We start from the raw sequence: 56,713 nt of genomic DNA on the forward strand, positions 1-56,713 counted from the left end.
GGCATCGGCCTGCTCGTCGCACTGGTGGCCCTCGTTGTTGCCGGACTCGGCGTCGGCACCCTCGCTGCCGTGCTGATCGCTCTCGAGATCTTCTCGATCGGAGTGCAGTCTGTGCAGGTGCTCCTGCAGACCCGCATGGTCTCCATCGATCCCGCCGCCCGCAGCCGACTGAACACCGTGTTAGTCGTCGTCAACTTCATCGGCGGCACGATCGGTTCAGCCTTGGCCGGGCTCGTCTGGCCCCTCGGAGGGTGGACCGGCGTAATGATCACCGGTGCCGTCATCCTCGGCATCGCCTTGACCATCTGGTTCGCGCACCGCACCCGCGCACTCGCCGTCTGACGCACCGCTAGCGCGTCCTTCTGCGTCTCGCTGGTCGTACCCTGACCGGACGCGCTGCGATGAGGCTCTGCCATCAACGGCGACGGAGGCTCGTCGCGACAGCGCCCTTGGGTCAGCCCTTCACGTTCTGCCGGTCGTCGCGCACAGGCGTAGACCCAAACCTCTCGTTACGGCCCACAGAACCGGGAAGGCCGCCCGCGCCTCTGGGACCGCCACCTGATCGATGTGCGCACAGAGCCACGCTCCGCCACTCGTGGGGCGGGCCTCTCATCTGTCGGCTGCTGCAGGGAACGCGCAGATCCGTGTACTTGCGCGGATGTTCAAACCTGCAGTACCCTGAACCCGCGTCGATAGTGTGCGCCCAAGCCAGTCCAATGGACTGGCTTTCGTCATGTCTGGCCAAGAATGTAGACTGAAACCGCTCGAGACGACTGTGCCCTCAACGGCCGCACTCGACCAACACAAGCAGGCCGACCCCTCGGGGCCGGCCTTTTTCATGCCCCGACGCTGGACCGCCGAGAAGTCACTCGCTCCGCGCACAGGGCGACTACCGCGTCCACCGGACGCCCGCGCCCGCATCTGGCGCCTTAGACCCCCGCCCACCAACGGACGGGCCGGCCACACGGCCAACCCCGAAGGAGGCATCATGCCCGTCACCTCAACCCAGGTGGACATGCTGTTGGCCTCCGGCAGCTCCATCCTCACCAGCGTCATCGTGGGCGTCCTCGCCGTGCTCTCCAGCAAGCACCTCTGGGACTTCCTCAAGCACGTCGTCAACGTCATCGACGACCGAACGCTGGCGAACAACCCAGAACGAGCACGGCGCGTAGCAGAGCTGCGCCGAGCCCGCCGCGGGAACAAGTAGCCGCCGGTTCAAAACGCCAAACCTCACTCGGTGGGGAGAGCTCTGCCCTCAACACCCCATCGCACCACCGGCGCCATAACGCTGAACTCGATGCAGCGAACATCGCCACCGCATTGGGGACGGACATCGTTCGTCGAGGAGCGTTCGGTCCAGTCGCCGCTCGGACGGATACGGCTCTGAGCGTGCCCGTCCGGGACAAGGCGGAAACTCGGGCGGATCTGTCCTCGGCGCGAGCCGTCGAGCCCGCTGTGATCCGTCGAGCGACCCTGGGGTTCTGCGCGCGCGGCGAGTCAGCTAACGGAGCGTTCGGACGCCGCTCTCAGCGGGCGAAGGCGACTATCACGATGAGGTGGCCGTATCGGTCGGGCGCAGTCGCAGGTCGTGCTGGCATAAGCTCGACGATGTTATTCGCTTCATGGCTTGCCCGATTGTTGGACCTGCGCGAGAGCGGTCTCCTCCCCCTCAGAGAGTAGGCGCCACTCAATCGGATGATGCGACCGGACGTGCTCCTCGATCTCGGACGTCGCCTCCACGATGAAGTTCTCGACCTCCCGGAGGTCGAGGTGACCCAAGTGCCAGCCGACGAGTCGCCGGCGTGCATCGTCCATCGCAGTCGCGACCCAACTCGAATCGGGCACAGCAGCGGCCACCTCGACGTACCGTCGACACTTGTCTGCCACGTGCTGCGCCGAGCACCGACTCGAAAGTCGAAAGAACGCGCGTTCCACAGCATCGGTGCCCCGGTTGGGGCGCCGCTTGTAGTCGTCAATCGCGTCGCTGATCTGTTCGAGAACCTCTCCCCGTACCTGGTGCCGTTGCGCTTCGGCGTCGCGTGCGTGTAATTCGGTTTCGTGCTCGCGCCGCGCTGCGTCCTGACGTGCGGCCGACACGATCTGCTGACGGCCCGCCCGAAGCGTCACCTGCGCTGTCACGATTGCGACGGCGATTGGAAGAACGACCGTCTGCGCGGTCACGAGAAGCGTTTCGAGCACGCACCTACCCTGCCGCATCGGAGGGCGGATGCAATGCAAGCGGCCTTGCATCGGCGGACGGTTGTTGCAGCTTCGACACTCGGCGCCGTGTTGGTGCGACGGGTCGTCAGCCGGGCCGGTTGAAACGCGGGCGCCCTACTTACCTGCGGTACTCGACCCGGACAGTTGCCGCTGGCTCGCGTGCTGGTACCAGTTGCCGCCGAGCAGTCGATACCGACAACGCCTCGGGAGCTACGGGGGTCAAGACGACGCGGCGTCTCTCGGTCCCTGATGTTTGTGTTGCACAGTTGCGTGCTTCTCGAACATGCGGACAGCGGTACTGAAATCGTCCACGACCAACGACCAGACCGAGGCGAACGCGGGGAAATCGATCAGGTGCTGGGAGGGATCTTGTATCAGCGATGGCGCAATTCCAACGCCGGCCGACACCGGTATGTTGCCGTGCGAGAGGGCGGCGCACAGCATCCACGCCGATTTCAGGGCAGTCGGGTTCTCCTCGCGCAGAGACCGGCTCGCGTCGCGCACTGCTCCGGAGAGCCGCGGACGCTGACCTCCGGTGACTGAATCCAGGTCGAGGCGCTTCATCGGCCCGACGATCGCTGTGAGCCGGTCTTTGAGCGCCTGCAGCTCGGAAGGGTCCGCACGTCCGTCGGCAACGACTGCCATGTCGGCTGCATTCTGCGTGTCCCACCACATCCGCTTCAGCGCCCGAAGAATTGCTTCCCGACGACTCGATGCCATGAGCCAACAACCGGTTGCAATGCATTCGATCGCTACGCGGAGCACGACAAACGACGACAAGCTCGGCGCGGGATCGCCGTCCGCAGTCTGGAGGTAATGCAGTGCGAGACGCAGTTGCGTTCGGATCAAGCTGGATGGTGGGAGCGTCGCGGTCGGGGCGAAGGCGTCGTCGATTGAAGCAGCCACGCCTCCTGGAGCGATGACGATGGCATCCAGGGTCGTACTCGCCTCGATGAGAGCAGCACGACCCCGGCGCATCTCCTCCCGGCCGTGGATTTGAAGGAGCTTTTTCCGCTCCTTCTCCAGGAACCCAGCGAACCAGGCGGCGTCGACGTCCTCAGAATCCATCTGACCAGCCTAAGCATCTTCTCGACGGGATACTGCAGACAAAAACGGTAGCGGTTCCGCGTGAGCTTGCGGGCGCGGCTTTCGGGGGGCCGCTTTCGCCGCGAGCGGCGAGAGCGCTCAGCTGAGTAACGTCCATCGTCAAAGCCTCCATGACTTATGAACGCTACTGCGACGTTCATACCTGTGCTCATATCTGCTCGACTTAGGGCGCTGACTGCCGCTCGGCGGCCAGCAGATCGTTGCAATGGCGGGCTCAAGGGCGGGTCAACGCGGTTGCTGTACCCGGCGCGTATGGGCGTTTGAAACCCAAAGCTGCTTCTGGTGCGCCCGAATGGACGCTCCATCCGCCCGGTCCGCAGCTCGGGTCTGCGGATCGGAGCGACCGCCGCCGCCCGCGACGCAGCTCTGCTATCGGGTGTGCGGCGACCGGGTTGTGCGTGCGTGCTGATCGGTGATGGTCACGCCGTGTCTCGTTTCATCAGACTCCAGCAGCGATACGCGCGGCACAGTCTCGATAGGCCCGCGGGTACTCGAAGTCATCCCCGGGCCCCGGGCCCAGGACCCACCGCGATGCGGGACGAGCGTTCACACGGCGTGGCAATTCGAAAAGCTGAGAGAGGTTCGCCATCCTCGGTTCATGGGGAATAGTGCTCGACCTTGGATTCAGACTCGCGGACTCGGACGCCTACTGGCGCAGGAAACGACCTTGTCCGACGTGATCCAGCTCTTAAGCGACCGAGACATGTCGCCGTGGGAGGGCGTCCTAGGTTTCCTACCGGCTGATGTCAAACGCGAGGCATCTGGGGCCAATAAGGCCGACCTGCTCGCCACCTCCGGCGAGCACGTCGCCGCCGTCGAGGTGAAGTTGGGCCACGTGATGAGTTCCAAGCAGCAGTCGGCATACGAATCCGTAACGCCGCAGCCTGCCCTCTACCTGGCAGCACTGGCTGCCGATCGGCACCGGGTTGAGCGCGACGCCTCCGCTTGGACGTTCCTCAGTCTCGGCGATCTGGTGCGAAGGTGGGCCAATTCGGACGACACCTTCGCTCGGCTCCTCGCGATTGAGACGGCCGCGATCATCGAGGCATGGGATCACTCGATCCAGGCCGTATTCGAGGCGCGCGGGTCACATACCCGCCAGACGTTGCGGACGCTCAATCAGAAGTTTGTTGCCCGCGTCGTCACGCGCCGCATCGCCAACGATTTGCATGCCCGGGACAGGTGGGCGACGGCAGGCGTTACCGCTGGCGGAGGGCTACCCCTGATCCAGAGTTGGACCCCAATCCGGGGCGAGACAAAGGACAGGGCCTTCATCGCAGAAGTCCGTTGGTGGGAGACACAGCCCGGCGGTGAACTCCGCTTCGGCGTGGACTTCGACCCTCGCCCAGGCAAGACGGAAGACGAAGAGGTCCGTCGCGCAGCATACGACCTCGCGACCAGCATGTCCGAGTGGCTCGACTACGCGAGCCTCCGCGACCACCTCGCCGCAGAGCACCCCGAACTGGCGTCGCTCCTCAGGCGGAAAGGACCGAGCCGTCCGCCGAGCAGGGGCGAATGGGAGCCCGTAATCGTCCACGGGTTCGCCGGCAAGAACAACCGGAACCAAACACGGCCCGAGTTCTATGGAGATGGCACTCTACGGTTCCAAGCCATCGCCGAAGTCGACTTCGGTGAGGCGTCCGCCGCGGACCTGACCGATCTGCTCGACTGCACGCTTCGCTACCTCGCCTCGCAGCAGCCGACCGGCTCTTCGGCCTGACCCGGCGATCGTCGCCGAGTGCGCTGCGCCATCATCAACGACGGGACGACTGGCAGATCGCGATCGGCACGGGCTTGGTACCGAAGTCAGTTTCTATGCTGGATGTCAGTCGCTCGCCCGAACCAGGCCAGAGTCGTCGAACTCGCTCAGCCGGGCCCGTCGCTTGCAGCAGCAAAGAGGGGTACGAGGATGTCGCTTATTGGTGTCGGCACGAGGAGCGCACGCCCTTTCCGTTGGATCACGCCGTTGCGGACTCCCCCGCCCTCCGCCTGATCGCATCAGGTTCGGCTGAGCCGACCGCGGTAGTTGCGCATCTTGCTCCGCGCTCCGCATGTGTTCATGTCGCACCACGTCCGGGTCCTGGACCGTGAGCTGTCGTAGAACACCCATCGGCACGCTTCCGACGCGCACGTCCTGAGCCGCTGGCCCGAGCCGGTCAGGCCGTGGAGAATCAGCGCCCCGACGGCCGCTCCTGCCGGCGAGGGCGTCCGCCCTGCCTTCGGGGCCAGTCCGAGCTGGCCGTCGTCGTCGATCTCGGGACCCGCCCAGTGCTCCTGCGCGAGCCGGTTGATAGCCGCTCGTGCCGCCGGGTCGGTGCGGTCGATGAGGAACGTCCGGATGACCTCGCGGGCATCCCGCAACGACGTGAGGTACTCATCCGTCGGTTCGCCGTCCCAGCCGTGCCGGACGAGCCACTCGTGCCCGCCGGGAACGGTCGCCAGCGCATCGGTGCCGTGCAGCCAGGTGGCGCTATCGCAGAACTCCTCGACGACGCGCAATTCCTCGGGAACGACCACGGTCGACTCCGTCGCGCTCATGCGCCCAGCAGCCGAAGGAGTTCGTCGGGCTGATCTTCCGGCACGGCGTGTCCGGCGCCGCGGACGACCGAGAGCCGTGCGTGATCTGGCAGGGCCGTGGCGAGCCGCTCGGCGTAGTCGAGGCCGAGCCACGCGTCGTCCTCACCCCAGATCACGTGGAGTGGAATGTCCAGCAATCCGAATCGGTCCTGCAGGTCGCGGGTGGCGTCCTCGCCGCCCTGGGCGTACTGCTGGTAGAACGCTCGCGCGCCTTCGGCGCCCGCCCACTGGTCCGTGTATGACGCCAGGGCCTCGGCGCGCAGACCGGTGTGGCTACCGGACCGGATCTTGGCGTCGATCAGGGCAGCGCTCGCCCACTCGGGGAGCGCCTCGAAAACCTCTGGGTGCTCGTGGATGGTCTGGAAGAACCCGCCGGAGCCCCAGCCATTCACGGTCGCGGCGTCGATGAGCGTGAGTGATGCGAATGGCACGTCGTGCAGGAGCGTGGCCCGCAGTGCGACCGCGCCACCGACGTCGTGCGCCACGACCCGAGGCGCGGAGACGCTCCAGTGCTCGAGGAGATCGGCGAAGATCGTCGCCTGGCGGCGCAGGCTGACATCAACGACAGCGCGACTCGATTGTCCGAACCCGAGCATGTCCCAGACGTACACCCGGTGACCACGTGCGAGCACGGGAGCGATGTCCCGCCAGATGTACGACGAAAAGGGGGTGCCGTGGAGCAGGACCAGCGGCGGCCCGTCGCCGAACACGGTCCACCGAACCGAGCCATCGCCGACCTCGAATCGTTCGGAGAGTGTCCAGTCGCCCATGGGGTGTCCTCTCGTCGTTACCGCCGTTGATGCATAGACGGTAACAGGTACGGACGGGTCGCCGCTGGCACAGTTGTCGCATGGGAGACCACTGTTGACGTTGTGTCAGCCTTGGGGCGCATCTCCGGAGTCGTTGGCGACGGGTACCGTTCCCCTCCGCGGGTCCGTCAGCTCGAGGGCACCGCGAGTTCGAGTTCCGCGCAGCATGACGACTGTCCTCGCCGTGCCGCCTGAGCCCGCGGAGGGAGCTGGACGCTTCCCTGTAGCTGGTCGAGGTGGCGGCTTACTTGGCGCCGCGTCGAAGGATCCACCCGCCTGTCCAAGCGATGGCGATCACGACCACCGTGAACCCGGCTGCGATGACGTACTCGCGCGTATCGAAGAACGCTCCGAACTTCGGAGCGAATTGGACTACCGCGCCGACGAGCGTCAGCGAGGCCGCACTGGTGGCCAGACACTTACCCGCAAAGTCGACACCTGAAAGTGCGCTGTCGCCGTGAGCTGCGGCACGTAGCCCGGTTCCGACTGCCGCGATCACACCACCCCAGAGCAGATAGACAATGAGGACGCCGTTCGTCCAGTCCGTCTCCGTTGTCGTGTGCGCCGAGTCGGCCGCGGTCATGGCCGCTTTCAGGCCGTCCGCGACGGCATCGTTGCATACGAGGATGAAGGCGAGTGGCGCGGCCACGGACACGGCGATGAAGCACAAGCGGATTCGACGAGCGTTGCGCAGCGCCGCAGACTGTCGAGCCTCGGTTTCGCGGTCGGCAGGCGCAGAGCGACCGATGACGCCAAGCGAGTCGCGATCATCTCCATCATCGGTGGTCGGCTCGGCGCTCCCAGGGAGGTGACTGTCGCTGCAATTGAGCGGGCCTGGCCGCACTCCGTCCATCTCCGCGGTCGCTTGGTCGGCCGGCTCATGTGCCCGCGCCTGCCCACCCACCGCCTCCACCGCGGAAGCGTCGGCCACCGTCTCCACCGCGGAAGCGTCGGGTACATCGTCGGAAGAGTCGGCTTCCTCGCCCTGTAGCGCGCTCTTCTGGTCAGCACTCAAAGTGATCTCGTTGGATTCCATCGCGTCATGAGGTTTCTTCATGAGGCAACGGTAGTGGCCTCATGGCGGCATTGCTGCTGTCGCGCGTCGGCAGGCTGACTAGTGAGGCTTCTGGGCTGTGTTGAACGCGCGCACGAGGAACGTCGCGGAAGTCGACGAGGAACGCGGTGCGCCCTCGATGACCCGGGGTCGTCAGAGCGCGAGTGTCGACACTCGTTCCCCCAGCGCGGCGTCGCTCTCGGCGGCGACGTCGTCATCGGAAGGATGCGGCACTCTCGATCGCAGCGATGTCCTCACCACCGGGCGACCGCTCTGACCGGGCTCGCTTGATCCACAACGCCACCGATGAGTGTCCATCTCCGGTGAGCGCCGCAATCTGCCGGATGGTGAGGCCAAGGTCGGCCGCCGTGACCATCAGCTGCCGTCGCTCGTCATCGGCTCGGCGGTAGCGCGAGTTGGCATCCCGGAGACGTTCGACAACGTCGTCGCGTGTTGCTCGGAATACACTGCTGATCGCTTCGGGCTCGCGCGGCATGTCGTTCATGATCATTCAATCCAATCGATGGCTAGGCACACTTGTCCACACGCGCAACCTCGTGCGAACATTAGCTAGCCGTCCACTCGTTGGACGATGTTCAATTCGATATCAGCACACCCGAGCGCACCGGTCACTTTCCACGGCTTCCGCGTCGCTCAGTCTCCGAGCCGGACGCGTCACGCGTGCCGGCTCGTGCTGGTTGAAGTCTAGCAATGATCGCAGCGGAAGCCAACTTCGCGGCTGCTTAACTTTTTCGGTGACCGCTCCTGAGACACATTCCATGCGAAGCCGCAGATAGCTTCACTAAAGAGACGCCGGAACGCGCAGGCCGAGCCTCTCTGTGACATTTCGAGGGGTACTGTAGAAAATCTTGAGCGGCTTCAATGAGGCTTGCGGACCGCGGTCCGAAAGTGCAGTCTTCGTGCATATCCCGGACAGGGGTCTGGATTTGAACGAGGGTGAGGCGGGTCGTGACCCGAACGGACAGCACGGCGCTGACGGTCCCCGATAGGGTGGCGAGCAGCAGCCGTGTCGCGCAGTCGCGACGCGTGCGTTCAGCGGCGCAGTCGCTCGGCATCCCGCCCGTAACGTTCATCGCGTGGATGCTCGATCGGTCGGCTCGTGCTGGCGACCCAGTAGCAGGGTGGAAAATCCCATGGGCGGTCGAGGTGACGACCGCGACCCGACTTCGACGTGACGTGCGCGTGGTGCGACGTGTCCGCTCCGGCTGGAGAGTCGTGCTGACCTTCCACGGGAAGCCGTTTGCGATGATCGTGCCCATCACTCGGCCCCGCGCAGACGACCTGGACGAGCCCGCTCAGGATGGCCGGGCCAAGACCTCTGCACGAGGGCGTGAGACTCGACGTGATTGAGACGGGGCGGTGCGGGCGCGAAACGTTGGAGGTGGTCGGCGAGGATCGGCGTGCGTGGCCGACCGCGTCAGGACGCGCGATGGCAGACTTCACGTTTCCAGCCGAGACACGTGTCGCAGTCGCAGGTGACTGGGAGTCGCTCGGTGAGCACGTGTTCGGCAAGCTTCGCCGCCTTCGCCTCCTGCATCCAGATGTTCGCACCATCCTGCATCTTGGTGACTTACGTTGGGAGCCGCCCGTTCGCGTGAGCGGCGGGCTTCTCTATCGACATGACAGCTTCTTGCCACGCTTGGAGCGCGAGCTTGCGGCGAACGGTCATCGGGTGCTGCTCACCCCCGGCAATCACGACGACTGGACGGTCCTCAAGCCGGCGTTCCTCGCGCATCCGGAACGCCCGCGACGTCTCTCCCCGAGCATGTGGGCGCTCCCTCGCGGGTTTCGGTTTACCCTCGCCCGCCGGTCCTTCCTGTCGTTCGGCGGCGCCGTGTCGGTCGATGCGGATCGCGGTGCAGCAGAAGCGCCGACCGATGAAGATGTTGCACGTGCAGCGCCGGGCGGTGCCGTCGATGTGTTGCTCACGCATGAACCACCCAACGCTGGCATCAGCGAAGTGGAGGACCTCATCGCCCGATCGGGCCGCTGGAGTCAGCAGCGCTTGCAACGCTCCGCTGACAGCCGGCGACGCATCGACCGACTCGTCGCCGCCGTGCGGCCGACCCTCACGTTGCACGGCCACATGCATGTCGCGGGCCGCGTCCGCGACGGGAACGGCCACGAGACGATCGCCCTGCCCGTGGCGACGAAACCGGGCAACATCATGCTCCTGACGCTGCCGTCACTGACGGTCAGTGATCTCGACCCGTCTTCGACGAAAGCGGGCCCCTCGTGAGAGAACCGTTGACGAAGCGAGCCCGAAGGATGCGTCACCACCTGCGGAGGGGACTGCCGCAGAGCATCCACGCGCCGGTGGCGGCGGTCCGGCCGATGGTGCTGGAACTCGCCGCGTCACAGGAAGGATTCGTGACTGCCGAGCAGCTGCTCGCCGTCTACGGCCGCACCGATGCCCCCGCAGTACTTGCAGCGATGCAACGAACAGGTGAACTCGACGAGGTGCTGCCCGGCGTGTGGGTGCACGTCGTCGTCCACGCGACAGGGTGGGACATAGATCTCGCAGCACGAGCGGCGTGGATCGCGCTCGAGCCGGCACTTCCGCTGTGGGATCGTGCACGCCGCGACCGTTCCAATGCCGAGCAACGCGCAGTGATCGGCGGCGGCGCCGCGTACCAACGGTGGGGGTTCGGGTTCACCCCCTGGCCCGCCCTCGTCCACCTGTCCGATGAGGCCACCGCTCCACCGAGCGACGCCGACGTGCAGTTCACGTCCAACGACCTCATCGCCGAGGAGGTGTCGTGGTTCGGCCCGTTCCCGTACGTCAGCGTCGAAGCAGTCCTCGCGGGCCAGTTCGGGTACACCGTGGACTTCGACGAGGTCGCGTTGGATACCGCCGACGCCATCCACCGGTTCGGCAGCCTTCAATTGGACGCTCTGCTGCGCCACCTGCAGATCACCGCCACCCACAACGACTGGGACGGTCCACTCAGCGCCGAAGCAGTATTCGCCGAGCTGCTGACTCGCGTCAGCGGATGGCACACACAGCCGGATCCGACACCGAGTACGCGTTGGGTGCGAAATAGGGCCGCAGCAGAAGCGATGAACGAGCGGATGCGGCGCCGGCGCGACTTCCCCGCTAGCAAGGCGTTGTGGGACGGCATCATCGAGGGCTTCCGCGGCCCACGCCCCGATCCGAACATGCATCAGGGATGAGCGCGACGAATCGTCAGGCGCACCTGCTCCTCGACTGGGATGGTGTCATCAACGTCGAGGGCAACGAGCGGCCCGGCCTCCTTGAAGCCGTCGTCACCGACCGGCACGGCGAGGACGTCCTGCTTCGATGGCACCCTGCTGTGGTCGACGAACTGCGCGAGATCCTCAGCCGGAGTCGCGTCCGAGCATTCTGGCTGACAACCAACAACCACCTCGTCCCCGACCATTGGGGAGACGTCGTCGGCCTTCCAGGTATCGAGAACGCGGCCGCGTTACCGGACGGTCACGGATATCCGCCTCGTTCCCCATTGTCGTGGACCACGTGGAGGGCTGCGGCGGCGCTCCGCCACGTCGAGGACAGCGGCAACGTGATGTGGATCGATGCGCACATCGACGAAACGCTTACCGCGGGGATCTCAGAGATGGGCCGAACGTCCGGGCTTCGCCGCATCATCCCGGACAGTTCCGTCGGCTTGTCGATGGCCCACATCGCGGAGATCCAGTGTTGGGTTGCAGAGATCTCCGGGGAAAATCCCCATGGGTCGAGGGGTATGTTCAGCAGCGATTGGGAAGCGGCGGTCACCGCGGCTCAAGCTCGGGAAATCCGTGAGAGCGCCGCCCGCGACGTTGAAGCCGAAGTCGCGGAAACACGCGCGGAGTATCGACGCATCTGCCTTAGCACGGACGAAGTAGCGGCCGTACTGCACCTTTCCCCGACCGCCATCTCCGCAGCCCTCGCAGACGGCGCCTTGTATTGCGAACGGATTGGAAGCGAGGACGTGTTCCCGACGTGGCAGTTCGCCGAGGGTAGGACCATCGCGGGCCTACCCGCCGTGCTCCGGGCAAGACCAGAGGGCCTCCGGGGCCCGACGTTGCACGGTTGGATGACCACCGCAAAGCCCACACTGCGCCTGGCGGCTGAGATCGTCTCCCCACGTGAATGGTTACGCCGCGGACACGACGTCAGAACCATCACGGGACTGCTGAGCACCTTCGGGTACCGCTGAACAGGCACGAACCGCATCGAAAGGATGCGCTAGTCGTCGATCGAGCCGACGATCGGGATCTGCTATGCGTCCCGAGCCCACACGGCTAGATGTCGCTCCTGTCGACATCTTCGCGGTCGTCGTTATCGCGCGCATCGGCATCGGCGCCGGCGCCGGCGCCGGCATCGGCATCGGCATCGGCATCGGCATCGGCATCGGCATCGGCATCGGCATCGTAGGTCTTCGCAAGGAGCTGCTTCATGCGGCTGATGAGGGCTTCCTTGCCGCCAGCGGCCCAGGCCGTGTCGCGCTGCAGCGCGTCACGGATCAGCGGCAGCAAGGTGTAGGCGACGTCTTGGATGGCGTTGTGACGTACAACGCTCTGATCGGCGATGCCTCGATACCTCGTTTGGGTGAGGCGCAGGGTGAACCTGCCGTCAACATGCAACGTGAAGGCGATGCGGTTTGCCTTCCCCGCTGGGACGTGGAGAATCCGAACGTTCATCGGTCCGATGGTTTGCCCGTCGGCGATCGTCTGGACGAAGTTCGATCGCGTGAGGTCAACGGCGCCTGACATGCGGCTCGATTTCGTCGCGGACTCCGTCGCCTCCGCGCCGTCGAGCTTCAGGATTGTCGCGTTCACGCCGAGCTTGGGGTCTTGATCGAAACGGTCAGCCAACCAGAGGAAGACGTCCGGCGTGCCGAGGTGAAGGACGCTGCTGGCGGTCGAGACAAGTGCGGCCGAATCGACCCCTGTGACCGCTGCAATGAGAGCGGCCGCCGCTGCCTCGATCGCGTTGTCGTCGTTCGTGGACCAGAGGCAAAGGTATCGAGCGTCCGCATTCTTGCTGATGAGAACATCGACGGCTTCCAGCCAACGAGCATCGTCGCCGGGGTCGACGGCCATACCTCGTCGCACGTTGGCGGGCACGGGAACCCAGTGCCACCAGCGAGCCCACAACCGTTCCGGACGCCCTGCGCTTGCCGCCTCAATCGTCGGCGCGCCAGAACTGGGCGTCCGGCCGAAGCGACGCAACTGCGTTTCACTGTCTTCACTGACCTCGCCCCAACCGCTGGACTGCGTCGACGGCGACGGCGGGTTCGCGGTTAGACGGGAGTGAATCTCGGCGAGTGTCGCTGTGGTGTCAAGAGTTGTCGGTGTCGCAGTGACACGCGGACCGGTGAACGTAGGCACGGATGTGACATTAGTTCACCCAGCGTTCCTGTAAGCGGCCGACGCTCGGCTCGAGATGAATCATGCGTCCGACGAGGCGGCCGAACTTCCCGGAGACGATCACCTCGTGCCGCAGCTCGTAGGTGTTCTCACGCGGCGCGATCATGCCCTGAAAACGAATCGTCGTGGTGCCCCATACGTTCTCCCCGACCGGCGGCGGAAGCGTCACCTTCACAGCACAGCTTCCGTACATGGATGGGTCGGCTATCGAAGCGTAGGGGGCCTGGAGCGGCCCGGAGGAGTCTTCGACCGTCATGGCGAAGGGGCCATGCGGTGCTCGGATCAAGATCGTGAGACCCTGTCGCGCTGCATACCAGAGGACAACGCCAGCTGCGCCGATCCGGCGCTCAACCTGAACATCGATCTGGAGGACATCTCGGCCGGTTCGATCGTGTTCGTCAAGTACCACCGGCACGGTCCCATCGAGGGTGTGAGCCTGGCCGACGGTGAGCCATCTGACCGCGACCACGGGACGCGAGAAGATGAAGAACCAGATTGCCCAGGCCGCGGTAGCGGCGATCACCAGCCCGAGCAGGTACAGCACGGGGGTCGGCATCGCGGGGAACCAGTCGGCGAGCTTGTTATTCAGCCACACGTCAATCGCGATTGCGCTAGCGATCCGCGCAATTTCGTTGAGCTGTTTCGCGTAGTCCCGCATCACCGAAGGCCGAGCGCGGACCAAACCGGCCGCAGCATGTCCGTAACACCAGCGATGGAAGGCGCCTCCACCCGTCCGAGCCGTGCGACCCAGACGGACTCGAACGACGGCCCCTCCAGCTCGATTGCAACGATGCTGTAGGGCCCACCTGGTCCGTGAAGGGCTTGCCGCGCGGACCCCTCGTCCTTGTCCCTCATGGACGCCGCGAGCTTGTCGTTGACGTCATCAACGACCGCCTGCGGCAGAGGTTCGAGGGCTCGATCGCGCACATCGAACCCGAGAACCTCGATGTCGTGCGAGTGCGCGAAAAACGCGAGGCGAAGCAGGTCGAGCGAGCCGAGCTTCGGAACGAATTCGTCACGCTCAGGGTGCTCGTACCCGCCCGGAGCATCCCTCGGGGACCGCGGAGTTGGGCTGAGGAGCGCTCCAGCGGAGTTCACCAACAGCTGCGCGTACACCTGACCTCCACGAGCGTCCCTATCGAACAATGCCTCAGTAAACACGATGCGGGTGACAGCCGCATCTCCGGCTGTGCTATTCAAATAGTAGCATAATTATGCTAGTTTGCGTTTGTGCCACGTCGATCCCAGGGCGCGCGATCGCGCGCCAGAGTGACGGAGCTGGCACAGGCTCTCGCTGACCTCCGTCAAGAAGCAGGCCTCACTCAATCGGCGCTTGCCCACGAAGCAGGGCTCTCCCTCGGTGCGGTCTGCAAGCTTGAACGCGACGAATCACCGGAACCCGGGCTTGTCGTCGTCACCCGCCTGCTCACAGCCCTCCTCAAGCACGTGCCGGAGGAGGCACGCGCTCCCCGGCGCGATGCTGTGGTCGACATCATGCTTCGCATCGGGCAAGTCTCGAAGTAGAACGGCGACGCGGGTTGCTTGGCGCCCGCTCGCGCCGCTGCGCCGTCCAGGCGGTCACGACGCCCTTGGACTCGTCGCGTCGTCTACCGGTCTCCGGGGGTGCGGGGGACCTGGTCGCTCTAACCGTGGTCCCTCTGACGAGGCGCGCCTGCTGGGCGTCGTCCCGGAGCGTTGCCTCGACTTCGTCGTGCTTCCGGACGCTTCTTCGGGCCGTGCGCGAGGTGCGCGGGGGGACGCCGACGAGTGCGCGGTGAGGTGATCGGCACCTCCCGAGGATCAGTTGTCGCGAGCGTGACCTTGCCGTCGTACACGGCGTGCATGAGGGCGATGTTCACGGCTACGCATCGCACTGCGAAGAGCAGGGCGTTTGCGGTTGTGCCGTTCACGCTTGAGCTTGCGCGCCGCAGGGTCGAGTGGGTGCGCTTGAGGTTCGCCATCTTCGCCTCGCTCGCGTTGCGCATCCCGTAGTGGGCGAGCCACTTCGTGGTGCCGTACAGGTACTTCTGGCGGAGTCCGAGCTGGTCGTCAGCGTCGACGGTGGGGGTGCGGTCGCACCAGCAGCCGTCTCCTTCCTTGCAGTTGGTCAGCGGGGCGTTGCTGTTCATGCGGCGGTGCGCGGCCATATTGACGCAGTTCACCCGACCGAGGTATGCCGGTCCCCGGTACTGCCAGCTGCCGTCGGGGCGAGGGCCGCCGTTCGGGACGAACGCGTATTGAGCACGCTCGTCGTACTTTGCCGCCAGTGCTCGCTTCTCGGCGTTGGTCATCCCGGGGTGATACCCGGGCAGCGCGCGGAGCCGCTTGGGCATGCCTCGGGTGAAGAGGGTGCCGTCGAGCATCAGGTGAGCGTCGAACTTGTCGTGTTTCAGGAGGGTCCGCTCTCGCTTCTGTAGTGGGTGCATGTCGTGCACCCAGGTGATGCCGCGTTCCTGCAGCGGGAGGACCCACCGTTCCGCGACGGCGAAGCTGTAGCCGCGGTCTGAGCAGAGCGTCTCGACGGTGAATCGCGGGTCGAGGGAGTCGATGAGTTCGATGCCGGCGTCGCCTTTGTGCTGTCCAGCGGGTTCGAACAGCATGCCGCGGATGAACTGCACGTAGTGATTCGCGCCGTACCAGCCGGCGTCGCAGAGGACGTGGGCGTCCCAGCCGAGGAACAGGCGGGACCTGTTGTGGACGACTGTGCGATAGCCGGCGCGGGCGTCTTTGTCGGGTGAGTAGATGTTGCGGCCGTCAAGACCAACCTCCCATCGGATCTTCTTCTCGGCGTCGGTCGGTTCGGCGGCGTCGTCGGGCACGTACTCGTCATCGCCGTCGCTGCGGCTGGGCAGCGCGAGCCAGGTCCCGGGTGTTTCGACGTCGGTGGAGTCCAGGGCAGAGACGGGTGTGGGTGGACACGCGTCGGGGATGGAGGCACCGATCAGTCGGTTGAGGATCCGGTTCCGGGTGGGAAGCCCGTCGTAGCGTTCGCGGATGACGCCGTTCGGTTGCACACGGTGCTGGGAGTCGGCGTCGTCGATGAGGTCGACGAACGCGTGGAACGTCGCCACGATCTTGTAGTACGACCAGCGGGGGTGGGTCAGTCCGACGCGGACTTTGTCCTGCTGTGACATGTCCGCTTCGATCCACCGCACCAGCGGCAGGAACGCCATGTCCCGGCTGGGGCGTTGGATCTGGTACGCGAGGATCAGTAACAGCACGGTCCGCATCGTCACCGTCCGCGCCGGTCCGGTCCGGTTGTTGTCGAACCGCAGGACCTGTTGCACGATCTCAGACCGGCCGACGACTCGGAGTGCGATCGAAACCGCACGCCGAACGGAGAGCAGGCGGAGCTGTGTGACGTGCTTCGGTAGCCGGCTGGAGGTCTCCGATTCCGGAGCCCCGTAGCGCAGCCATCCGATCGGCATCGGGGCGTCGGGCTCGTCCGTGTGCTCTGTGGTCGAGCTGACCGTTGTCGCGCTCATCGGTTCGTCTCCTGCTCGGCGGTCATGCTGTGGAGGTCGATGAGGTCGCCGGCGGGGTCGAAGTCATCCAGCCATGTCGGTTGCGCTCGGACGGCGGACAACAGCGCAGTTCGCGGTACGGGCCCACCCGGCAGGGGCGGCTGCGCGTGCGCATCGGCCGTGGCGTCCGTGTCCCAGTCCCACCCGTCGATCGCGAGAGGAAGCTGCACCTGCGCCCACGCTTCTCCGACGGGCGCTGGCTCGTGTGCTCGCCGGGCAGGAAGCGGAGGGCGAACGGTCTGTTCTCCGGCGAGGGTGTCACGACGGCGGTTGGCGGCGTTGCGGACGCGTGCCACGCGGCGACGTCGCGGCGGCCCGACGACGAGGCGTCGCGTACTGAGGGTGTGGGAGCGTCGGGCCAGAGTGGTCGGTGTGGTGCGGGTCACGGGGTACCTCCTGCGGCACGGCGGAGGTCTTCCGCTGCCAGGTGGGTTCGGTCGGGGAGAAAGAGTGCTGCCTCTTCGAATCGGTAGGTCTTGAAGCCGCCGTACTCGAAGAAGCGGTCGATGGTGAGGCCCTCGGCGAGGAGCCGGGTGGACCAGGTAGCCCGCATCCGTTCGGTGCGGGGACGGGGCGCCCACGCTGGAACGCGGAGCCGGGAGCGTGAAGGAGACATCGGTTCGCGCTGCTCGGGTCGGTAGTTACCGGTGATGGGACCGGTGGGGTGCTCCGAAGCCAGCTGCCGCAACATCGGCAGGAGGGGGGCCCACAGCGGCACGGTCCTGGGCCGCAGTCCGCCCACCGACACGCATGCCACTCCGTCGACGTCAACGAAATCTTTTGCGGAGATCTCGCGGATCTCCTGATTGCGGAGACCTCCAGCCAGGGCGAGTCCGATCCATCCAGTCGCGAAGCGCTGCAGGTAGGGCGTTGTCTGGACGGGCGGAAGTGCGAGCAGCGTCGTCACTTCCGAGTCGGTGTAGGGCTGCGGAAGTCGCGATGCTTGCCACGTCGGTGAGCGATGCCGTCGAGGTGGGCGCTGGAGGAGCTGCTCGCCGGCCGCGCGAAGCCGGGACCGGTACACGGCCCGCGTGGTGTCGGCGCGTCCCGGCGGAACCCCCCGCACCACGAAGGAGTCGATCACCCGGTCCACGAAGAGCGTTTCGATCTCGATGTCGAGCCCGGTTTCGTGTGCGTACAGCACGAACCCGGACAGAACTCGCATGTATGACAGGAACGCTCGGACCGTATTCGCCCGCGGCGACACAGACAGCAGCCACAGGCGGAAAACGTGCCGCCCTTCGGTCTGCCACCAGTCCCCGCCGTACATGGGCCAGTACTCCGCGATCAGTTCACCGCACGACGTCACCGGCACACCACCGATGAGCAGCGGGAGGAGCCGAGCTTCCGCTTCCCGCAGTTCGTCTTCGTCCATCACGCTCATCGGATCGTTCCGATCACCGGCGTGACGAAGGCACCCCTGGGGGTGACGGGGCGGGGTGGGACGGGGCGAGCGGGACGCGGTGCGCCTGGCGGGCGACGGCGGCGAGTAGGCCCCATGGGTCGTGGTCGTCGTCCCGCGGGTGCCGTGCTGGAACGAGTGCTGTTGAGGTGCCCATTTGTGGGCGGTGTAAAGCGAGCATGCGGAATCAGGCGCTCTTGACCGGAATTGGTAGACCGGATACGCTGATCGTGGTTTCCCTGCGAGGATCCACGAAGGCCACCCCAAGCATCCGCGCCAACGGATGGGGTGGCCTTCTGCATGTCCCGCGCATAGTGCGCAGTCATGTTTTCCCTGAAAGTCTGTGGGTGGCAGAAGGACGGTCGCTCGGCGGGTCAGGGATGGGAGATCATCCCCGCGCCGTTCACCGTCAGCTCGAGTCGTGCGTTCGCGGCACAGTGGCCCTTTCGTGACGAGGAGTCCGACGCTGCGTCGGCCTACGAAAAACGATAGGGCATGTCGGAATCCTGTCCACCGGGACACAAGGACGGCGCTCGCACTCAGGAAGTAGTTAAATGCGGCCTTCAGTAGGCTAGATCCGCGCAACCATGCGGATCCAGGGCCATCGATGCATGCGACTCGCCGACGACTCGCAAAACGCGTACTTTGCTCGCGGGGTGCCCTCATAAGCGACCTGCGGAGCATTTGTTACAGGCTCGTAGGTTTAACCGGGAATGCTCCCTACAGTACCTATTAAAGGCCGAGCGTCAAATTTCCGCAAAAGCCCTGATCGTCATTGCGTTACACCCACGCTCGCCAGACACCACTTACAGCCACAGACTGCTTCACTAAGCAGGACGGGAGAGCCGGCGCGCTGCCGCGATATCCCGCCGCTGCCACGCCAACTCCACGCAGCATTACCCCCGATTTGGGGGCAGCACATGAGCAACGCCTGGGAGAAAGAAAATCAGGCGACTGACCGGTTTTCACCCGGGCGTGTCGCGGCCCCTGCCGACCCCTTTACGGTCAGAGCCCGGCGCCCCCACCCGCGCTCCCACCAACTAGCCACCTCGCCAATCGTCAGCCGTGCCTCGCTCGTACTGTTCCCCCGCAGCGCTGCCCGCGCACCCGAGACCATCGGCAACACGAACAGTCGGGGCGCGGATCGGAACAGGCGGGGATGGCGCGCCGGCAAGCCAAGCGCTGCAAGCCCCGAGCGCCCCAGGGGCGATCCCAACGCAATTCCCTCCGCTGGCGCCGTCGCTGGAGCTTCACGCAGCCGCGTCCGCGCAGCGTCGAGCAGTATCTGAGCGGCCTCTCCCCACACACGCCAATCATGTTCGGCGCCATCCCCCAGTGCTACCGCAGTAGCGTTCGGGAGATCGAAACCCTCGAGGACGGAGGCGCGTTCAGCCTCTTCCTGAGCTACCAGCGCGACAACATCCGAGCCGGACTGCTCCCAGATCAGGTCGTGAAACTCTGCACTCGTAGCAAGCGCGGCGAGGAGCTTGCGACCGAACATGCCGGCGTAGGGTCCTACCGCTTCGAACGAGTGCAACAGCCATGCGCGGTCCGATCCGGTGGCACCAGCATCGATGCCGCACCAAGCGTGCAGCAACGGCTGACGCTCGAACGCTTCGCCGACGCCCAGCACGCCGATCAGACGGCCGTCGTGGCCGTCGTCCGCTACGAGCACGCGCAGTCGACGCCGCGTTCCCCTGCGCACCGGAACGCCCGCTCCGAGAACTACCCACCGCCAGAGAGCAGCGTCGGCTGATTCCACCTCGGACACGAGCACGAACCGCGGCCGCACCTTTGCTGGGTCGATCGCATCCTCGCGACCCCACCCCCACACCCGGAGATCAAGACCCGCATCCAACGCTTCGAGAGCGGCCCGCTCCCGAGTGCGCCCCTCCGCATGCTGCGTCACCCACTGGCGTCGAAGCGCGCCCCGCACGTCACCATCGACTGGCACGACACGGTCCCCGAAGAGACGAACGCCCTCCGCGCGCAACGCTCGAACGAAGGCTCGTCGGCGGCCGTCCGACCCGGAATCGCAAGGGGCCGCGGAGCGGGCGTCTGGAGACCACTCGCGTCCCCGCTTCGGCAACACGCCGGACACACGAGCGGCAGACGTATCGAGCATCTGCACGCCGCATCGCTGCTCGAACGGCGTCATGCGGAGGGCAACGCCGACGATGTCCCCGGCCCAGCTCGACATGCTCCCGGTCGTCGAATCTGTCTCGCCTCGACGACGGACGAGCCCCTGTGACACCGACCAAAACGCCCCGTCGAGCCCCGCCCGCACCGCGAACTTGCATACCACTGACGCCCACATGCGGTGGGCAAGAAAACCCCAGATCAGCTCGGCTGATGCCTGTCCAACGAGCGCACGGGCAAGCTTGGCGCGCACGGAAAAGCTCCGTGGGAACTTCCCCGCCCGCGCGGGAAAGCCTGCTGCGGAGCCGCGCAAGCACGCGGATCGGCAGGAAAAATCGTAATATGACACCTTCATAATTCCGAAAGGTGCCATGGCGGAGGGTGTGGGATTCGAACCCACGAGACATCTCTGCCCACCTGTTTTCAAGACAGGCTCCATCGGCCGCTCGGACAACCCTCCAGTGACGCGACCACGTGGCGAGACGTGACCGCGTCCCGGGAAGTCTAACGGGCCTCCCGTCCGCCGTGCGCGTCAGCGCAGATCAGCGCGGCAGGGAGTCGAGCGCCGCTGCCAGGCCGTCGTCGGACACGCCACCGGTGAGCTCGTTGCCCGCGTCGACGACGTCGTCCGGAGCCTGACCCATGACGACGCCGCGACCGGAGGTCGAGGCCCAGCGGAGCATGTCGATGTCGTTGCGGCCGTCACCCGCGGCGAAGACGCGGGAGCGCGGGATGTCGAGCCACTCGCGCACGCGTTCCATCGCGGTGGCCTTCGTCACGCCCTCTGGCGCGATGTCGAGCCACGCGGTCCAGCCGACCGTGTACGAGACCTTGTGCAGGCCCATGTCCTCGACGATCTGCAGGAACTCCTCGAGCCCGTGCTCCGGCGAGATCACGACGACGCGGGTGGCCTCGACCGTGAGCAGCTGGTCGAACGGCACCAGCTCGCCGGCGTTCGTCATCGTGTCGGCGGGGAAGTTCTCGGAGAGCCGGAAGTGGCCGGTCTCGTCCTCGACGCCGAAGGCCGCGTTCTCCAGGGCCCCGCGGATGGTCTGCAGGACGTCGCTCGGGTCGAAGTGCTCGACGTGGACGCGCTCGTAGGAGCCGTCCGGACGGCGGGCCAGGGTCAGCGCTCCGTTGGCGCAGACGAGGTACTTCGGCTCGATGCCGAGGGTCTCGAGCAACGGCACCGTCATGCCCTCGCTGCGACCGGTCGACAGCATGACCTCGTGCCCAGCGGCCTCGGCATCGCGCACGGCGGCGACCACGGCCTCGGTGATGACGCCGTCCTCGCGCATGGTGGTGCCGTCGATGTCGAGGGCCACCAGCCAGCGCTTCGTGCGGGCGGGAGCACCGGTGCCCGCGCCCTGCGCCGCACCGTCCACGAACCGCCCCTGCGCGCTCATCGGGGCTCGATCACCTCGACGCCACCGAGGTAGGGGCGCAGCACCTCGGGCACGACGACGGAGCCGTCGGCCTGCTGGTGCGTCTCGAGGATCGCGACGATCCAGCGGGTCGTCGCGAGGGTGCCGTTCAGGGTGGCGACCGGAGCCGTCTTGCCGCTCTCGGTGCGGTAGCGGATGTCGAGGCGACGGGCCTGGAACGTCGTGCAGTTCGACGTCGAGGTGAGCTCGCGGAACGTGCCCTGCGTCGGGACCCAGGCCTCGATGTCGTACTTCTTCGCCGCGCTCGTGCCGAGGTCACCGGCGGCGACGTCGATCACGCGGTAGTGCAGTCCGAGGTCCTGCAGCATCTGCTCCTGGTACGACACCAGCTTCTCGTGCTCGGCCTCGGCCTGGTCCGGGTGGACGTAGGCGAACATCTCGAGCTTGTTGAACTGGTGCACGCGCAGGATGCCGCGGTTGTCCTTGCCCGCCGACCCGGCCTCGCGCCGGTAGCAGGTCGACCAGCCGGCGTAGCGGTGCGCGGTGTTCTCGATGTCGAGGATCTCGTCGGCGTGGAAGCCGGCGAGGGCGACCTCGCTCGTACCGGTCAGGTACAGGTCGTCGGCCTCGAGCCGGTAGACCTCGGCCGCGTGCTCACCGAGGAAGCCGGTACCCGCCATGGTCTCGGGGCGGACGAGCGTCGGGGTGATGAGCGGCTCGAAGCCGGCGGCGATGGCACGGTCGAGACCGAGCGACATGAGCGCGATCTCGAGCCGGGCACCGAGGCCGCGCAAGAAGTAAAAGCGCGAGCCGGAGACCTTCACACCGCGGGGGATGTCGATGATGCCGAGGTGCTCGCCGAGGTCGGCGTGGTCCTTCGGCTCGAAGTCGAACTCGGGCTTCGTGCCGACGGTGCGGAGGGTCACGAAGTCTTCTTCGCCACCGGCCGGGACGCCGGGCAGGACGACGTTCGGGATGGCGCGGACGACCGAGTTGAAGGTGTCCTCGGCCGCGGTGACGGTGGCCTGAGCCTCCTTCACCTGCGCCGAGAGCGCCTGGGCCTGCTGCACGAGCGCGGCCTTCTCGTCCTTCGGGGCCTTGGCGACGGTCTTGCCGAAGGCGTTCTGCTCGGCGCGGAGCGACTCGAACGCGGTGATCGCGCTGCGGCGGGCGGCATCGGCGGCGACGGCCTCGTCGACGACGGCGACGGATGCGCGGCGGGCCTCCTGCGAGGCCTTGATGACGTCCGGGTTGTCACGAAGCAGCTGGGGATCGATCACCGCTCCATCCTAGAGGCGGCCACATCCACGTCGACCGTCCGCGCGGGGCTGTCCACGCGCAGCATCCGATCGGTACCGTTGGTCGCATGTCGACCCCTTCGGAGACCGCGCCCGCGGACCAGGACGCCCTCCCCACCGAGCACCGGACGGCAGCCGTGGTCTACAACCCGGTCAAGGTCCACCTGCCCACCCTCAAGGCCACCGTGGAGCAGCACCAGCAGGAAGCCGGCTGGGCCGAGACCCTGTGGTTCGAGACCACCGAGGAAGACCCGGGCGGCGGCATGGCCCGCGCAGCGCTCGACGCCGGGGCCGACGTCGTCGCCGCCGCGGGTGGTGACGGCACCGTCCGTGCGGTCGCCGAGGTCGTGCACGGCTCCGGTGCCGCGCTCGCACTGCTGCCGAGCGGGACGGGCAACCTGCTCGCCCGCAACATGAAGCTCCCCCTCGACGACCTGGCGAGCAGCGCCCACACGATCTTCTCCGGACACGACCGCTCCATCGACTTCGGACTGCTCGGCGTCGAGCGACCCGACGGCGCCCGCGAGCAGTTCGGCTTCGTCGTGATGGCGGGCCTCGGGCTCGACGCCCGGATGATCGCGAACACCCGCCCCGAGCTGAAGAAGCGCGTCGGCTGGCTCGCCTACCTCGACTCGCTCCTGCGCTCCGTGCGGGACACCGACGGCTTCGAGTTCAAGTACCGGCTCGACGACTCGGCCCGCAACGGGTCGGTGCGGGCACACTCGGTGATCGTCGGCAACTGCGGCATGCTGCAGGCCAACGCGATGCTCCTGCCCGACGCCGAGATCGACGACGGGGTGTTCGACATCGTCGTGATGCGGCCCCGCGGGTTCTTCGGCTGGGTCCGGATCGGCGCGCGGGTGTTCTGGGAGAACGGCATCCTGCGCTGGTTCCGACGCTCGGCGCTGTCCGACACCCTGATCGGCCGCCGCATCACCACGGCGGCGAAGCAGGAACGTCCGCTGCGCTACATGCGCGGCGAGGAGTTCACGCTGCGGCTCGAGAAGCCCGACGAGTTCGAGATCGACGGCGACCCGGTGGGCGAGATCACGGCGTTCCGCGCCCGGATCGACCCCGGTTCGCTGACGGTCAAGGTGCCGACGGTCGAGCCGCGGCCGAGCTGGGTGCGCGGCCGCAAGCGCTGAGCCGGGAGCTGGCCGCGCTGCACCGTGCGGGGTTGTTCGGCCTGTGCGCGGTTGCGCGGGCCGGGCGATCACGCACCGTGCGGGGTTGTTCAGCACGTGCGGGGTTGTGCGGACCGGGGTGATCACGCACCGTGCGGGGTCGTTCGACTGGTGCGCGGTTGCGCGCTCGGTGCGAGGTTGTAACGGCGCACGGAGCGGGCAACCTCGCACCGGCCGACAAGAGCCGCACCGTGCGCCAGACGCGCCGACCGACGAGCCAGCGCCGCGCGTCAGCCCGCGTCGGGCTCGCCGGACACGATCGCGCGCAGCCAGTCCCGCGCCTCGACGAACGCCGCGTCGGAGTAGCGCGTCGGTACCTCGGGCTGCACGCCGTCGGCCCGCGGGTACGACCCGAGGAACGTCACGCGCGGGCTGAACCGGCGCAGCCCGAGCAGGGCGTCGGCCACCCGCTCGTCCTGCACGTGGCCGTCCAGGTCGATGACGAACCGGTAGCGGCCGAGCTCGTCGCCGATCGGGCGCGACGACAGCAGCCCCATGTTGATGCCGCGGGTCGCGAACTGCTCGAGCATGTCGACCAGGGCGCCGGGGTGGTCGGCGGGCAGCTCGACGATGACGCTCGTCTTGTCGGCGCCGGTCGGCTCGGGCAGCGCAAGCGTCTTCGACACGAGCACGAAGCGGGTGACGGCCGAGGCGTTGTCGCCGATCGACGACGCGAGCACGACGACGTCGTGGTGGTCGGTGATGCCCGGCGGGGCGACAGCGGCGTCGGCGGTGGGGTTCGCCTCGAGCAGGGCCAGCGCGGCCGCGACGTTCGACGACGCCGGGATGTGGCCGTGGCCGGGCAGGTTCGCCTCGAGCCAGTTGTGGGTCTGCGCGTACGCCACCGGGTGGGCGTTCACGGTGCGGACGTCGGCCAGCGTGGTGCCGGGGCGCGCGACGAGCACGAAGTCGACCGGCACCAGGTACTCCCCCACGATCCGCACGCCGGGGATGCGGGCGAGGGCGTCCTGCGTGGCGCTGACCCCGCCGTCGACGCTGTTCTCGATCGCGATCACCGCGCCGACCGAACGGCCGGACATGACGTCGTCGAGGGCCTCACCGACGTTGTTGACGCTCCGCCACGGCTTGCCGGCCGCGGCCTCGACGAGCTTGAGGGCCGCCTCGGTGAAGGTGCCGGCCGGTCCGAGGTAGGAATACGTGTCGGACGGCGCGGCGGGGTCGGTCATGGGCCGAGCCTATTGCAACGACCGAGCGCACCAGCCGAGTCGGCCGACGCCGGCAGCACGCCGACCGAGAACGCTCAGTCGGTGCTGGCGCCCGTCAGCCGCTGCTCGCAGATCGCGGTGTCGTCGTCGTCCCGCGGGTACGTCAGCGCCGCGAACCGCCCCTCGGGGTCGAGCCGCGTCAGCAGTGCGGCCGCGATGCCGTCGAGCTGGACGACCTGCTCCTCGCTCAGGGCATCGATCACCACGTGGCGTGCGGTGCGGACGTGGTCGGGTGCTGCCTCGACGATGGTGGCGTAGCCGGCGTCGGTGAGCCGGACGTCGGTGGCCCGGCGGTCCGAGGTCGACGGGCAGCGGGTCACGAGTCCGCGCTTCTCGAGGCGGGACACCACGTGCGACAGCCGCGGCAGCGAGGCGTTCGTGGCCGAGGCGAGCGCCGACATCCGCAGCGTGCGGCTGTCGGTCTCGGAGAGCATCGCGATGACCATGTAGTCGAAGTGCGTCAGGTCGGCGTCGCGCTGCAGCTGTTGGTCGAGCGCCGCCGGCAGGAGTTCCATGACGGCCACGAGCTTCATCCACGCGCGCAGCTGCTCGCGGGTGAGCCACGGGGTCTCGTCGGTCATGTCGTCATCCTACCGAAAGGTTGTCGCTTTAACCAGTGGTCCGCGAGCCGCGCACCGCAGACCGCCGCGCCCGCACCACCCCGACGACGAGCACCGCCACGACCACGAGCAGCAGCACGCCCTCGACGATCAGCAACCGCGTGCCGTAGTCGAACGGCAGGATCGTGGGGTTCTTCTGCCCGTGCCGCTTCGCAGCGATCTCGGGCAGCACCACGAGCGCGAGCACGCTGCCGAGCACGATCGCCGCCTGCACGACCACGAGCACCCAGGCCCGCAGGGACCGACCGGCCCGCCGGAGCAGCAGCCCGGCACCGACGACGAACGGCGACAGGATCGCGTCGTGCAGGATGACCGCACCGAGCAGCCAGGCGGCCAACCCACCGATGCGCTTCGGCGACACGGAGGTCACGAGGACGGACGCCCCGAACGCGATCACCAGCACGCCGACCACGACGAGCACGATCCGCGCGGCCTTCACCGCAGCACCTCGATCTTCTCGATCCACTTGGTCTGCAGCACGCCCGGCCGCCCCGGAGCGATGACCCGCGCCGGGAATCCGTGGTCCAGGTCGAGCGTCGAACCGTTCAGTTCGAGCGCCACCAGGGTCGTCGGGTCCTCGGCGTACTCCGGCCCCATGTCCATGATCCGGTAGCCGCCGTGCCGCTCCAGGCTCGTGACCCGCACGTGCGAGCCGGGTTCGGCCTGCACGGCACCGAGCAGGTCGCGCATCCGGATGCCCTTCCACGTCGCCATCTGGCTCCACCCCTCGACGCACGAGATCGGCAGGTCGACCTCGGTGGTGCCGAGGGCGACGAGTTCCGCACGCACGAAGGTGCGGGTCACGTCGGGTCCGACGACCGTCAGGGTCCAGTCCGCGGCGGTGGCACTGGCGAGCACGCCCGCCGCGCGGGCGGTGCGGTTGACCGGCAGGCCGTTCGCGCCGAGACCGCGCTGGCGCGCTCCGAACACGTTGAACGGTTCGGCGAGCTTGGACGACTGCCCCGCCGTCAGGGCGACGACGCCCACGACCGCGGCCGTCACGCCGCCGAAGAACCCGCGTCGCGCGATCCGCTGACGTCGGCCCTGTGCACGCTCGTCGACCGACCGGGAGGCCCGGGTCGGCTCCGCCGTGTCGGCCGCCGGTTGCGCGGCGACCTCGTCCACCCCGTCGATCCAGCGGAACACGCGGCCCAGCAGGCCGGGTGCCGTGGACCCGGCGGTCTCGGCGACCGCAGCGTGCGGGGCGGACGCGGGCCGGGCCTCCCGGGTCGGCGGAAGGAGCTCGCTGCCGGACGCGGGGTCCGCGATGAACCGGCCCTGCTCGTCGTACGAGTCCCGCTTCCGCCAGTAGCGGGCGATGACCGGCAGCTTGGCCGCGATGTGGATGACGAGCGACCCGATGATCACGTACGCCATCGCGTTGTGCACCTGGCGGAACGGGAACGGCCACGGGTACCACTGGTACGTGTTGAGCAGACCGGTCGTGACCTGGATGATCGACGCCGACACGAGCACGGCGATCGAGAGTCGCTCGAACAGGTGCAGCACGCCGCGCACCGGCGGCACCTGCACCAGCGCGGGCATGACGGTGTTGAGCTTCGCCAGCAGCAGCGGGATGATCGCGATGCCGGTGGTGATGTGCAGGCCCTGCGTGAACTGGTAGAGCTGCGTCGGCCGGGTCGGGAACCGCATCCAGCCGAGGGGCTCCTGCAGCAGGTGACTGTAGATGCCGGTGCCGAAGCAGACCACGAACGCCAGGCCGAGCAGTCGTCCGAGCACCACCGCGGAGCGCGCGTTCCGGTTCGGCGAGGCCAGTGCGGCCCGCGCCTCGAACAGCAGGTGTCGTACGCCCGCTAGCCTCGACGGACCATGAGCGACCGACTGCGTGCCGTCCGACCGTCCTCCGCCGTCGGTCCGGGTGCCCGTCTCGCCGTCGTGGGAGCGGTCGTCGGAGTCCTGGCCCTCGCGGGCGTCATCGCCTTCGGCGTCACGCATCTGGGGTTCCTCCGTTCCGACACTCGTTCGTCATTCGTTGCCTGGACGCTGATCGCTTGGACGGTGTTCGTGATCGCCGTGCTCGCACTGCGCTTCGTGCCCGCCCGGTGGATGACCGCCGTGGTCGTGGTGGGGGCGGTGGTGGTCGGGCTCGCGGCGTTGGCCGGTCCCCCGAGCACGAGCACCGACTCGGCACGGTACGCGTGGGACGGCATCGTCCAGCATGCCGGTGTCTCACCGTACGCGCACACCCCCCAGTCCACGGCACTGTCCGGTCTTCGGCCCGACTGGCTGTTCCCGGACAAGGTGGACGGCACGTGCGACGACCTCAAGCCCCGGTTCCGCGGCCTCGGCGACGGCGCGGACGGCCACTGCACCGCGATCAACCGGCCGGACGTGACGACGATCTACCCGCCCATGGCGCAGCTCTGGTTCGCCGCCGTCCGCGCCTTCGTGCCGGCCACCGCGCAGTACCTGCCGTTCCAGGTGGCGGGCCTGCTGCTGTCCCTCGTGGTGACCGTCGCCCTCGTGGTGGTGCTGCGGAAGACCGGTCGCCCGACGTGGTGGGCCGCGCTCTGGGCCTGGTCGCCGTTGGTGGCGTCCGAGGCCGTGACGAACTCGCACGTCGACGCCCTGGGCGCGGCGCTCGCGACCGCGGGTGCCGTGCTCGTCGCGTTCGGCCGACCGATCTGGGGCGGCATCGCACTCGGAGCGGCCACGGCCACCAAGCTCATCCCGGCGATCGTGTACCCGCCGTTGCTCGGCCGGTGGCGGTCCTGGTGGGCGATCCCGGTCGGCATCGCCGTGTTCGGGCTGCTCTACGTGCCGTACGTGCTGACGACGGGGCTCGACGTGCTCGGGTACCTGCCGGGGTACCTGAGCGAGGAGGGCTACGAGGACGGCTCGCGGTTCGCCCTGGTGTCGATGGTCTTCCGGGGCGACGCCGCGACCGTGGTGGTCGGGCTCGCCGTGCTGCTCGCCGCGTTCGTCGCGTGGCGCCTGTCCGACCCGTCCAGGCCGTGGTCCGGCGAGGTCCTGATGATCGGCGTGACGTTCCTCGCCGTGACCCCGCGCTACCCCTGGTACGCGCTGCTGCTCATCCCGTTCGTGGTGCTGTCCGGCCGGTGGGAGTGGCTGTCGATCGGACTCGCGATCGCGCTGCGCGGGGTGTGGCCGTCGACGGACGCCTACCGGTGGTGGCTGCTCGCCGCGGTGGCCGTCATCGTGGTGGTCACGCTCCTGCGCACGAGCCGGTCCGACTGGCGGCGCTGGTGGGAACGGCTGTCGTTCCGGCGCGTCGAGCACGTACGCTGAGCCGCATGGCACCCGCGACCCTGCTCGGCACGACCGTGGACCCGGCGTCCGCCGGACTCGTCGACCGCTTCGGGCGTCGCGCGATCGACCTGCGGGTGTCCCTGACCGAACGCTGCAACCTGCGCTGCACCTACTGCATGCCGGCCGCCGGGCTGCCGTTCGCCCCCGACGACGCACTGATGACCGCTACGGAGATCGAGCGACTGGTCCGCATCGGATCGTCGCGGTTCGGCGTGCGCAAGGTGCGGTTCACCGGCGGCGAGCCGATGCTCCGGCACGACCTGGTCGACGTGATCGCCCGCTGCGCCGCACTGCCCGACGCCCCGGAGCTGTCGCTCACCACGAACGCCATCGGCCTCGCCCACCGCGCCCAGGCCCTGTACGACGCCGGGCTGCGGCGCGTGAACGTGTCGCTCGACACCGTCGACCCCGACGTGTTCACCACCGTGACCCGCCGCCCGTTCCTCGACAAGGTCATCGCCGGACTGTCGGCCGCACACGACGCCGGCCTCGACATCAAGGTGAACGCGGTGCTGCTGCGCGGGATCAACGACGAGGCCGCGCCGGAGTTGCTGCGCTGGTGCCTCGACCGCGGCTACGAACTGCGGTTCATCGAGCAGATGCCGCTCGACCCCGACCACGCGTGGGACCGCACCGAGATGGTGACCGCGACCGAGACCCGTGCGCTGCTGGCGTCGTCGTTCGTGCTGACGCCGGACGATGCCCCGCGCGACGGCGCCCCGGCCGAGCGGTACCGGGTGCAGGACGCGCGCTCCGGTGCGCCACTCGGCACGGTCGGGATCATCGCGAGCATCACCGAGTCGTTCTGCGCCGACTGCACCCGGACCCGGTTGACGGCCGACGGCAACGTCCGGAGCTGCCTGTTCTCCGACGCGGAGACCGACGTGCTCGGTCCGATGCGCGCGGGGGCCTCCGACGACGAGGTGGCCGAGCTGTGGCGCCGGGCGATGTGGGCGAAGCCGCGGGACCACGGCGACGACAGCGACGAGCTCGTGCACCCGACGCGCGGCATGAGTGCGATCGGCGGCTGAACGATGACCACGATCCGGTTCTTCGCCGCTGCCCGGGCGGCGGTCGGCGTCGACGACCTGTCCACGACGGCTGCGACGATCGACGAGGCCCTGCGCGAGGTCACCGCCACCGACCCGTCGCGTTGGAGTGCGTTGCAGGAGCGGTGCTCGTTCCTGGTCGACGGCGTGACCACCCGCGATCGCAGCACCGTGCTGTCCGGGGTCGCGGTCGTCGACGTCATGCCCCCCTTCGCCGGCGGCTGAGCGGCGCTCGTTCCTTCCCAGAACGCACGCGATGCCTGTTGCTTCCGGGCGTACCGGGTCAGAACTTTCGACCAGGTACGCCCGAATCGACCAGGTACGCCGCCGCCGCCCCGCCCCCGCGCCCTACGGCGAGACGGACAGCACGATGAACGCGGCGAAGATCACCAGGTGCACCCCGCCCTGCAGTCGCGTCGCACGGCCCGGCAGCACCGTGAGCACCGCGGCGACGATCGTCAGGGCGAGCAACACGATCTGCGACGGCCCGAGCCCCAGCAGCAGCGTGCCCGGCATGAACAGCGACGCGACCGCGATCGACGGGATCGTCAGACCGATCGACGCCATGGCCGACCCCATCGCCAGGTTCAGGCTCGTCTGGATCCGGTTCCGGGCGGCGGCCTTCGACGCGGCGATGCCCTCGGGCAGCAGGATGAGCAGGGCGATCACGACGCCGACGAACGACGGCGGGAAGCCGACCGCGGCGACGCCGGCCTCGATCGCGGGCGACTCCACCTTGGCGAGCCCGACCACGGCGACCAGGGCGACGACCAGCAGCCCGAGCGACACCATCGTGGTGCGACCGGACGGGCGTGCGGCGTGGACGTCCTCGGACTCGACGAGCACCCCGCCGGCACGGTTGACCGGCAGGAAGAAGTCACGGTGGGCCACGGTCTGCGTCACGACGAACAGTCCGTAGAGCACGAGCGACGCCACGGCCACGAAGACCAGCTGCGTGCCGGTGAAGGACGCGTCGTCGGTGCCGGTGGTGAACGTCGGCAGCACCAGGGTCAGCACGGCGAGTGCGGCGACCGTCATCGTCGCGGCACTGGCGCCCTCCTGGTTGAACCGCACGGTGTTGTGCCGGAGCGTCCCGATCAGGATCGCGAGGCCGACCAGCCCGTTCATCGTGATCATCACGGCCGAGAACACCGTGTCGCGCGCCAGGGTCTCGGCCTGGGCACCGCCGGAGCTCGACAGCGAGATGATCAGCGCGACCTCGATGATCGTGACCGCGACGGCGAGCACGAGTGACCCGAAGGGTTCACCGACCCGGTGGGCGACGACCTCGGCGTGGTGCACCGCCGCGAGCACGGTGGCGGCGAGCACGACCGCGACGATCGCCACGACCACGGTGCCGAGTCCGTAGCGGCCGTACGAGAACGCGAGCACGACGGCCGCCAGGATCGGGATGGCCACGGGCCACGCCTTGGGGAACCAGGAGGTCATCCGACCATTGTCTCAACCGCGCGGCGCGTAGACCGCCAGTTCGGACGCGGGAACGTCCACGTGGACCGCGTCACCGGGTCCGATCCCGAGTGCGGTGACCCGCGCCAGGGTCAGGTCCGCGACGAGGTCCCCGGCGCGCACCCGCACCAGTCCGTCCCGCGGTTCGAGCGACGTGACGGTGCGCACCGGCCCGGCGCCGTTCCGCGTCAGCCGGGCGGCCGTCGGGTGGAAGGCGCCCAGGGCGGGCCGACCGGGAGGCACGGCGTGCGTCCCCGACACCAGCTCGCCGCCGCCGTCGGTCGCGATCCCACCCACGGTGGCGGTCCCGCGCACCAGCGCGAGCCCGGAGAACGCCGCCGCGAACGCACTCGTGGGCCGTCCGAGCACGGCGGCGGGGGTGCCCTCCTCGACGATCCGGCCGTGCTCGACGACGACGACCCGGTCGGCCAGGGCGACGACCTCGACCGGGTCGTGCGTGACCAGGAGGCTCGGGCGCCCGGCGATCGCGGTCCGGAGCGCTGCACGGACCTCGTCACGTGCGGCGACGTCGAGCGCCGACGTCGGTTCGTCGAGCAGCAGCACCGCCGGGTCGGTGGCCAGCGCCCGCGCGATCGCGACGCGTTGGGCCTGCCCGCCGGACAGCGTGTCCGGGGACCGGTCCGCCAGGCCGTCGGCGCCGACGGCCGCCAGCGCACGGAGCGCGCGGGTCCGGGCGGCTGCTCGTCGGACCCCGGCTGCCCGCGGGCCGAACGCCACGTTGCCGATCACGTCGAGGAACGGGAACAGGTCGGGCCGCTGGGCGACGAGCCCGATGCGGCGGCGGTGGGCGGGCACGGTCCGGCTGTGGTCCGCCACGACGGTGCTGCCGAGGACCACCTGCCCGGCGTCGATCGGCAGCAGACCGGCCAGGGCCTCGACCACGGTGGACTTGCCCGCGCCGTTCGGCCCGATGACCGCAACGCACTCCTCCGCGCCGACCTCGAGGGCGACGTCGACGTCCCGCCGCTCGACGACGATCCGCGCCGCGACCCCGGTCACGTGGCCACGCCCCGGGTGCGGAGGGACGAGGCACCGATGACCACGACGGCCACCACGACGAGCACGACCGCCAGGGCCACGGCGGTGTCGGGGTCGACCTCGCGCTGCAGGTAGATCTCCAGGGGCAGGGTCCGGGTGACCCCCTGCAGGCTGCCCGCGAAGGTCAGGGTCGCGCCGAACTCGCCGAGCGCACGCGCGAAGCAGAGCACCAGTCCGGAGACGATGCCGGGCAGGACCCGCGGGGTGGTGACGGTCAGGAACGTGCGCGTGGGGCCGGCACCGAGGGTCGCGGCGACCCGCTCGTACCGGTCCCCCTCGACGCGGAGCGCCCCCTCGATCGCGGACACCAGGAACGGCATGGCCACGAACGTCTGCGCGATGACGACCGCCGTGGTGGTGAACGCGATGTGCAGCCCGTGGTCGTCGAGGAACGCCCCGACCACCCCGAGGCGGCCGAACGCCGCGAGCAGTGCGAGTCCGCCGACGACGGGTGGCAGCACGAGCGGCAGGAGCACCACGGCGCGGGCGACCCCGACCCACCGTGAGCGGGACCGCGCGAACAGCACGGCGAGCGGGTAGCCGAGCACGAACGCGACGGCCGTGGCGGTCAGTGCCGTGCCGAGGCTCAGTCCGAGTGCGGTGAGCGATGCCGTGGAGGTGACGAGGGCGACGAACGACGACCAGTCCACCCGACCGAGCATCGCGAGCACGGGCACGACGACGAACAGACCGCCCAGCACCGCGGGCAGCGGGAGCCACCAGGCGACCGGTGGCCGTCCCTCAGCCCGCGAGGCCACGGGTCACGGCTTCCCGAAGCCCGCGGCGGCGAGCACCTTCTGGCCGGTGGCGGAGCGGACGTAGTCGGAGAACGCCTGCGCGAGCTCCGGGTCCTCGGACTCCTTCAGCACGCCGATCGGGTACGTGTTGACGGCCTTGCTCGACTCGTCGAACGGGACACCGTCGACCTTGCCGTCGGCGCCCTGCACATCGGTCACGTAGACCAGCCCGGCGTCGGCCTGACCGGACTCGACCTTGCCGAGCACGTCGGTGACGGACTGCTCCTCGCTGACGGGTCGCAGGTCGACGCCCGCGGCGGACTCGACCTTCGCCGTCGCGGCACCGCACGGCACCGGCGCGGCGCACGTGACGAGCTGGACGCCGGACCCGGTCAGGTCGTCGAGGCCCGTGATGCCCTTCGGGTTGCCCGGCGCGACGGCGATCTCGAGGACGTTCGTCGCGAAGTCGCGCGGGGACCCGCTCGCCAGGTCGGTCGAGGACAGCTTCGCCATGTTCGCCTCGTCGGCGGAGGCGAACACGTCGGCGGGTGCACCGTTCTGGATCTGGGTGACCAGGTCGCTCGAGCCCGCGAACGAGAACTCGATCGAGGCGCCGGGGTTCGCGAGCTCGAAGTCCTTGCCGAGCGTGGTGAACGTCTGCTGGAGCGAGGCCGCCGCGAAGACCGTGATCGAGCCGGTCGCACCGCGGTCCGTCGCGGTCGTCGACCCCGACGAGGACGACCCCGCCGGGGCGTCGGTGGTCGAGCACGCCGACAGGCCGAGCGCCGCGACGACGGCGAGGGGCACGAGCAGCGAGCGGGAACGACGGCTCATCGGAGGTCCTCCTGGAGTGCGGGCGCCTCGACGGCGACCATCGTGGCCTTGACCGACGCGACGGCGACGGACCCGACCTCGAGCCCGAGGTCGCGCACCGCCTCGGCGCTCATGAGCGAGACGACGCGGTGCGGGCCGCACTGCAGTTCGACCTGCGCCATCACGGTGTCGACGACCAGGTCGGTGACGATGCCGACGAACCGGTTCCGCGCCGAGCTCTTCACGCCCGACGCCGGATCGGCGAGCTCGGTGCTCCGCGTCCGGGCGTACTCGGCCACCTGCCGACCGTCGACGACCGCTCGACCGGCCTCGTCCGTGGTCCGGTGGAAGGTGCCGCCGTCGACGAGTCGGCGCACGGTGTCGTCGCTGACACCGAGGAAGGCAGCAGCATCGCGGATCCGCAGTTGCGACATGATGTGACGATCCTAGCCGCGGAAGCGGCGCCATGGACCCGATCCGTGTCGGATCAGGCGGTGCGCTCGATCGCCACGGGCAACCCCTCGCGACGCCAGGCCTCGAACCCGCCGTCGAGGACCGCCACGCGCCTCCAGGCCGGCTGTGCGGCAGCCCATGCGTCCGCACGCGGGCCACGGGCGCAGTAGACGACCACGTCCGCCGCGTCGGCGTCGCCGGCGACCACGTCACCCGTGACGGCACCGGCGACCACGCCGTCCGCGCGTTCGGCGTCGGTGCGCACGTCGACGACGACCACCCGGTCCGTCGGGTCGGCCAGACGTGCGGCGAGCGCCGACGGGGCGATCCGGTCGGCGCCGGCGGGAGCGACCACGACGGGTCGTCGTGATGCCGGGCCACGCCGGACGACGCTCTCGCTCCACCGCCACCGGCGGGCGTCGACGGTCAGGACCCGTCCGAGCAACGGTTCCCCGGTGCCGGTGACCAGGGCGAGCACCTGTCCGGCCATCACCGCTCCGACGGCGCCGCACAGTGCGGGAACGACGCCGTCCAGGGCGCAGGATCCCTCGTCGGGCAGCGCCTCCGGGTGCAGGTCGTGGAAGTCGACGCCGTCCGGCCCGGCGTCGCGGAACACGCTGACCTGCCCGTCCTGGCCGAGGACCGTGCCCCACACGAACGGCACACCGGCGTCGGCGCAGGCGTCCGAGACCGCCCGGGTGACCAGCACGGAGTCCGCCGCGTCGACGACCACGTCGTGCCCGGCGACGAGTTCCGGGGTGAAGGACCCGACCACGGCGACCGCGTCGAGTTCCGGGTCGACGGCGCGGGCGCGGGCCACGGCGACCTCGGCCTTCGACGAGCCGACGTCCGCCGCCGTGAAGAGCGTCTGGCGCGCCAGGTTCGTCGCGTCGACCACGTCCGGGTCGACGACCGTGAGCCGTCCGACACCGGCGAGGTACGCGACGACGGGCGCGCCGAGGCCGCCGGCGCCGACCACCAGGACGCGTGAAGCGGCCAGACGGCGGAGCCCGTCGGCGCCGACGTCGGAGAGGGCAGCGGTCCGCGAGCCGAGCCGTGTCCGCCACGGGGAGAGCGCTGCGACGGGGGCGACGAGGGGGTCCATCCCGTCATTCTGGCCGGTCGCACCGAATCCCTGCATGTGAATGCTCAGCGGGTGGACGCGGCGGATGCTCAGAGCCGCTCGGTACGGTCGCGGGCGTGAGTTCCCCCCGCACCGGCACCGTCACGGTCCGACGCACGACGTCGGACGCGTCGACGCGAGCACGGCTCCGGGCACTCGCCCTGTCGACCGTGCAGACCCTGGCGCGTGCGCCCGAGATCACCGTCGGGGCGGTCGGTGTCGTCGTCGCCGCGGCCTTCACGTGGGTGCCGTCGGTCTGGTACGACGAAGCCGCCACCCTGACGAGCGCGCAGCGCAGTTGGCCGGCGCTCTGGGCGGAGCTGCAGAACGTCGACGCCGTGCACGGCCTGTACTACGCGCTCATGCACGTCTGGCTCGCGCTGGTCGGGTACTCCCCGTTCACGCTCCGCTTCCCCAGCGCCCTGGCGATCGGGATCGCCGCCGCGCTCGTGGTGGCGCTCGGCCGGCGGCTCGGCGGCGTCCGGCTCGGGGTCGTCTCCGGCGTGGTCTTCCTGCTGCTGCCCCGCGTCGCCTGGGCCGGGACCGAGGGCCGCCCCTACGCGACCGTCACCACACTCGCCGCGCTGCTCACCCTCGTCGGGCTGACAGCGGTCCGTCGCACCCGGGCTCGGCACCACGCGACGCGGTGGTGGGTCGTCTACGGGGCGCTCGCAGCGGTGGCCGTCCTCTTCAACGTCTACCTGGCCCTCGCCGTCGTGGCGCACGGCGTCGTGCTCGCGTGGACCGGCGTCGCCGACCGGGCGGCCCGCCGGCAGGCGTCGGTCACCGACCGCAGCGGTGCGGTGCCCTCGGCGATGGTGGACCGTGCCGTCGCCGTCCGCTGGGCCGTCGCCGCCGTGGCCGCAGCCGTGGTGGTGCTGCCGTTCATCGGCCTCGCTGCGGGGCAGGCCAAGCAGGTCGGCTGGATCACCGGCATCGGGTGGGCCACGCTGCGCCAGGTGTTCGCGACCGCGTGGTTCGGGGTCGTCTACCCGTACGCCGCCGTCGCGTGGCTGCTCATGATCGTCGCGGTCGTGCTGACGGTCCGCGCGGCCCGACGCCCGTCATCCGGAGCCCGCGAGGTGCTCCGCATGCAGGCCGTCCGTGTCGCCGTGCCCCTGACGGTCGTGCCCACCGCGCTGCTCGTCGCCGCGACCGCCGCCGGAGAACACCTGTACTCCCCCAAGTACGCCAGCCTGAGTCTGCCGTTCGTCGCGCTCCTGATCGGACTCGCGATCACGGCGCTCCGTCCGCGGCGCTGGGTCGCCGTCGCGGTCGCCGCGATGGTCCTGCTGTCCGTGCCGACGAGCACGATCGTGCGACTGCCGCACGCCAAGCAGTCCTCGCACTGGGCGAACGCGGCGGCGATCATCGAACGCGAGCGGGACGTGACCACCGACGCCGACGAAGGGGTGGTCTACGGCAGCGTCTGGGGGCACCCGACCGCGACCGCGCAGGTCATCGCCGACGCCTACCCGGAGGCCTTCAGCGGCATGCGGGACCTGGCGGTGGCGAGCACGGGCGCGGAGCGCGGTCAGCTGTGGAACGTGAACGGCGACATCGCCACGACCGTGCCGGCACGCCTGACCGACATCGACACCGTGTGGTTCGTCGGCGCCACGTCGCGGAACATCCGACCCCAGGTCTCCGAGACGCTCAAGGACCAGGGCTTCCACGTGGTGCGGTACTGGCACACGGACACGGTCATCCTGTGGAAGTACAGCCGCTGACGGTCGTCGCCGTCAGTGCACGACGCGGGCGCCGTGCACCGGACCGGTGGCCCGGAGTGCGACGAGACCGGCTGCGCTGAGCTCGACCTGCAGTTCGAGCGCGGCGTCACGGTCCCCGACCAGGAACGCCACCGTCGGTCCGCTGCCGGACACCAGTCCCGCGAGCGCCCCGGCCTTCTCGCCGAGTTCGAGCGTCGACGCGAGTCCGGGCTGCAGCCGCATCGCCGGGGCCTGCAGGTCGTTGTGGACGCAGTCGGCGAGCAGGTCGGGGTCGCCGGCGCGGAGCGCCTGGAGCACGTTCGACTCCACCACGGGGTGGGACGGCGCCGGTGCGATGTCGGCGCGGTAGCGCTCGCGGTGCTCGTCGAGCGCACGGTAGACGGCCGGGGTCGACAACCCGTCGTCGCTCAGCGCGAGGACCCAGTGGAACTCGCCCTTCGCCAGCGCCGGGCTGAGTTCGTCGCCGCGCCCGGTGCCCACGGCCGTCCCGCCCGCGAAGGCGAACGGCACGTCCGCGCCGAGCTGCGCGGCCAGGCGGAGCAGTTCCTCGCGACCGAGGGCGGTGCCCCAGAGCGTGTCGACGGCGAGCAGCGTGGCCGCGGCGTCCGCCGAGCCCCCGCCCATGCCGCCGGCCACCGGCACCTGCTTGTCGATCGTCAGCCGGACCCCGCCCTGGTGTCCCGCGGCGTCGGCCACGAGCCGGGCTGCACGGATCGCCAGGTTCGACTCGTCGACCGGCACGTTCGACGTGTCGATCGGCCCCGTGAACGTCACCGAGAAGTCGTCGGCGGGCTCGGCCGTGACGTCTTCGTACAGCGACACCGCCTGGTACGCCGTGGCCACGTCGTGGTAGCCGTCGTCCTGCAGTGCACCGACGGACAGGAACACGTTGATCTTGCCGGGGGCGCGCGTCCGCACGCGGGTCGGGGCGGCCAACGTGGTCATGCCCCCAACCTATCCCGCTGCGGCTGCCGCGAAGCCCCGCGCCAGGTCGGCGAGGACGTCGTCGATGTGCTCGAGGCCGATCGACAGGCGGATGAGCCCGTCGCCGACACCCGCAGCGGCCCGCTCCGACGACGTCATCTGCACGTGCGTCGTCGACGCCGGGTGCACGACGAGCGACCGGACGTCACCGATGTTCGACACGTGGTCGAACAGCTCGAGGGCGGCCACGAACCGCCGTCCGGCATCGACCCCACCGTCCAGGTCGAACGCCAGGACCGCCGAGGGGCCCTTCGGCACGTACCGCTGCTGCAGGTGGTGCCACGGCGACGAGGGCAGTCCCGCGTAGTGCACGCCGAGCACCTGGTCGTGCGCGTCCAACCACGTCGCGACGGCGGCCGCGTTCGACACGTGCCGCTCCATGCGCAGGGACAGGGTCTGGATGCCCTGCAGCACGAGGAAGGCGTTGAACGGTGCGATCGCCGGACCGAGATCGGCGGACAGCTTCGACCGGGTGCGTTGGATGAACGCCCGGCGGCCGAACTTCTCGGCGAAGTTCGTGTTCGCGAACCCGGACTGCTCGGTCGTCGCCAGCTGCGGGAACCGGTCGGCATGCGCCGCCCAGTCGAAGTTGCCGCTGTCGACGACGAGCCCGGCGATGGCGCTGCCGTGACCGGCCAGGTACTTCGTCGCCGAGTGCACGACGATGTCCGCACCGTGCTCGATCGGTCGGACCAGGTACGGCGTCGCGATGGTGTTGTCGACGATGAGTGGCACACCGGCCTCGTGCGCGACCCCGGCGACCCCGGCGAAGTCCAGGACGTCGCCGCGGGGGTTCGGGATGGACTCGCCGAAGAACGCCTTCGTCTCCGGACGCACCGCCGCCGCCCACTCGTCCAGGTCGGTGGGGTCCTGCACGAAGGTGAACGCGATGCCGAGGTCACGCAGCGTCGACGCGAACAGCGTGTACGTCGCGCCGTACAGCGAGGCGCTCGACACGACGTGGTCGCCCGCGCGGGCGACGCCGAGCACGGCGAGCGACGTCGCCGCCTGTCCGGACGCCAGCGCCAACGCCCCGATGCCACCCTCGAGGTCGGCGATCCGACGCTCGAGCGCGGCCGCCGACGGGTTGTTCACCCGCGAGTACGTGTGCCCCGGCGCGTTGAGCATGAACCGGTCCGCCGCGTCCTCACCGGACGGGTAGACGAAGGCCGCGGTCTGGGCGATCGGCGGGACGTTGCCACCGAACCCCGGGTCGGCCTTGAAGCCGGCGCGGATCTGCCGGGTCTCGAACGCCCAGCCGTCCTCGGCGTTGGTCGGTGTGGCACCCATCAGGACTGCGCCCCGACCGACGGGCGGACGAGCGGGATGACCTGTTCGCCGAAGCGGTCCATCTCCTCGAGCTGCGGCGAGAACTGCAACAGCAGCGTGTCGACCCCGGCGTCCTCGAACTCCCGGATGCGGTCGGCAACCTGCGACGGCGTCCCCACGAACCCGGGGCGCAGACCGCGGTTCGACACCGAGTAGTCCTCGAGCGAGGGGACGTGCTCGAGCTGCGACTTCGAGATGAAGTCCTGGTACGACTCGTACGCGTTGCCGTGCTGCACGTCGGTGATCCGCGCGAGCTCGGCCTGCGCCTCCTCCTCGGTCTCGCGGACGATGACGTACGCGGCCATGCCGAACGCCTCGAACGGCGGCAGTCCGGCGTCGACCCGGCGCTGCTTCATCTCGGCGATCTTCGTCCGGAGCTCCTCGACCGTGCCGCCGTGGGTGACGTAGGCGTCGGCGTACCCCGTGATCGCGGCCTTGCCCGCCTCGCTCTCGCCACCGGCGTAGATGCGCGGCGTCACACGGGGCTTCGGCTCGAGGTGGGCGTTCTGGACGTCGTAGTACTCGCCCGAGAACGAGTACGGGGTCTCCCGCCACATCCCCTTCATGACCTCGACGAACTCCGCGGTCCGCTTGTACCGGTCGTCGTGCTCCGAGAAGATGCCGCCGTACTGCTTGGCCTCTTCCGCCCACCAGGCGCTCACCACGTTGAACGTGAAGCGGCCGCACGAGATGTCGTCGATCGTCGCCGCCTGCTTCGCCGTCACCGCGGGCAGGTGGTAGCCGGGACGCATCGCCGCCATGATCTCGAGGCGCTCGGTCGTCGCCGCGATGGCCGCCGCGAGCGACCAGGCCTCGAGCGACGGCGCCGCCGTGCCCTTGATGTCGTTGAGGTTGAGCTCCGGCACGAGCGTCAGGTCGAAGCCGATCCGCTCGGCGCGCTGCGCCAAGCGCTTCACGTAGTCGAAGGTGACCGGCATGTTCTCGTTGTCGACGTTGCGCAGCCAGCCGCCGAAGAGCGGGGTCCAGTATCCGAATCGCACGGGGTGAGTTCCTTGGGGAGGTGGGGAGTGCCCTGCAAGGGGCGCGGAGCGGACGGGCGGGGGCCGCTGGTTGACGACGCGAAGCGTTGTGCGGATCGCGCTGCCGAAGCCTACGGAGGCAGTCGGGGCGGGCCCGCCACGGGCCTCCCGTCCGGTGGTTCTTGCGTTCTCAGGCCGTCAGTTGCGCTGCGTACTGCGTCTCCAGCAGGCCACCGAGGTACCGCGCGATGGAGCGCGGGCCGGAGGCCGGCGCCGATTCCTCGACCGCGGGGTTGTAGTTCGTGTTCGTGTTGATGTCGTAGACGACGGTCCGGCCATCCGTGGTCTCCATGAACTCGACGCCCGCGATGGTGACGCGCTGGTCGGCGAGGAACGTGCGGAGCTGCTGGACCAGCGGGTGCTCGGCGGTGATCTCGGTCCGGACGCTGAACGCGCTCGGCTGGTCGGCTCCCGGTACGTCGCAGACCGCTCCGGCACTGTGCTGGTCCCACGTCGCCTGGGGTACTTCACACGCGTCGGCGGGGCAGAGCTCGAAGCTGCCGGCGCTGGTGTCGACGCGGACGGCGTAGACGAACTCGCCGCCGACGAACTCGACGCGGGTGATGAAGGGCTCACGGGCGGTCAGGAACTCCTGCAGCAGCGTGATGCCGTCGACCGGGGCCTCGAACTCGGGGCTGTCGACGTAGGCGTCGAACTCGGCGAGCGAGTCGAAACGACGGACGCCCAGGCCCTTGCCGCCCTGGTTGTGCTTCGTGATGAACGGGACGTCCTGGCCGTTCGTGAAGGTGCGGGCGGCCTGCTTGAGCGTCGTCGTGCCGAACACGGCGGTCGTCCGCGGCACGTCGAACCCGGCCTGCTGCAGGAGCCCGTGCTGGGCCACCTTGGAGACCTCGAGCTCGAGCACGTGGCTGCCGCCGACCACCTGGCGACCGGCACGCTCGAGCCAGCCGAGGATCGCGCGGGTGTACTCCTTGCTGTGCTCGTGGCCACGGGTGTGGGAGCTCGCGGACATGCGGCTCCAGTAGACGCCGGGCTCCGGCTCGGCAGCGAGGTCGATCTGTCCCTCGGTCAGCAGGATCTCCTGCACCGGGACGCCCTCGGCCTCGAAGGCGGCGGCGAGCGGGGGGAACCACTCGGGGTTCTCGTGGATGACGTACACGCGGGGAGTGCTCACAGCCCCACCCTAGGCACGGTATACCGCACGCGGCCAAGTGTGTGACGCGGGGTTGCTTCGTGGGGCGGGGTGGTGGGGGAGAGCCGGGGGTCCGGGTCGCACGGTGCGCGCTCGTCCGGCCGGTGCGAGGTTGGTCGCTCGGTGGCGGACTGTAGGGCGGCACCGAGCGTTCAACGATGCACGGGAACATCAGCCTCGCACCGTGCGGGGTCGACCAACCTCGCACGAGCCGAGCGAGCTCGCACCGTGCGCCGTGTCAGCCGGCGAAGGTCTGCTGTCCGACGACGCCGAGGAGCTCGAGCTTCTGCGCGTCCTCGGAACCTGCGGGCGCGGTGAACAACAGCAGTGCCTGCGCCTGGTCGTCGGTGTGCAGCACCTGGCAGTCGACGGTGATCCGGCCGAGCTCGGGCTGCACGATCGTCTTGTTGTCGGACCAGCGAGTGGCCACCTCATGCTTCGCCCAGAGCTCGCGGAACTCGGGGCTGCGGGTCTGCAGCTCGGCGATCAGTTCGGTGGCCCGACGGTCCCCCGGTCCAGCGAGCCCCACCGCCGCCCGCAGTGACGCCACCACGACCCGGGCCAGTCGCTCGTGTTGCTCCGGCGCGTACTTCGCGAGCTCGTTCCCGGCCACGAACCACCGCCACGCCTGGTAGCGCTCGTTGCCGGGCAGGCTTACGGACGACCCGAGCAGTGCCGCGGCGAGCCGGTTCTCGACCAGCGTCTCGCCCAGGTGACTGACCACGATCGCGGGGGTGTCCTCGAGCCGGTCGAGCACCCGCAGGATCGCGGGGTCGACGTGGTCGGCGCGGTGCATCCGGGTCGGGGCGTTCTGCCCGGCGAGGTGGAACAGGTGGTCGCGCTCGTCGAGACTGCAGCGCAGCGCCCGGGCGATCGCGGCGATCATCTGTTCCGACGGCTGCGGCCCACGCTGCTGTTCCAGACGCGTGTAGTAGTCGACGGACATGCCGGCGAGGGCAGCGACCTCTTCACGGCGGAGCCCCGGGGTCCGGCGTCGCGGCCCCTGCCCGAGGCCGACGTCCTCGGGGCGCAGCAGTTCGCGGCGACGGCGGAGGAAGTCGGCGAGTGCAGCGCGGTCCATGGATCGATCATCGTCCGGTTCCCGCCGCCGTGCCAGGGATCGCCGATCCCCCGATGACCGCGCTCTGGCTGCCACCCTGCCCGCGGAGCATCGTGGTGGTCATGGACATCACGAACTCCACCGTCTTCATCCCCGGCGCGACCTCGGGCATCGGGCTCGCCCTCGCCCAGCGCCTGCAGGCCGCCGGCAGCACCGTCGTCATCGGCGGCCGTCGCCAGGCACTCCTCGACTCCCTCGCCGCCGAGCACGGCTTCGGCACCGTGCAGATCGACGTCGCCGACGCGTCGTCAATCGAGGCCGCCGCCGCCTCGGTGCTCGAGGCGTACCCGTCGCTCGATGCCCTCATCACCATGTCCGGGATCATGCGCGACGAGGACCTCCGCGACCCCGAGCACATCCACGACGCCCTCGAGCTCGTCCAGACGAACCTGGTCGGCACGATCCGTCTCATCGACGCGTTCCTGCCGCACCTGCTCGCGCAGCCCTCGGCAACCCTGATGACGGTCACGTCCGGACTCGCGTTCGTCCCGCTCACCGCGTCGCCGACCTACAGCGCGACGAAGGCGGCCGTGCACGCCTACACGCAGGCCCTCCGCCAGCAGCTGGTCGGTTCGTCGCTCGAGGTGCTCGAACTCGCCCCGCCGGCCGTGATGACCGACCTGATGGGCGGCGCCGACTTCGGTGGTATGCCGCTCGACGCCTTCGCCGACGAGGTCATGGCTCTCATCGAGTCCGGCGCTGCCCCCGAGATCCTGGTGCAGAACGTGCACTCGCTGCGCTTCGCCGAGCGGAACGGCAACCACCAGCAGATCCTCGAGATGATGGCGTCCCGCGAGCACTGACCGGGCGACGCCTCGAACGGTGCGAGGGGCGCGTCAGTCGTCAGCGCCGTCGGGCTGCTCACCACGGCGACGGACGAGCCGATCGAGGGCACGCCTCGCGAGCGGCAGCGCCGAGGCGGTCACCGCGCTGTACAACGCCGAGTCGAGGGGCTTGTGGTGCAGGCGTGTCACCGCCCAGGCTGCGGTGAACGCGGTCACGGCCAGTGCTCCCTCGGCCACCCGACCCGAACGGTCGAGGCGCGGCGGCGGGCGGAAGTCGTCGTCGTCGTCATCGCGATCGCCCGGATCGTCGCGGAAGGCCGAGACCGCGACCCCGAACACGGGGAACGCGACCCCGAGCAGCACTCCCGCCCATGCCGCGTCGTTCTGCAGGTCTCGCACGACAGCGGGCACAGCGAAGAACTCGATGACGAGCCCGCCGAGCACGGCGATGATCGCGAGCCACTGGGAGAGGGTGATGCGACGCACTCGTTGATCGTAGGGGTGAGACGACCGTGCGCGCGGTCCCCCGTTCGCGGCGTCAGCGGCCGGCGAATAGTCGCTGCAGCTCGGCCTTGGTGCCGGACCTCCGCTCGTGGGCAGTGCCCCCTGAACGGGTATACGGACGGTGTCCCGCTTCCATATTTCGTGAGCGAATTTGCAGTCAAGGACTTACAACAGGCGCAGCTCACCGCGGCATCGCGTGTGCCGCAACGCCAACTATCTGGCTTCGACTATTGCACGCCTGAGCCGGAACTGATACGAAGAAGCATGAGAGTAATTTCCGTATCCACGGAGAACGTCGGCGGGGTCACAGACGGAACCGTGACGCTCCCGAGCACCAGGGTGCTAGCAATGGCCGGAGCCAACGGCACGGGAAAAAGCAAGCTTCTCGCTTGCATACTCGCTCCATGGTCAGGGCAGGTACCGGGGTCACCGATCGACGGCGCGAGGTCCTTGATCAGCGTCGAAGTTGACTTCACACCTCTGGAGCAGTCTGCGTTATCCGACTTGAGTGCGGAAGTCGGATGGGGTGAGGTTGAGGTGCCGACGCGGGTCACCCTCGGCGTCGCCAGGGACACATACGGCAACACCAATCGCTCGAGCACTCCTGAGCTTGCTGTCCTCAACCAATTTTTCTTTGTCCAAAACTTTCTACAACAGAACCCGACTTTGGACGTTGTTTATCTCCCCGCTGAGCGACGCCTGTTAGAGCCGCGCCAGCAAGGAATCGATCTGAGCCAGCTAAGCGATGCCGTGGCATTCCAGAAGAACTCGGAATCGCGGGCAACCGTAAATAACTACGGAAGACTCGATGACCAGGAATTCGAAGACTTTGCAAAAGCTCTTTGTGTCGCATCCACTTTACCAGTCGACAAGACTGACGAAGAACTCGAAGTAGACATCGTTATCAATTGGGAAGACTTTCTAGCGGCGGTGAACGCCTTGATATTCCCGAAAACTCTACTCCCCCTCACCCGCTCACACCCTGACGCCCTACGGGTTCGAACACCGAGCGGAGCGACACACCCCGTCCGAGATCTGTCTTCTGGTGAAAGACAGGCTTTGATCATCATCAGCCGGGTTTTTCGGCTCGCCGGCACCACCCCTTTAATTCTGATCGACGAACCTGATGCTTATTTACACCCAACATTGAGCAAGAAGCTACTTAGCGCTTTAGAGGATGGGATGTCACTCGGGGGTCAACTCATCATTGCTACTCACAGCCCCAGCCTCCTTGACGGGCTACCCGCCAGCGACATACTGCGCCTTGAGTACGGCAACGTTCCCCACCCTGTCGCAGACGAAGGAGAACGTTTGGAGCTTTACCGCGACGCAGGGTTTCGTTCAAGCGCACTAACACAAGCAGACCTGCTCGTGGTGACCGAGGGAGAGACAGACATTTCCCTTCTGTCGATCGCGCTACCTGAGCTGGGGGCAGCCGCCTCACAGTCCGCGGGAGGGAAGGAGCAGGTGATTCGCACGATCAATCAGCTGAAGGCCTACGACCTGCCGATCATTGGGATAATCGACCGCGACGTAATCAAACCGGTCGAAGACGCGAATATTTACGCCTGGCCGACTGCTGATATCGAGGGACTCTTTCTCACAGACCCAGCACTTCAAGTTATGATTGACAGCGGCTTGCTCAAGGAGTCATACCGCGACCTTGGAGAGGCCCACAAGTTGGTACACGAGCTCTGCATGGAGCAAAGAGAAAATGTTCTAACCGAAATAGCACGCGATAGATGCGTGAGCCAGAGCGGGTACGAGTGGCCGAGCCCCAAGGGCGAGAACGCGATGCAGCGACTCCGTGACGCCGTTGCTCACGCAAAGCCAATCTCATCAGAACTCCTTGAGGCTGAATTCGACTCGGCGCAGGTCTTATGGGATCAGCAGTCCGAGGAGCCCTTGACTCTAGTACGAGGAAAATACATTCTCTCGAAATTCAATAGCATTGCTTCCGAAATGAAGAATGGCCGCGTTCTTATTGAGACAGTCGCGCGCCTTGGGCCCAGGCTGGATGGGCTCGAGCAACTCACCAGCAGGATCCGAGGAATGAAGAAGCTCAACGCGTCTTAGCGTCGGGAACACCAACCATTGCCGTGTGCGGCCATGGACGGAAGCACGCGCTTTCCTCGTCAAAATGAACGGATCCGAGCGACTCGAACACGGTCAGGATACCCGGTGCAGGCGCTCGATCGGCTCAACCCGGCAGTCCGCGTCGATCTCCTCGATCGCACGCCGCCGACGCTCGCGGCGCTCTTCGAACGTGCCTTCCGGCCGCGGCGTCCGAGCGAAGAACGCTCGGCGCTCGGCTGCCGTGAACGCGCTCGGCGCGCGCAGCCGGTCAGGATCCGCTCACCGGAGCGCGCGAAGACGACCTTCTACGATCTATTCCTCGGTCAGGGCACGGCGGGGCGGGGCGGGTCAGTGGATCGCATGGTGCCTCCTTGGTTGATGCGATCAACCGTCGGAGCACCGAACGGCGGCACAGGACAGTTCGTGTTCCGCCGATCCGAGGCGGGAGACGAGCTACTCCGCAGCTGCGAGGACCGTCCGCCCGAGCCGCACGAAGTCGTCGACACCGATCGCCTCGCCCCGCGCGGTCGGGTCGATGCCCGCCGCCGTCAGGACCTCGGAGGCGCGGGCGCTACCGCCGAGCACACCGGACAGGCTCTGCCGCAGCATCTTCCGCCGCTGCTGGAACGCCGCGTCCACCAGGGTGAACACCCGCGACCGCAGCCGATCGTCCCCCGGGGGCTCGTGCCGGTCGAACGCCACCAGCACGCTGTCGACGTTCGGCACGGGCCAGAAGACCTGACGGCTAACGAGCCCGGCGGTGCTCCACGAGCCGTACCACGCGGCCTTGACGCTCGGCGAACCGTAGACCTTGCTGCCCGGGCCGGCCGCGAGCCGGTACCCGACCTCGGCCTGCACCATCACGAGCGACCGCTCGATCGAGGGGAAGGTCGCGAGCAGGTGCAGCAGCACGGGCACCGAGATGTTGTAGGGCAGGTTCGCGACGAGGTGGGTCGGCTCGGTGTCGAGGTCCGATGCGGCGACGGTCATCGCGTCCTGCTGCACGACCGTCAGCGACGCCGCCGGCTGCAGCGCACTGACCGTCGACGGCAACTTCGCCGCGAGCCGCTTGTCGATCTCGACCGCGGTGACGGGCGCCCCGGTCTCGGTGAGCCCGAGCGTCAGGGAGCCGAGGCCGGGCCCGATCTCGAGCACCTGGGACGAGGGCGTCACGCCGGCGACCGACACGATGCGCCGGACGGTGTTGGCGTCGTGCACGAAGTTCTGTCCGAGCTTCTTCGTCGGGGTCACGTCGAGTTCGGCAGCGAGCTCCCGGATCTCGGCGGGGCCGAGCAGCGCGCCCACTACTCGTCCACCGTCACGGGTTCGGCGTCCCACGCGCCGTAGACGAGCTCGGTGTTCGACGCGATCTGCGCGGCGAGCATCGAGGCGTCGGTGCCGAGGGTCTCCGCCATCGACCGCAGGGTGATCGGGATCAGGTACGGGGCGTTCGGCCGGCCGCGGTACGGCGTCGGGGTCAGGAACGGCGCGTCCGTCTCGACCATGATCAGGTGCCGCGGCGCGACGAGCAGGGCTTCGCGGAGCGGGGCCGCGTTCTTGAACGTCACGGTGCCGGCGAACGACATGTACCAGCCGCGCTCGGCGCAGAGCCGAGCCAGGTCGGGGCCGCCGGAGAAGCAGTGGAACACCGTGCGCTCCGGAGCGCCGACGCGGTCGAGCACCTCGACCACGGCGTCGTGCGCGTCGCGGTCGTGGATCGTCAGTGCGAGGCCGTGCTCCTTCGCGATGCGGATGTGCTCCTCGAACGAGCGGACCTGGGCGTCGCGCCCGTCCTCGCCGGTACGGAAGAAGTCGAGTCCGGTCTCACCGATCGCCCGGACGCGGGGCAACGCCGCCAGCGCCTCGATGCCGGCGAGGTGCTCGTCGAGCAGCCCCTGCTCCTGCAGCGAAGGTGCCTCGTTCGGGTGCAGTGCGACCGCCGCGAGCACGCGGGGTTCACGGGCAGCGATCGACGCGGACCACTGCGAAGTGGCGAGGTCGGTACCGACCTGCACGACACCGCGGACACCGACGCTGGAGGCACGGCCGAGGTGCTCGCGGTAATCGAGCGCCCCGTCGCCACCGTCGGCGATCTCCATGTGCGTGTGGTTGTCGTAGACCGGGACCACGAGCGCCTCGGGCAGGGGCGGGTAGGTCAGGTCGCGCTTGGAGCCGTCCCCGTCGCCGCGGGAGCGGAGGTGGGCGTCGGTCACGCGGCGCCCTGCTCCGCCTGCTCGATCCGCGGGAAGAGTCCGCTCTCGAGCGGGACCACCTGGTCGGCGCCCTGCCACTCGAAGGCACGGTCGACCCGCTGCTCGACGATCGAGCCGCCGGCGCCGATCGACGCCCACAGCTTCTCGGTGGCCTTCGGCATCACCGGGGAGAGCAGCACCGCGACCGTGCCGAGACCGCGCAGTGCGGTGGTCAGGACGGTGCCGAGCCGCTCGCGGTTCGCGTCGTCCTTCGCCAGGGCCCACGGCTGCTGCTCGGTGATGTACCCGTTCAGGGCGTCGACGAGCTCCCAGACGGCGGCGATCGCCTCGTGCGGGGCGAATGCGGCGATGGCTGCGTCGGCACGCTCGGTGACGGACACGGCCAGGGCGTCGACGGCTTCGTCCGACTCGGTCAGGGACCCGCGTGACGGCACCGCGCCGTCGAAGTACTTCTGCAGCATCGCGACCAGGCGCGAGGCGAGGTTGCCGAAGCCGTTCGCGAGTTCGGCCTGGTACCGCGCCGAGATGTCCTCCCAGCTGAAGTTGCCGTCCTGCCCGAAGGTGATCGCGCGGAGGAAGTAGTAGCGGAAGGCGTCGGACCCGAACGTGTCGGTGATCTCCGACGGTGCGATGCCGGTCAGCTTCGACTTGGACATCTTCTCGCCGCCGACGAGCAGCCAGCCGTGGCCGAACACGCGTTCCGGCACCGGCAGGCCGGCAGCCATGAGCATCGCCGGCCAGATGACGGCGTGGAAGCGGGCGATGTCCTTGCCGACGATGTGCACGCTCGGCCAGAGACGCTTGAAGGCTTCGTCGTCCTCGGTGCCGTAGCCCAGCGCCGTGACGTAGTTGAGCAGGGCGTCGAACCACACGTACAGGACGTGGTCGCTGTCCCACGGGATCGTGATGCCCCAGTCGAAGCTGGACCGCGAGATCGACAGGTCACGCAGACCCTGCTTCACGAACGAGATGATCTCGTTGCGCACGCTCTCCGGCTGGATGAACAGCGGGTTCGACTCGTACAGGTCGAGCAGGCGCTGCTCGAAGTCCGACATGCGGAAGAAGTAGTTGCGCTCGGCCAGCACCTCGACCGGGATCGAGTGGATGGCGCAGACCTGCTGGCCCTCGTACGCACCGGTTCCGGGAACCAGGTCGCTCGGCTGCTTGTACTCCTCGCAGCCCACGCAGTAGAAGCCCTCGAACTCGCCGGCGTAGATGTAGCCGTCGTCGTAGAGCTTCTGCAGGAACGCCGTCACCCCGCGCTCGTGGCGCTCGTCGGTGGTGCGGATGAAGTCGTCGTTCGCCACGTCGACGGTGTCGAGCAGCGGCTTCCAGGCCTCGGTGACGAGGCGGTCGGCCCATTCCTTGGGCGTGACCTCGTTCGCCGAGGCGGTGCGCAGGATCTTCTGCCCGTGCTCGTCGGTACCGGTGAGCAGCCAGGTGTCGTCACCCCGCTGCCGGTGCCAGCGCGCGAGGACGTCCGCGGCGACCTCGGTGTAGGCGTGCCCGATGTGGGGCACGTCGTTCACGTAGAAGATCGGCGTGGTGATGCTGAACGAGGACCCGTCGGACATGCGGACCATCCTACGGGCGCGCGGAACCCGCATGACGCGCGCGGCGGTGGTCTGTGGAAAACCGGATCCGGGAGGCCCGTGGCGGGCCCGCCCCGCGCCTCCAGACCGGAGTCCCCAGCCGTCTACCGCGCCGCGAGCGCGCCTTCGTAGAGGTCCCGCTTGGACAGCCCGGTCGCGTCCGCGACCGCCGCTGCGGCCTCCTTCATGCGCATCCCGGCGGCTACCCGCTCGAGCACCAGTCGGACCCCGTCGTCGAGCGTCGCTTCCTCGGTGGCCTCGGCGGCTCCTGCGACGACGATGCAGATCTCGCCCCTGACCCCCTCGGACGCCCACGTGACGAGCTCGTCGAGCGGCCCGCGCCGGACCTCTTCGTAGAGCTTCGTGAGCTCGCGGCAGACCGCGGCACGACGATCGCCGCCGAACCCGACGGCCATGTCGGCGAGCGTCTCGGCCAACCGGTGCGGCGACTCGAAGAAGACCATCGTGCGCTGCTCCCCCGCGAGCGCCTGGAACGCACGGCGGCGCTCCCCGCCCTTGCGCGTCGGGAACCCCTCGAACGTGAAGCGGTCCGTCGGCAGGCCCGAGACGGCGAGCGCCATGAGCACGGCGGACGGGCCGGGCAGCGCCGTGACGGTGACGCCGGCCGCTGCCGCCGCCTCGACCAGCGGGAAGCCGGGGTCGCTGATGGCGGGCATGCCAGCGTCGGTGAGGACCACGACGTCCTCGTCACGGGCGAGCTCGACGACCTCGGACGCCTTCGCCCGCTCGTTGTGCTCGTGCAGGGCGATGAGCCGCGGACGGTTCTCGATGCCGAGGGCGCGCATGAGGTGGATGGCGGTCCTGGTGTCCTCCGCCGCGACCACCGTGGCGTTGGAGAGGGTCTCGACGAGACGGCGCGAGGCGTCCCCGAGGTTGCCGATGGGCGTTGCTGCGAGGACGATCACGCACCCATTGTCGTCGCAGCACCGACGCAGCGCGGACATGCGGTCGATCCGTAGGATGCTCAGCGATGACCAGCGAGCTGACCGACGACCGCACGGCCGTGCCCGACGGGCCGGTCGGCTCGCGCCTCGACGACTGGTGGGGGCGGATGCTCTCCACCGCCCAGCGTGTGGCGGTGTGGCGCTGGGCGGGACCGATCGCGGTGACGCTGCTCGCCGCCGTGCTGCGCCTGGCCAACCTCGGGAACCCGCACTCCCTGGTCTTCGACGAGACCTACTACGTCAAGGACGGCTGGTCGATCGTCCACCTCGGGTACGAGGGCACCTGGCCGGCGAACCCGAGCAGCGACTCCGCCCCGACGACCGACGACCGGTTCTCGAGCGGTGAGACGGACGTCTTCACCAGCGCCGCGGAGTTCATCGCGCACCCGCCGCTCGGCAAGTACCTGATCGGGCTCGGCATGCTCCTGTTCGGGGCGGACAACTCGTTCGGCTGGCGGTTCGCGGTGGCCGTGCTCGGCATCGCGACGGTGTTCCTCACCGCCGTGATCGCCCGGTCGCTGTTCCGCTCCACCCTGGTCGGCACGCTCGCCGGCGGCCTGCTCGCGATCGACGGCCAGGCCATCGTGATGTCCCGCGTGACGCTGCTCGACGGCATCCTGACGTTCTTCGTCGTGCTCGGGTTCGGAGCACTCCTGCTCGACCGGCGCCGGAGTCAGCGGCGGCTCGACGACTGGGTCGCCGAGCGCGTCGCCGCCGGCCGGGACACCCTGTGGGGGCCCGTGCTCTGGTGGCGTCCGTGGCTGTTCGCGATGGGGCTGACGATGGGGCTGGCCACCGCGACGAAGTGGTCGGGGATGTACTTCCTGGCGTTCTTCGCCGTCTACTCCGTGTTGAGCGACATGATGATGCGTCGCCGAGCCGGGGTCGAGTTCTGGTCGTCGAGCGCGCTGCTCCAGCAGGCACCCGTGTCGTTCCTGCTCACCGTGCCGATCGCCGCCGTCACCTACGTCGCGTCGTGGACGGGCTGGTTCGTGTCGAAGGACGGCTGGGACCGCAACTGGCTGGCCTCCGGCGGGGAACGCTGGACCGGGGTGCTCCGGTGGGTGCCGGACAGCCTGCAGAACTGGTGGCACTACCAGTCGGAGATCTACAACTTCAACATCGGGCTGCACACGCCGCACTCGTACCAGGCGAACCCGCTGCTCTGGCTCGTCATGCAGCGCCCCACCTCGATGTTCTACGTCGGCACCGACGCCGGCCAGGACGGCTGCTCGGCCAGCCGCTGCGGCGAGGCCATCACCGGCGTCGCGAACCCCTTCATCTGGTACGCGGCGGTCATCGCGACCGTGGCCCTGCTCGTGCTCTGGATCCTGCGCCGACGGTGGCAGTACGGGTTCGTCCTGCTCGGCGTCGCCGCGGGGTACCTGCCGTGGCTCATGTACGTCAACCGGACGGTCTTCCAGTTCTACACGATCGCCTTCGAGCCCTTCATGGTGATGGCGCTGGCTGCGGCGATCGGGTTGGTGCTCGGGTCACGGACCGATCCGCGGCCCCGACGGACCCGGGCGATCGTCTGGGTCGGCGTGTACCTGGTCGTGGTCGTGCTCGCGTCGGCGTACTGGTACCCGATGTGGACCGCGATCCAGGTGCCGTGGGACTTCATCCGGTCGCACTACTGGCTGCCGAGCTGGCTGTAGCGCGCGTCGGGTGTCGGCCCGGCGCACTGGTCGCGACCAGACCGCCGGACGGGAGGCACGGGTCGACTCCGCCACGGGCCTCCCGTCCGGAGTCGGCCGGCACCGGAGCCGCGCGCCGTCCGCGGGGACGCGTCAGGACTGCGCGTGCAGCGCTCGCTCGATCGACTCGCGGTCGAGCGGGTCGCCGACCATCTTCGTGGCGGTCTCGCTCGCGGTCTGCGGCAGGACGCCCTCGATGAGGAGCTCGGCGTACCGGCGCCACGCGTTCGGGTCGTGCTCTCGGGTCGCGTCGGCCACCGCGCCCACCATCGCGGTGAGCATCGGCAGGTCGCGGTAGTCGAACCCGGCACGGACGACCCCGGCGGTCTCGGCCCGACCGATGATCGCGGAGACCTGGCGTTCCAGCCGGTCACGCTCCTGCACGATCGACGGACGCGCCTTGCCGGCCCGCACGATGGCGTCGGCGAGCGCACGGTCGCGGGCGCGGAACTCGAACACGCCGGTCAGGTAGACCCGGAGGGCCTCGCGCGGGTCGACGACGTCGGCCGCGCGAGCCGCTGCGTCGTTCATCGCCTCGAACTTGGTGGCGAGCAGCGCCTCGATCAGGGAGTCCTTGTCGGCGAAGCGTCGGTACACGGTGCCGACGCCGACGCCCGCTTCGTGCGCGATGTCGTTCAGGGTGACCGACAGACCACGCTCCGCGAAGCACTTGCGAGCGGTCTGCAGGATCAACTCGCGGTTGCGTGCCGCATCGGCGCGCAGCGGGCGCTCGAGGTCGGGCGCGGACTCGGTGGTGCTCACGGTGCCGAACCTAGTTGAACTTTCTGGGAATAAGTGGATGCGGACCTTCCGTTTCGGTCTACACTGTCGACAAACGGATGCCGCGCATCCGTTTGACACCTCCCCTCTTCGAAACGCCCGACGGTGCGCGCTTCGTGCTCCCCCTCCAACCTTCTCGAAGGAGGCTGCCGTGACGGCAGAACACACCGTGCCGACCCCCACCGGGGCAGCACCCACGACCTCTGGCTCCACCCCCGCCAAGAGCAACCACCGCTGGATCGCCCTGGCGGTCATCGCCCTCGCCCAGCTCATGGTCGTGCTCGACGCCACCATCGTGAACATCGCGCTGCCCTCGGCCCAGGCCGACCTGGGGTTCGGCACCGACCAGCGCCAGTGGATCGTCACCGCGTACTCGCTGGCGTTCGGTTCGCTCCTGCTGCTCGGCGGCCGCCTCGGCGACCTGTTCGGCCGCAAGAACACCTTCATCATCGGCCTGGTCGGCTTCGCGGTCGCATCGGTCCTCGGTGGCCTCGCCGACTCGTTCGGCCTGCTGGTCGCCGCCCGCGCCCTGCAGGGTGTGTTCGGCGCGCTGCTCGCCCCGTCCGCCCTCGGCATGCTGACCACGACCTTCCGCGACCCGAAGGAGCGCGGTCGTGCGTTCGGCATCTTCGGGTCCATCGCCGGTTCCGGTGCGGCCATCGGCCTGCTCCTCGGTGGCGTCCTGACCGAGTACGCGTCGTGGCGCTGGTGCCTCTACGTCAACGTGGTCTTCGCCGTGCTCGGCGTGATCGGCGCGCTCGTCTTCATGGAGAAGCCGCCGAAGGTCGACCGTCCACGCATCGACGTCCTCGGGGTCATCACCATCACCGCCGGCCTGGTCGGCGTCGTCTACGGCTTCTCGAACGCCGAGACCAACGGCTGGGACTCCCCCGTCACCATCGCGATGCTCGCCGCGGGCGTGGTGCTCATCGCCGCGTTCGTGTTCATCGAGACCCGTGTGGCACACCCGCTGCTGCCCCTGCGCGTGGTGCTCGACCGCGACCGCGGTGGGTCGTTCATCGCGATCGGCCTGGTGGCGATCGGCATGTTCGGCATCTTCCTGTTCCTGACCTACTACCTCGAGCAGACCCTCGGGTTCAGCTCGCTGCAGACCGGTCTGGCCTTCCTGCCGATGCCGCTGTCGATCATGATCTCGGCGACGCAGATCGGTGGGCGCCTCCTGCCCCGCGTCGGCCCGAAGATCCTGATCTTGGCCGGTGGCCTCGTCGCCGCGACCGGCCTGCTCCTGCTGCTGCGCACCGACCTGGACAGCTCCTACGCGGGCACCGTCCTGCCGGCGCTGGTCGTCATCGGCCTCGGCATGGGCACGATCTTCTCGTCCGCGATGAACACCGCGACGACCGGCGTCGCCCGCGCCGACGCCGGTGTGGCCTCGGCGACGGTCAACACGATGCAGCAGATCGGTGGCTCGATCGGCACGGCGCTGCTGTCGACGATCTTCGCCGACGTGGTGTCGAACAGCCTGTCCGGACTGTCCGCCGCCCCGACGAAGCTGCAGCAGGCGCAGGCCACGCTCGACGGCTACCACGTGGCGTTCGGCATCTCGGCCGGCGTGCTCGTGCTCGTCGCCCTCGCGGGTGGTCTGCTCATCAACCGGCAGTCGGTGCGGGTCGAGCGGCTCGCACGTGCCGGGTCCGCCACGACCGGGAGCATCCCCGCCGCCGCGCACTGACGTCGCAGCGGGGCGGTGCCGACTCGGAACGACGATCGCGATGTCGTACGACAACCGCCTTGTCGTTCCGAGTCGACGCACCAACCACCACGCGCGCCCGGTTGCGCAGTGTGTCGGTTTCCCTGTCGCCCGTCAGAGGTCCGCATTATCGTGTGCGGCATGGCCCCCGTCCTGACCTCGCCGCTCGTGTCGACGCAGTGGCTCGCCGACCACCTCGGTGGTGACGAGCTCGTCGTCCTCGACGCCTCGGTGCACACGGTGGGGACCGGTCTCGCGACGACGTGGCATTCCGCCGTCGACTCCTACGAGCAGCGCGGGCACGTCCCCGGCGCCCGCTTCGCCGACCTCGTCGACGCGTTCTCGACGCCGGGCGCCGAGGTCCCCTTCACCCGCCCGAGTGCCGAACGGTTCGAGGCTGCGGCCGGCGACCTGGGTGTCACGAACACCTCGACGGTCGTGGTCTACGACGACAGCGTCGGCGAGTGGTCGGCACGACTGTGGTGGATCTTCCGTTCGTTCGGCTTCGACTCGGTCGCGGTCCTCGACGGCGGCTTCACGAAGTGGCGCGACGAGGGCCGTCCGGTCCGCGTCGGAGCACTGCGCCAAGCGTCCGGTGCGGCGAAGTCGCCCGACGACGACCGCGCCTTCCTCGCCGGTGAAGAGCGCCCGCTCTGGGCGGACCACGCCCGTGTCCGCCGAGCCGTGACGGGTGAGCAGCCCGCGGCGCTGGTGTTCGCGGCGCCCGAAGTGGCCCTCGGCGACGACCACCCGCCGATCATCCCGGGCAGCACCCCCATCACGGCGGACACCCTGGTCGACCCGGAGACGAACGCCTACCTGCGGGGGCCGAAGCTCGCCGAGGCGTTCGCCGCCGTCGTCGGCGAGGACGAGATCGTGACGTACTGCGGGGTCGGCAGCGCCGCGTGCGTGGACGCCCTGGCACTGACCGTGCTCGGCCACGACAAGGTCACCGTCTACGACGGCTCGCTGCTGGACTGGTGGCGACACGAGCCCGAGGCGCTGGCGTCCTGACGACGCGGGCCGCCGGCGACCGTCCCGCTAGCGTTGGGGCATGAGCTCCAGACGCGCGGTCATCCTCG

Annotated in this window: 54 protein-coding genes and 1 tRNA gene (2 of these 55 running past the window's edge); 18 read left to right on the forward strand and 37 right to left on the reverse strand. The window is 68.8% G+C overall.

The features are described 5' to 3' along the window. Both EDF63_RS17075 and EDF63_RS17080 read left to right on the forward strand, forming a co-directional pair. On the forward strand, positions 1–342 hold the 3' portion of the coding sequence (locus tag EDF63_RS17075; protein ID WP_148061814.1) for an MFS transporter. The gene continues 243 nt to the left of window position 1, outside the view; only the last 342 of its 585 coding nucleotides appear in the window; its start codon lies off the left edge, out of view; it ends in the stop codon at positions 340–342. 646 nt (positions 343–988) lie between these two features. Then, positions 989–1,207, forward strand: a complete 219-nt coding sequence (locus EDF63_RS17080; RefSeq protein ID WP_148061815.1) for a hypothetical protein — start codon at positions 989–991, stop codon at positions 1,205–1,207. A gap of 413 nt (positions 1,208–1,620) precedes the next feature. On the opposite strand, the gene EDF63_RS17085 is transcribed toward EDF63_RS17080, so the two are convergent. Together EDF63_RS17085 and EDF63_RS17090 are read right to left on the reverse strand one after the other, a co-directional pair. Beyond that, complete coding sequence (locus EDF63_RS17085; RefSeq protein ID WP_148061816.1) at positions 1,621–2,199, reverse strand: hypothetical protein; 579 nt, start codon at positions 2,197–2,199, stop codon at positions 1,621–1,623. A 240-nt stretch (positions 2,200–2,439) separates the two neighbouring features. Next, a complete protein-coding gene (locus tag EDF63_RS17090; RefSeq protein WP_123314199.1) occupies positions 2,440–3,288 on the reverse strand; it encodes a hypothetical protein in 849 nt (282 codons plus the stop codon). Positions 3,289–3,994: 706 nt separating this feature from the next. Here EDF63_RS17090 and EDF63_RS17095 point away from each other — a divergent pair. After that, entirely contained in the window at positions 3,995–5,047 is a 1,053-nt protein-coding gene (locus EDF63_RS17095; protein ID WP_148061817.1) for a hypothetical protein, read from the forward strand. A 278-nt stretch (positions 5,048–5,325) separates the two neighbouring features. Here EDF63_RS17095 and EDF63_RS17105 read toward each other — a convergent pair whose 3' ends face one another. The 4 genes from EDF63_RS17105 to EDF63_RS17120 all read right to left on the reverse strand — a co-directional run bounded on the left by EDF63_RS17105 (position 5,326) and on the right by EDF63_RS17120 (position 8,272). Beyond that, on the reverse strand, positions 5,326–5,865 hold the full coding sequence (locus EDF63_RS17105) for a CGNR zinc finger domain-containing protein (protein ID WP_123314201.1): 540 nt from the start codon (positions 5,863–5,865) through the stop codon (positions 5,326–5,328). Further along, on the reverse strand, positions 5,862–6,674 hold the full coding sequence (locus EDF63_RS17110; RefSeq protein ID WP_123314202.1) for an alpha/beta fold hydrolase: 813 nt from the start codon (positions 6,672–6,674) through the stop codon (positions 5,862–5,864). The genes EDF63_RS17105 and EDF63_RS17110 overlap by 4 nt, the downstream gene beginning before the upstream one ends. Positions 6,675–6,957: 283 nt before the next feature. After that, positions 6,958–7,770 (reverse strand): hypothetical protein, encoded by an 813-nt coding sequence (locus tag EDF63_RS17115; protein WP_148061818.1) that lies wholly within the window; start codon positions 7,768–7,770, stop codon positions 6,958–6,960. 211 nt (positions 7,771–7,981) lie between these two features. Next, positions 7,982–8,272, reverse strand: a complete 291-nt coding sequence (locus EDF63_RS17120) for a hypothetical protein (RefSeq protein ID WP_148061819.1) — start codon at positions 8,270–8,272, stop codon at positions 7,982–7,984. Between the two features lie 945 nt (positions 8,273–9,217). Between EDF63_RS17120 and EDF63_RS17125 the strand changes: the two genes are divergently transcribed. From EDF63_RS17125 to EDF63_RS17140, 3 genes are all read left to right on the forward strand, one after another. Next, positions 9,218–10,027, forward strand: a complete 810-nt coding sequence (locus EDF63_RS17125; RefSeq protein WP_185021493.1) for a metallophosphoesterase — start codon at positions 9,218–9,220, stop codon at positions 10,025–10,027. Positions 10,028–10,158: 131 nt separating this feature from the next. Beyond that, positions 10,159–10,962 (forward strand): hypothetical protein, encoded by an 804-nt coding sequence (locus EDF63_RS17130; RefSeq protein WP_148061820.1) that lies wholly within the window; start codon positions 10,159–10,161, stop codon positions 10,960–10,962. Continuing rightward, positions 10,959–11,969 (forward strand): hypothetical protein, encoded by a 1,011-nt coding sequence (locus EDF63_RS17140; protein WP_148061821.1) that lies wholly within the window; start codon positions 10,959–10,961, stop codon positions 11,967–11,969. The genes EDF63_RS17130 and EDF63_RS17140 overlap by 4 nt, the downstream gene beginning before the upstream one ends. 85 nt (positions 11,970–12,054) lie before the next feature. On the opposite strand, the gene EDF63_RS17145 is transcribed toward EDF63_RS17140, so the two are convergent. From EDF63_RS17145 to EDF63_RS17155, 3 genes are all read right to left on the reverse strand, one after another. Then, the gene (locus EDF63_RS17145; RefSeq protein ID WP_123314209.1) at positions 12,055–12,855 is read right to left on the reverse strand and encodes a hypothetical protein; all 801 of its coding nucleotides are present in this window, start codon (positions 12,853–12,855) and stop codon (positions 12,055–12,057) included. Between the two features lie 298 nt (positions 12,856–13,153). Further along, positions 13,154–13,840, reverse strand: coding sequence for a hypothetical protein (locus tag EDF63_RS17150; protein ID WP_148061822.1), 687 nt, complete (start codon positions 13,838–13,840; stop codon positions 13,154–13,156). Next, positions 13,840–14,382: a hypothetical protein gene (locus EDF63_RS17155; RefSeq protein ID WP_148061823.1), complete on the reverse strand. Its 543-nt coding sequence runs from the start codon at positions 14,380–14,382 to the stop codon at positions 13,840–13,842. Before EDF63_RS17155 ends, EDF63_RS17150 begins: the two co-directional genes overlap by 1 nt. A gap of 69 nt (positions 14,383–14,451) precedes the next feature. Here EDF63_RS17155 and EDF63_RS19140 point away from each other — a divergent pair, with 69 nt between their 5' ends. Further along, positions 14,452–14,706 (forward strand): helix-turn-helix transcriptional regulator, encoded by a 255-nt coding sequence (locus tag EDF63_RS19140; RefSeq protein WP_185021494.1) that lies wholly within the window; start codon positions 14,452–14,454, stop codon positions 14,704–14,706. 119 nt (positions 14,707–14,825) lie between these two features. On the opposite strand, the gene EDF63_RS17165 is transcribed toward EDF63_RS19140, so the two are convergent. From EDF63_RS17165 to serS, 7 genes are all read right to left on the reverse strand, one after another. Further along, the gene (locus tag EDF63_RS17165) at positions 14,826–16,412 is read right to left on the reverse strand and encodes a hypothetical protein (RefSeq protein WP_185021495.1); all 1,587 of its coding nucleotides are present in this window, start codon (positions 16,410–16,412) and stop codon (positions 14,826–14,828) included. 251 nt (positions 16,413–16,663) lie between these two features. Then, complete coding sequence (locus EDF63_RS17170; RefSeq protein ID WP_123314214.1) at positions 16,664–16,876, reverse strand: hypothetical protein; 213 nt, start codon at positions 16,874–16,876, stop codon at positions 16,664–16,666. A 212-nt stretch (positions 16,877–17,088) separates the two neighbouring features. Continuing rightward, a complete protein-coding gene (locus EDF63_RS18800; RefSeq protein ID WP_185021496.1) occupies positions 17,089–18,090 on the reverse strand; it encodes a tyrosine-type recombinase/integrase in 1,002 nt (333 codons plus the stop codon). A 964-nt stretch (positions 18,091–19,054) separates the two neighbouring features. Beyond that, positions 19,055–20,620, reverse strand: a complete 1,566-nt coding sequence (locus tag EDF63_RS19145) for a Druantia anti-phage system protein DruA (RefSeq protein ID WP_395872328.1) — start codon at positions 20,618–20,620, stop codon at positions 19,055–19,057. Beyond that, positions 20,620–20,707: transfer RNA gene (locus EDF63_RS17180), tRNA-Ser, on the reverse strand. The genes EDF63_RS19145 and EDF63_RS17180 overlap by 1 nt, the downstream gene beginning before the upstream one ends. Before the next feature lie 82 nt (positions 20,708–20,789). Beyond that, a complete protein-coding gene (locus EDF63_RS17185) occupies positions 20,790–21,653 on the reverse strand; it encodes an HAD-IIB family hydrolase (protein WP_123314216.1) in 864 nt (287 codons plus the stop codon). Next, on the reverse strand, positions 21,650–22,912 hold the full coding sequence (serS, locus tag EDF63_RS17190) for a serine--tRNA ligase (RefSeq protein WP_123314217.1): 1,263 nt from the start codon (positions 22,910–22,912) through the stop codon (positions 21,650–21,652). Before serS ends, EDF63_RS17185 begins: the two co-directional genes overlap by 4 nt. Positions 22,913–22,998: 86 nt before the next feature. On the opposite strand from serS, the gene EDF63_RS17195 reads away from it, so the two are divergent. Next, the gene (locus tag EDF63_RS17195; protein WP_123314218.1) at positions 22,999–24,075 is read left to right on the forward strand and encodes a diacylglycerol kinase family protein; all 1,077 of its coding nucleotides are present in this window, start codon (positions 22,999–23,001) and stop codon (positions 24,073–24,075) included. Positions 24,076–24,344: 269 nt separating this feature from the next. Here the strand turns inward: EDF63_RS17195 and pheA are convergent, their stop codons facing one another. The 4 genes from pheA to EDF63_RS17215 form a co-directional block, all read right to left on the reverse strand. Continuing rightward, positions 24,345–25,301 (reverse strand): prephenate dehydratase, encoded by a 957-nt coding sequence (gene pheA / locus EDF63_RS17200; RefSeq protein WP_123314219.1) that lies wholly within the window; start codon positions 25,299–25,301, stop codon positions 24,345–24,347. A gap of 74 nt (positions 25,302–25,375) precedes the next feature. Next, positions 25,376–25,921, reverse strand: coding sequence for a MarR family winged helix-turn-helix transcriptional regulator (locus tag EDF63_RS17205; RefSeq protein WP_123314220.1), 546 nt, complete (start codon positions 25,919–25,921; stop codon positions 25,376–25,378). 28 nt (positions 25,922–25,949) lie between these two features. Further along, entirely contained in the window at positions 25,950–26,399 is a 450-nt protein-coding gene (locus EDF63_RS17210) for a hypothetical protein (RefSeq protein ID WP_123314221.1), read from the reverse strand. Next, entirely contained in the window at positions 26,396–27,703 is a 1,308-nt protein-coding gene (locus EDF63_RS17215; protein WP_123314222.1) for a molybdopterin-dependent oxidoreductase, read from the reverse strand. Before EDF63_RS17215 ends, EDF63_RS17210 begins: the two co-directional genes overlap by 4 nt. Before the next feature lie 87 nt (positions 27,704–27,790). On the opposite strand from EDF63_RS17215, the gene EDF63_RS17220 reads away from it, so the two are divergent. From EDF63_RS17220 to EDF63_RS17230, 3 genes are read left to right on the forward strand one after another with little or no spacing between them, the layout of a single operon-like run. Further along, positions 27,791–29,230, forward strand: a complete 1,440-nt coding sequence (locus tag EDF63_RS17220; RefSeq protein ID WP_123314223.1) for a glycosyltransferase family 87 protein — start codon at positions 27,791–27,793, stop codon at positions 29,228–29,230. A 5-nt stretch (positions 29,231–29,235) separates the two neighbouring features. After that, on the forward strand, positions 29,236–30,282 hold the full coding sequence (moaA, locus tag EDF63_RS17225) for a GTP 3',8-cyclase MoaA (RefSeq protein WP_123314224.1): 1,047 nt from the start codon (positions 29,236–29,238) through the stop codon (positions 30,280–30,282). Positions 30,283–30,285: 3 nt separating this feature from the next. Further along, positions 30,286–30,525, forward strand: coding sequence for a MoaD/ThiS family protein (locus EDF63_RS17230; RefSeq protein WP_123314225.1), 240 nt, complete (start codon positions 30,286–30,288; stop codon positions 30,523–30,525). 123 nt (positions 30,526–30,648) lie between these two features. Here EDF63_RS17230 and EDF63_RS17235 read toward each other — a convergent pair whose 3' ends face one another. The 6 genes from EDF63_RS17235 to EDF63_RS17260 are packed head-to-tail and all read right to left on the reverse strand — an operon-like array spanning position 30,649 to position 35,934. Then, a complete protein-coding gene (locus EDF63_RS17235) occupies positions 30,649–31,749 on the reverse strand; it encodes a calcium:proton antiporter (RefSeq protein WP_123314226.1) in 1,101 nt (366 codons plus the stop codon). A 12-nt stretch (positions 31,750–31,761) separates the two neighbouring features. Continuing rightward, positions 31,762–32,787 (reverse strand): sulfate/molybdate ABC transporter ATP-binding protein, encoded by a 1,026-nt coding sequence (locus tag EDF63_RS17240; RefSeq protein WP_123314227.1) that lies wholly within the window; start codon positions 32,785–32,787, stop codon positions 31,762–31,764. Continuing rightward, positions 32,784–33,584: an ABC transporter permease gene (locus EDF63_RS17245; RefSeq protein ID WP_123314228.1), complete on the reverse strand. Its 801-nt coding sequence runs from the start codon at positions 33,582–33,584 to the stop codon at positions 32,784–32,786. Before EDF63_RS17245 ends, EDF63_RS17240 begins: the two co-directional genes overlap by 4 nt. A gap of 3 nt (positions 33,585–33,587) precedes the next feature. Beyond that, positions 33,588–34,397 carry a molybdate ABC transporter substrate-binding protein gene (gene modA / locus EDF63_RS17250; RefSeq protein WP_123314229.1) on the reverse strand — a complete coding sequence of 270 codons (810 nt, stop codon included), beginning with the start codon at positions 34,395–34,397 and terminating at the stop codon, positions 33,588–33,590. After that, a complete protein-coding gene (locus tag EDF63_RS17255) occupies positions 34,394–34,810 on the reverse strand; it encodes a molybdopterin-binding protein (RefSeq protein WP_123314230.1) in 417 nt (138 codons plus the stop codon). The genes modA and EDF63_RS17255 overlap by 4 nt, the downstream gene beginning before the upstream one ends. A gap of 53 nt (positions 34,811–34,863) precedes the next feature. Further along, positions 34,864–35,934 carry a HesA/MoeB/ThiF family protein gene (locus tag EDF63_RS17260; protein ID WP_185021499.1) on the reverse strand — a complete coding sequence of 357 codons (1,071 nt, stop codon included), beginning with the start codon at positions 35,932–35,934 and terminating at the stop codon, positions 34,864–34,866. Positions 35,935–36,029: 95 nt separating this feature from the next. Between EDF63_RS17260 and EDF63_RS17265 the strand changes: the two genes are divergently transcribed. After that, entirely contained in the window at positions 36,030–37,682 is a 1,653-nt protein-coding gene (locus EDF63_RS17265; RefSeq protein ID WP_123314232.1) for a glycosyltransferase family 39 protein, read from the forward strand. Positions 37,683–37,694: 12 nt separating this feature from the next. Here the strand turns inward: EDF63_RS17265 and EDF63_RS17270 are convergent, their stop codons facing one another. The 5 genes from EDF63_RS17270 to EDF63_RS17290 form a co-directional block, all read right to left on the reverse strand. Then, entirely contained in the window at positions 37,695–38,627 is a 933-nt protein-coding gene (locus EDF63_RS17270) for a 4-(cytidine 5'-diphospho)-2-C-methyl-D-erythritol kinase (RefSeq protein ID WP_123314233.1), read from the reverse strand. A gap of 9 nt (positions 38,628–38,636) precedes the next feature. Further along, positions 38,637–39,956, reverse strand: a complete 1,320-nt coding sequence (locus tag EDF63_RS17275) for an O-acetylhomoserine aminocarboxypropyltransferase/cysteine synthase family protein (protein WP_123314234.1) — start codon at positions 39,954–39,956, stop codon at positions 38,637–38,639. Continuing rightward, positions 39,956–40,996, reverse strand: a complete 1,041-nt coding sequence (locus tag EDF63_RS17280; protein WP_123314235.1) for an LLM class flavin-dependent oxidoreductase — start codon at positions 40,994–40,996, stop codon at positions 39,956–39,958. Before EDF63_RS17280 ends, EDF63_RS17275 begins: the two co-directional genes overlap by 1 nt. Before the next feature lie 169 nt (positions 40,997–41,165). Further along, positions 41,166–42,170 (reverse strand): RimK family alpha-L-glutamate ligase, encoded by a 1,005-nt coding sequence (locus EDF63_RS17285; RefSeq protein WP_123314236.1) that lies wholly within the window; start codon positions 42,168–42,170, stop codon positions 41,166–41,168. Between the two features lie 256 nt (positions 42,171–42,426). Continuing rightward, the gene (locus EDF63_RS17290) at positions 42,427–43,269 is read right to left on the reverse strand and encodes a helix-turn-helix transcriptional regulator (RefSeq protein WP_123314237.1); all 843 of its coding nucleotides are present in this window, start codon (positions 43,267–43,269) and stop codon (positions 42,427–42,429) included. 101 nt (positions 43,270–43,370) lie between these two features. On the opposite strand from EDF63_RS17290, the gene EDF63_RS17295 reads away from it, so the two are divergent. After that, positions 43,371–44,111, forward strand: a complete 741-nt coding sequence (locus EDF63_RS17295; RefSeq protein WP_123314372.1) for an SDR family oxidoreductase — start codon at positions 43,371–43,373, stop codon at positions 44,109–44,111. Between the two features lie 33 nt (positions 44,112–44,144). Here the strand turns inward: EDF63_RS17295 and EDF63_RS17300 are convergent, their stop codons facing one another. Continuing rightward, positions 44,145–44,579: a hypothetical protein gene (locus tag EDF63_RS17300; RefSeq protein WP_123314238.1), complete on the reverse strand. Its 435-nt coding sequence runs from the start codon at positions 44,577–44,579 to the stop codon at positions 44,145–44,147. Positions 44,580–44,738: 159 nt separating this feature from the next. On the opposite strand from EDF63_RS17300, the gene EDF63_RS17305 reads away from it, so the two are divergent. Continuing rightward, the gene (locus EDF63_RS17305) at positions 44,739–46,673 is read left to right on the forward strand and encodes an ATP-binding protein (RefSeq protein ID WP_148061826.1); all 1,935 of its coding nucleotides are present in this window, start codon (positions 44,739–44,741) and stop codon (positions 46,671–46,673) included. 453 nt (positions 46,674–47,126) lie between these two features. On the opposite strand, the gene rsmA is transcribed toward EDF63_RS17305, so the two are convergent. From rsmA to rsmI, 4 genes are all read right to left on the reverse strand, one after another. After that, positions 47,127–47,978 carry a 16S rRNA (adenine(1518)-N(6)/adenine(1519)-N(6))-dimethyltransferase RsmA gene (rsmA, locus tag EDF63_RS17310; protein ID WP_123314240.1) on the reverse strand — a complete coding sequence of 284 codons (852 nt, stop codon included), beginning with the start codon at positions 47,976–47,978 and terminating at the stop codon, positions 47,127–47,129. Then, positions 47,978–48,886, reverse strand: coding sequence for a TatD family hydrolase (locus tag EDF63_RS17315; RefSeq protein WP_123314241.1), 909 nt, complete (start codon positions 48,884–48,886; stop codon positions 47,978–47,980). Before EDF63_RS17315 ends, rsmA begins: the two co-directional genes overlap by 1 nt. Further along, entirely contained in the window at positions 48,883–50,460 is a 1,578-nt protein-coding gene (metG, locus tag EDF63_RS17320; RefSeq protein WP_123314373.1) for a methionine--tRNA ligase, read from the reverse strand. The genes EDF63_RS17315 and metG overlap by 4 nt, the downstream gene beginning before the upstream one ends. Positions 50,461–50,582: 122 nt before the next feature. After that, positions 50,583–51,404, reverse strand: a complete 822-nt coding sequence (gene rsmI / locus EDF63_RS17325; protein WP_123292295.1) for a 16S rRNA (cytidine(1402)-2'-O)-methyltransferase — start codon at positions 51,402–51,404, stop codon at positions 50,583–50,585. A 65-nt stretch (positions 51,405–51,469) separates the two neighbouring features. Here rsmI and EDF63_RS17330 point away from each other — a divergent pair, with 65 nt between their 5' ends. After that, positions 51,470–53,101, forward strand: a complete 1,632-nt coding sequence (locus tag EDF63_RS17330; protein ID WP_123314242.1) for a dolichyl-phosphate-mannose--protein mannosyltransferase — start codon at positions 51,470–51,472, stop codon at positions 53,099–53,101. Between the two features lie 132 nt (positions 53,102–53,233). Here the strand turns inward: EDF63_RS17330 and EDF63_RS18475 are convergent, their stop codons facing one another. Beyond that, complete coding sequence (locus EDF63_RS18475) at positions 53,234–53,902, reverse strand: TetR/AcrR family transcriptional regulator (protein WP_185021500.1); 669 nt, start codon at positions 53,900–53,902, stop codon at positions 53,234–53,236. A gap of 169 nt (positions 53,903–54,071) precedes the next feature. Between EDF63_RS18475 and EDF63_RS17340 the strand changes: the two genes are divergently transcribed. From EDF63_RS17340 to EDF63_RS17350, 3 genes are all read left to right on the forward strand, one after another. Beyond that, a complete protein-coding gene (locus tag EDF63_RS17340; protein ID WP_123314243.1) occupies positions 54,072–55,613 on the forward strand; it encodes an MFS transporter in 1,542 nt (513 codons plus the stop codon). Positions 55,614–55,772: 159 nt separating this feature from the next. Beyond that, positions 55,773–56,645: a sulfurtransferase gene (locus EDF63_RS17345; RefSeq protein WP_123314244.1), complete on the forward strand. Its 873-nt coding sequence runs from the start codon at positions 55,773–55,775 to the stop codon at positions 56,643–56,645. Positions 56,646–56,685: 40 nt separating this feature from the next. After that, a protein-coding gene (locus EDF63_RS17350) for an NAD(P)-dependent oxidoreductase (protein ID WP_123314245.1) crosses the window boundary here: on the forward strand, positions 56,686–56,713 show its beginning. It continues 1,040 nt past the right edge of the window; 28 of the gene's 1,068 nt are visible here — the first part of the coding sequence; its start codon is at positions 56,686–56,688; its stop codon lies beyond the right edge, outside the window.

Origin of the sequence: Curtobacterium sp. JUb34 (genome assembly GCF_003755065.1) — a bacterium.
Classification (GTDB): Bacteria; Actinomycetota; Actinomycetes; order Actinomycetales; family Microbacteriaceae; genus Curtobacterium.

Coding starts and splice junctions, on each gene's coding strand:
- EDF63_RS17080 (WP_148061815.1), top strand. CDS start 989: ATGCCCGTCACCTCAACCCAGGTGGACATGCTGTTGGCCTCCGGCAGC.
- EDF63_RS17090 (WP_123314199.1), bottom strand. CDS start 3,288: ATGGATTCTGAGGACGTCGACGCCGCCTGGTTCGCTGGGTTCCTGGAG.
- EDF63_RS17105 (WP_123314201.1), bottom strand. CDS start 5,865: ATGAGCGCGACGGAGTCGACCGTGGTCGTTCCCGAGGAATTGCGCGTC.
- EDF63_RS17110 (WP_123314202.1), bottom strand. CDS start 6,674: ATGGGCGACTGGACACTCTCCGAACGATTCGAGGTCGGCGATGGCTCG.
- EDF63_RS17115 (WP_148061818.1), bottom strand. CDS start 7,770: ATGAAGAAACCTCATGACGCGATGGAATCCAACGAGATCACTTTGAGT.
- EDF63_RS17120 (WP_148061819.1), bottom strand. CDS start 8,272: ATGAACGACATGCCGCGCGAGCCCGAAGCGATCAGCAGTGTATTCCGA.
- EDF63_RS17125 (WP_185021493.1), top strand. CDS start 9,218: ATGGCAGACTTCACGTTTCCAGCCGAGACACGTGTCGCAGTCGCAGGT.
- EDF63_RS17140 (WP_148061821.1), top strand. CDS start 10,959: ATGAGCGCGACGAATCGTCAGGCGCACCTGCTCCTCGACTGGGATGGT.
- EDF63_RS17145 (WP_123314209.1), bottom strand. CDS start 12,855: ATGGCCGTCGACCCCGGCGACGATGCTCGTTGGCTGGAAGCCGTCGAT.
- EDF63_RS17150 (WP_148061822.1), bottom strand. CDS start 13,840: ATGCGGGACTACGCGAAACAGCTCAACGAAATTGCGCGGATCGCTAGC.
- EDF63_RS17165 (WP_185021495.1), bottom strand. CDS start 16,412: ATGCGGACCGTGCTGTTACTGATCCTCGCGTACCAGATCCAACGCCCC.
- EDF63_RS18800 (WP_185021496.1), bottom strand. CDS start 18,090: ATGAGCGTGATGGACGAAGACGAACTGCGGGAAGCGGAAGCTCGGCTC.
- EDF63_RS19145 (WP_395872328.1), bottom strand. CDS start 20,620: ATGGCACCTTTCGGAATTATGAAGGTGTCATATTACGATTTTTCCTGC.
- EDF63_RS17185 (WP_123314216.1), bottom strand. CDS start 21,653: ATGAGCGCGCAGGGGCGGTTCGTGGACGGTGCGGCGCAGGGCGCGGGC.
- EDF63_RS17195 (WP_123314218.1), top strand. CDS start 22,999: ATGTCGACCCCTTCGGAGACCGCGCCCGCGGACCAGGACGCCCTCCCC.
- pheA (WP_123314219.1), bottom strand. CDS start 25,301: ATGACCGACCCCGCCGCGCCGTCCGACACGTATTCCTACCTCGGACCG.
- EDF63_RS17205 (WP_123314220.1), bottom strand. CDS start 25,921: ATGACCGACGAGACCCCGTGGCTCACCCGCGAGCAGCTGCGCGCGTGG.
- EDF63_RS17220 (WP_123314223.1), top strand. CDS start 27,791: ATGAGCGACCGACTGCGTGCCGTCCGACCGTCCTCCGCCGTCGGTCCG.
- moaA (WP_123314224.1), top strand. CDS start 29,236: ATGGCACCCGCGACCCTGCTCGGCACGACCGTGGACCCGGCGTCCGCC.
- EDF63_RS17230 (WP_123314225.1), top strand. CDS start 30,286: ATGACCACGATCCGGTTCTTCGCCGCTGCCCGGGCGGCGGTCGGCGTC.
- EDF63_RS17235 (WP_123314226.1), bottom strand. CDS start 31,749: ATGACCTCCTGGTTCCCCAAGGCGTGGCCCGTGGCCATCCCGATCCTG.
- modA (WP_123314229.1), bottom strand. CDS start 34,397: ATGAGCCGTCGTTCCCGCTCGCTGCTCGTGCCCCTCGCCGTCGTCGCG.
- EDF63_RS17255 (WP_123314230.1), bottom strand. CDS start 34,810: ATGTCGCAACTGCGGATCCGCGATGCTGCTGCCTTCCTCGGTGTCAGC.
- EDF63_RS17260 (WP_185021499.1), bottom strand. CDS start 35,934: ATGGACCCCCTCGTCGCCCCCGTCGCAGCGCTCTCCCCGTGGCGGACA.
- EDF63_RS17270 (WP_123314233.1), bottom strand. CDS start 38,627: ATGACCACGTTGGCCGCCCCGACCCGCGTGCGGACGCGCGCCCCCGGC.
- EDF63_RS17275 (WP_123314234.1), bottom strand. CDS start 39,956: ATGGGTGCCACACCGACCAACGCCGAGGACGGCTGGGCGTTCGAGACC.
- EDF63_RS17290 (WP_123314237.1), bottom strand. CDS start 43,269: ATGGACCGCGCTGCACTCGCCGACTTCCTCCGCCGTCGCCGCGAACTG.
- EDF63_RS17295 (WP_123314372.1), top strand. CDS start 43,371: ATGGACATCACGAACTCCACCGTCTTCATCCCCGGCGCGACCTCGGGC.
- metG (WP_123314373.1), bottom strand. CDS start 50,460: ATGTCCGACGGGTCCTCGTTCAGCATCACCACGCCGATCTTCTACGTG.
- EDF63_RS17330 (WP_123314242.1), top strand. CDS start 51,470: ATGACCAGCGAGCTGACCGACGACCGCACGGCCGTGCCCGACGGGCCG.
- EDF63_RS17345 (WP_123314244.1), top strand. CDS start 55,773: ATGGCCCCCGTCCTGACCTCGCCGCTCGTGTCGACGCAGTGGCTCGCC.